This is a genomic window from Legionella maceachernii (genome assembly GCF_900167045.1).
Taxonomy (GTDB): domain Bacteria; phylum Pseudomonadota; class Gammaproteobacteria; order Legionellales; family Legionellaceae; genus Tatlockia; species Tatlockia maceachernii.
On record NZ_FUXJ01000022.1, the window covers coordinates 1 to 46177 of the forward strand.

The window sequence follows — 46177 nt, forward strand, 5'->3', positions numbered from 1 at the left end:
TATAAGCGCCCACAAGTCATTCGTGTTTTGCAGCTCGCTTTGCTTGATGAATACATTGAGCAGCGGGAACAAGAGGAGGAATACCTAAGTCAGTTTAGGCTGTTTGGCTGCCTTATCCTAGTCTTAGGCTGTATTTCCTTATTTGGGATTATCTTAGGGCTTGGCTACAGTAAGACGACTAAACTAGAAAAGGCCCGTGAATTTCGTGAGATGCTCCTGAACAATGAAGTCGATGAAGCGTCTTTTAAGAGAATTCACCAGGACGCACTTGCAGAGGGTCGATTAGGCGAAATAGTGAAGCTATCTACGCATTACCTCAAGGATAATGCCCCAACATCACAGCCTCATTTTTCACCTACGACATTTTAATTGTTTTAATCCGGTTTGTTAGATTACAAGGGGTTAGAAAAATGTTTGAAAAACTTCCCACTGATTTACAACATTTACTGAAAAAATCTGAGGGTAAAGCAGAAGTTGATTTATCCAATTATAACTTCAAGTGGTTATCGAATGATGAATTTCAAATACTTCGTGAAGGGTTACATCAAAACAAGGGATTAAGAAAACTCATTTTAAGAAATTGTGATTTATCTTTCTGTTTTAACCATAAAAGCGAACAATTTAAAAATTTATTGAGAGGATTAAATAATTTAGAAACGATTGATTTAAGTAATAGCCAATTATGCCTTGATGACATAAGCAGTTCGGTATTAACAGAACTTGCCCATTTGCCGAGATTAAATAAACTGATCCTTCTAGATGAGCATCATTCCGCTTGGGTACCGGAGCTTTTTGAGGGCTTAAGAAATTTACCGATATTTCGAGTATATGAACAAGAAGGTGGTCTTTGCTTTTTAAATTACCACGAGGCCAATGCCCTCATGGAAGCGCTAAGAACAGAGGAGAAAACGGCTCAATATTTTCTCGGTGAGCCTAAACAAGTTGAATCTAAAAAAAATGAACCAGGCGACTCCCAGGATTTGCTTAAATCTTTACAAGCCGCACTAGAAGCTCATTCTAACATTAAAACCTGGTTCACTTATTACAAAGCAATGAGTTTTTCTCCACCGAAACACTCCTGGCTCTTTCCTCCAGAAAGGGTTTCTTTCACCCAGCAAATGGTCGCTGCTCTCCGTTTTATTGACCGATTACGGGTTCCTGGCCTTTCATTGCGCTACTTCTCTGCAATAAAAATTTTTATGCTCGACATTGACCAAGGGTATGCCGCCTCATTTGAACAGTTAATGGTAGCCTTATTAGACGCTTATCCTTTCTTCCAAAAGATTGACGAGGCCTATTTTTCAAGTTTAACAACAAAGAAGAAACCTGCTGTTGCAACTTGGCAAATCATGTTCCCTACGTTTGCGATTAGTCAGGTAGGGTGGGATTTACTGCAAGATGTGCGGGCTAAATACGGCAATCGTCTCACTTTCATGATGCGAGAACCAAAACCCTCAAAAAATCTCGAAGAAGAAAAAAACAAGTATACTACTCGACCAACAATTGACCTTAGAATAACGAAAGCGCTTACCTTGCGTTTTGCTCAAGAGAACTTATTCCATCAATTGACCCAGAATAGGCTGAAAGCAACCCTGAACGAGTGGCTTTCTGGCTTAAACCAACTCTTCAATGATCCGACTACAAAACCGCTTGTGTATGAATTTTTTATTGTCCATCACCTTTGCACAATAGCAGAGATTAGGAATTTGGAGGAATTACACGCTGTTTTGGCGCAATTAAAAGACCGAGATAAATCAGCAGAAGCGAAAACAAAGCTTGCTCCTCTCGACCAAGAAATCCTAGGGCTGTTAAAGCCTGATAGCACAACATTGGGTAAATGGTTAGCGGTAACCCTGCCGACAGAAAACACATTAAAACGAGCCTCAGAACAAAGCACTCTCCCCACTTTACCGCAAACATCAAGCTGGGCCTCTCAAAGAACCTCCGAGCCCGAAATAAAAGAAAAAACCCGCAGTGCATTTGCTGAAGAGCAAATTCTCTTACAAGCACGCGCATGGTTAGGGGCTATCGCTTTTCATCACCTAACAGGTAATACGGCTGCCGCGGGCATGTATTGGTATGGCCGCTACTTAGAAACATTATCCCTTACCGAGAAAGAGCCCCCTCTTGAGGCATCCCAAATCTCTGTCCTTGAACAAGCGAGAAAAAGTGGCTTGTATTGGCTTCGTTTAGCCGCATTGCGCTATGGCCATAACGCTTCAAGTCATTATTTACAGGAACGCGCTAACTGTTTAAAAAAAAGAGCTGAAGAGCAAAAAACAACAATACAAGCTCTTCTCCCTCCTGCCGATTGTTATCAACTGATGCTCACCTGCGAAGCCTTAGCTCCAATCCTGCAAAATCGACAATTAGCCCCGCCTAACCATTTACTCTCGCTTTTCGCAGAGGTGAGCAATTTCAGAGATATGGCTTTGGAGTTGGATATTCTCTATGCAAATCGCTACAGCGATAATATGTTCACTTTTTTGCTCGTTATTGCTTCTGTTAGCAAAGACTTAATAACTTGGTTCATGCAAGCGGGGATGAGTAGGGAATTTTTTAAAAATAGAACCTATAAGGACAATTACTTAAGAACGATGCAATTTTATTTAATTTCGCTCGTTGCGGATAATCTCATTAGCGAATCGGTGAAAAGCTATTATCTGCAAGAATTAGCAACCTATCACCCTAAAAGCGTTTTGGCGGCACAATTAATTTCACCGCCCCTTAAAGAAGAGGGCAAAGCGGTGGTTCGTTATCATGCTGTTCCTCTTGCAAGAGTAATTACAGATAAGCTCCTTCCCCTTTTTCAAATGCACAGCAACCTTAAAGTAAAAAAGAACTTAGATGAGGAAGAAGCTAAACTTAAAGATTTTTGTGAATTTTTTGATAAACACATACCCCAATACTTGGCACATGGACGTCTATTTAATGTTCTCATCAATGAGCGTGAGGATCCTTATTTTATCGCCGCTATGTTACATACTATACTCAATGAAGCGCTGGTTTATTTTGGTCTAGACAACAGTTCCTTTGCCGAAAAAATACACGAGACGATGCAAGACATTAAATCCACTTTAGACTATCTCGGTGGAAAGCATCAAACCGCACTTCAACCGACTTCAATGGGTTTTACAGCGACCTTATCACAACAGCTAGAGAGTTATGCCGCCACTGCTAACGTTGCCAATGTGGTCAAGTTAAAACTATTGCCTAAATTTGCCGCCACACCCTCTGAATACCATCTTCCACACCAGAAAGAAACAAGTTTAGCTACAAAAGCCCTATATGGAGGTGCTGCTTTAGTCGAGGTGGCCCACTTTAGTCTGCCTCTTATCGTTCTAGCAACGGGAGTTGGACTCCCAGCACTTTTAGGGGGCGGGGCTTTGGTTCAAGGAGTGCGTATGGCATTAGAAAATACTCATCCTTATGCGGAGGCAGCTGAGCATCTCTTTGAGCAAAATATGGTCATTAATATGATCCCACAATTAGCCCATATCCATCATTCCGTTCATGAAGCCGGCATATTCTCTCACGAGCATCAGGAAGAACGTCATCAATTAATTGAGGCAAGCGTGCTTTCTGAACTTAATCATCTAGTTAGCAACGCCTCACCTATTCATCGAGACGCGTTCTCAATGCTGGTTCGCCATTGGGATATGGTTTACCAACCTATTACCAAAGAACTAGATGAGGTAAGTAATACTCTCTTAGCAACGCTACTGGTGGAGCTTTTTTTACGCGGACTTAGTGTGCGCTCTTCAGTCGAAAAACTAAGTCATTCTCCCAAAAGAAAGCTCCCTCAAACCATTGATGAGTTCATTGAGTTTGTGGAAGAAACTATTTGGTGCTATAGCTGTCCTATGTTCACTGATGACACACTATTAGTCACTAAAAATTTGGAAAAATCTTTCTCAGCCCTTAGTGTGATTTTTCCTAGTCACCTCTATGCGATGTATAATGGGCAAATGCTTTCTATCGCTATTTCAACTCACGCACGCCCTGCCAAAACCTTGTATCAGCCCTGCAAGGTTGCTCGAAATGCATCCGTTTATGAAATAAAAATTTTAAACAGGCAATTATCAGGAGAGACTCAGAGAAATGAGCTTGCGTTGCAGTACGCCTTGGAAGAAGAACGCCTAAGTATCCGAGAATCCTCCGACCTGTTGACCATTACCTACGCCAAAATAAACTCGCTCGATGAAAAGATTTCTGTATTAATAAGCAAAGACAGCTTGCAAGGACTCATAAATAAAGTAAATTGCTGTAAAGATCATTATTATTTACTGCTCTCAAACTTAGAGCGATTCACAAAAGTCGCAGGCGAGAAGGTTCAGCAATTTCAACGGCAACTCATTACTCTAAATACTATCCTCAGTCTTGCCATAGACCAATTTGACGATAAGGAATTGACCCATCTTACCTTTTTAAAAGGTAGATTACTGACACTTGATTTTCTAGACCACCACCATTCAAACGAGCAAGCAATTCAACTTTTTATTGAAAAAGCAAACGCTTTATTAATACTGCTTAATACCGAATACGAGTTACACCTTCCCTTTGTTGATTATCTCCCTCTCGCTCAAAAGAGTAAGGAAGAGTTACTACGTTTAGTGGAAGAAAGCGACAATCATTTTAGATTGGAGAAGAAAGCAGAGGTGCAGACGACTCAAACTCAACCATCCATTTCTTTATCGGCTGCCGCTTTACCCACAAACGGCATATTTTCACAGAATACCTCAACTAATTCGACACCTGCACAAGGGGTCAATACTAAGGAAACAATTGATCGCCAGCAGATGAATGTTTGAAAGCAAAATAATTTCAATGGCTTATCCCATTTATAACAACAATCGCTGCGTCACTGAGGATTTTATCCGGATTTTATCCACAGTGACGCAGCTTACAAGCTGCAAATTTTTTACATAAATTCAATACATTAATCTTTTTTGTACAATGGCGTGCAACGCCATTGTACAAAATAACTCGCAAAAACAACTTGCCTGGGATAAATCACTTTGCTAGGATTTTATTAACACAATTGATGAACCAGTGAAACTCTGGCGAAACCGGAAACGGTCTTGTGAATAGCCATCCTCGTTCCCAAATCGTGTGGCAGAACGCTTAGTCGGGAATCCCATAATTGACCTATCTTTATCAGGTTTCGTTTGTAACAAATCGCATGAAAATTTGCGATTTGACCATCACAATACTCGTTTTGTATTGCCCTTAAGCGACAAGGAAATGCTTTCATTTCATTGTCGATCTATTCTTTCATGCAAAGGAGGTAGACCGCCACAGAAAAAATGCTGTAAACAGGTTTTCAAATCATTTTCTTAATCACTGATTTGCCCCTGAACTGAGCCCAGAGGTGTAAACCTAGTACTACCTTGTGTAGAACTGCTCTACCAACACTAAACATTTTCCAGGGCAAATACCATTTCCAAGAGAAACTTCTTATGCGAAAAAGTCAGCTTAGACGAAAAGTCGATAGCTATCTACGTCTAGACCACTGTGGTTCTCCACGAGCAAGAAAACATCGCCATTTCGTGCTCTATCGAGTCATTTATGATTTATTTAAAATCGATTTTGTGCCGGCCAAATGGCACGGACTCACACGCCATCATATTCTAAAGCTAATTCAACATTGGCAAAAACAAAAACTGAAACCAGCTACCATCAGAAAATACATGCATACTCTTCGCAATTTTTTACTAAGCATTGAGCATTCAATTGATGAAATTGACAATAAAAATTTAGGGATTAATCATCAAGAATGCTCTAAAAAAATCAATATCTATTCATCAGAAATAACACAAAAATTCTCTAACTCGATAGCTAAGCTTTTATTTGAATTGCAATTAGAGTTTGGCGTGACTTTAAGTGAATCGATGCGATTAGTGCCTGACATTCATATCAAAGAAAATCACCTCTGGATTACGCGAAATATTGCGACAAATAGCAGAGACAGAATTATCCCCATAAGAAACACTAAACAAACAAAAATCCTTACTAATTTATTAGCGCTATGTAATAATAACCAGGACTTAATTGGAACTTATAATTATCATTTTGTTCGCTGTGCCTATCATTTACAGCTTAAGTCATTAAATCTCTCACCTGGAAAAACTTATCGTAACCACTATGCAAAAACGATGTATTCCGAATTAAGAAAAACACAGTCTAATTATCTGGTTTGCCAAACCATCATGGGAGAAATGGGTATTACTTCGAGAATGACTCTATGGCGATACCTTTATGAGTAACACCAGATTAAGAAGCGCAAAATACTCCATCAACGAGTTAGTCAAAAAAAGCAAGATTCACTCCTATGCCAGCAAAGCCGACACACGCCATATGCTATTTCGCTGTATTAAAGACTTACACCAGCTAGGCTATATACTAAGCCATGTTAAAGGACTTAAGCCTAAACATATTTATGCCTTAGTCGAACATTGGCAATCGCAAGGCAAAAATCCAGCAACAATCAAAAATTATATGGCTAAACTGCGCAATCTAGCTTCCATACTGGATAATCCCAAATTGGTTAAACCTGATAACGCAGCCTATGGTATCGAGAATAGAACTTACATACCCACAACAAATAAAGCAATTCACCAAATTGATCTATCCAAATGCACTGATCCTTATATTCAATTATCCCTTGAGGGTCAATTGTTATTGGGCTTACGCCGTGAAGAATCGATGAAATTCGTTGTCAGTGAAGCAATTCACGGAGATACAATAACCATTAAACCCAACTGGACTAAAGGAGGAATTGGTCGAAGTTTTAAATTAACTAATGACAAACAATGGCAATGGGTGAACAAAGTACACAATCTAGTGCAACCAGGAGAATCATTAATTCCACAAAATAGAACCTACAAACAGCACCTAAGTCATTACCAAGCTCAAGCAAAAATTATGGGTGTTAGCAAACTACATGGGCTTCGTCACGCTTATGCTCAACAGCGTTATCGAGAATTGACCAAGTTATTTGATCCAAGAAAGCAAGGATTTATGTGTCCATTTGAAGGCGGAAAAAAATATCATGAAATGGATCCCATTGAAAAAAACATTGATCGCAGGGCACGACAAATTATTAGTTTTCAATTGGGTCATTCGCGTTTGGGAATTGTGAAAATTTACATTGGCTAAATGAAATGAATTTAAAAATATCAGGCGAGCAGATGCTTTTAAAATTTTTACATAGAAAATCTTTTGCTCAAACCATAGTTAACACAAATTCCATCCTTTATGCACAAGTTATTGTCAATAAGTTAGTATTTTTTTATTTCAGTTGTAATCTTTAGCAGTAGTTAAAATATCCAATCATTGTCGATGGTAAAAAATAAAGATAGAATTGAGGCGAGGTAGAAAATAATTGATGAAAATTTAATCAAATAAACCCATTTTTATTTTCCTTATCACTTTTTCAGAGTGACTCATGAAATTAGGAGGTCCGAACAATGAAAATTAGAAGACTTTTAATGTGTTTTCTTATAGCTTTACTGACTTGCACTGCAATGCAAGTTCACTGCATACTGTGATTGAACTTAGGTCCACTCAGCAAAACACTAGAGACGCAAAAACAGAATTCTTTATAGTAAATAATACCGCTGAGTCTATCTGGATCTTAGCAAATGGAGATAAGAGTTTGATCATAACTGGCATGACTCTCCGTTTATATAGCAATGAGGTAGAGGTTCCCGAATTGCGTATCAAAATGTCAAGAGACCTTTCTTTCTCTGAACCTTTCTTCGACCAATTAGTTCCTAATCACACAAAACTCTGGGTAGGTGACTATCTCCCTAAAAAATCCTAGCCCCTTAAAAAGAGGAAATGATGTCAGGCAAGTAATTTCATTGTTTTAAGAGATTTGCAAGATTAAACCTGATAACTCATATGAATTCTTTGTAAGCGGTTAGCCAACCACCTCCTTTTTCATTTAAATGTCTAATGGAATACTGCTGCAGAGTGAGAAACGGGAGTATTCAATGGTATCGACGGTTAAAAAGAAGCATTCGTTTTGGAATGACCACATACAAAGATGGGAAGAAAGTGGGTTAAGCCAGCCTGCGTATTGTGAAACCCATGGAATAAAGTTATCGACTTTTTCGTACTACCGGTATATTTATTTAAAATCACAGCAGCGCTCATCACCGGTTGGTTTTGTCTCGATTAAGCCGAAGGTAGAGAATGCTCCACTGTCAGTTAATTCACTTCAACTCCTATTACCGAATGGCATTCGTGTAATGGTAGCTCCAGAAGTACCTGAGCACCTGTTAAAGATGGTTTTAACTATAGCGGGACAAACACCATGTTAAGGTTGTCTGAGTCGACAAAAATATACGTTGCCGACAAGCCTGTGGACATGCGTAAGGCGATTAACAGTTTAGCAGCATTGGTTTGCGATTTTTTTAAAACGCCAGTAAATGACGGCTCGGTTTATGTCTTCTATAATCGTGATTTCGACCGAGTAAAATGTCTCTTTTGGGATAAGAATGGTTTTGTTCTTTATCATAAACGATTAGAGCGAGGTCGGTTTAAGTTTGGGAAGAATATAGCTGTTTCTTATTCAATTACCCAACATCAGCTGGATTGGTTACTGGCGGGTCTTGATTTTAGGTTAATGTCAGAGTTTCCTAGGTTAGATTTCACTCATTATTTTTGAAGCAAATTGCTTGGTTTTATTAAAAATTGTTATGGTTTTTGATATAATTTACGCATATAAAACAATAAGTTATTAAGAAAATCCCAGAAATTTCCGACTTATCTATCAATCAATTACAAGAAGAAAACGCACGGCTTTTGGCATTAATTAGTCAACAAGAAAATACAATTGTGCAACAGAAACTCTCAATTGAGAATCTTCAGCATCAACTTCATTTATTTCGTGCTGCTCGCTATGGTCGCAAAAGTGAGAAAGGCGTGGTGAATGAACAACTTGTCCTGCAATTTGATGAAGCGGCAGCGGTTTTAGAAATAGAAGAAACCAAAACTAAGCCTCAAACGGAAACAATTATTTATACTCGGAATAAAAAAGGTACCGGACGTAAAGCATTACCAAAGTCACTTCCCTACATGGAAAACGTTTATGATTTAACCGACGAAGAAAAACAATGTGCTTGTGGCTGCCAGCTAACCCACATCTCTGATGAAATCACAGAGCAATTAGACGTGGTTCCGCAAATGACCTTTCGTGTTGTTCACATTCGTAAAAAATATGCCTGCAAAGCCTGTGAAGAAACCATTCGTTTGGCTAAATTCCCCAAACAACCTATTGATAAAGCCATCGCCTCAGCAGGTCTTTTAGCCGCAGTTATTGATAGTAAATTTAATCGTCATATGCCACTTTATCGTCAAGAGGCAATGTTTCATGAAGCAGGGCTTTCGGTTACCCGAGGCACTCTTAGTAACTGGCTGATTCATTCGGCCAAATTACTAACTCCGCTGGTCAAATTGCTGGAAGCGACTATTCAAGATTATGACGTGGCTTATGTGGATGAACTCTGTAGGGGACAAAAAATCACGTTACCCCCTTTGACATCGAATTAAAATCTAGAAAACCAGCCACTGTTTGTAAGCCTGTAGAACAAGATTGTCGTGCATTGAGTGCGACATCCCGAATTAAATCCAGGCCATACCGGAAAAAGCTGATGGCTTTTCTACCGTGTTTCATAATTTTTATGGGCTTCTGCTTATGTAACCACTGCCCAGCTTTGTAAGCCCAACAAAAGCCAATGGCAAGCAGAGCGATAAGCTTTGCAATACGCTCAGGCTTTGTAACATGGGTATCCTCAAAATTAAACCCACGTGATTTGAGGCAAGAGAATAGTGTTTGTCGGGTAAAGAACTGGCGCGGTATCTCTTTCGGACCCGTTTCCAGTGCCTCCCCTTGAGAACTGCTCGTGATGTTTTCCATCAAGCAGCTCACCCAGTAGTTTTCTTCAAAAGGGTTATGTGTCCTGTTGAGTTGGCAGCCACTTTCATGCTCCTTTACCTAGCCCGGGTAGTGGGTGGATTTTCCAGTCCCAATATAACCCAAGAACATCGTATAGGTATTCACTACTCCATCTCCGCCACCCAACACTCGTCTTTCTTCTGCGTTTACGTCGTGTGAGCATCGTGCGTATCTTCATTTCTAGATATTCTCGCACCTCGCTAAATGCACGGCTAGAGTTGCCCACTCGAAAATAAGTGACCCATCCACCGACTATGGCATTGAGTTCCTCGATAATGACCTTGGCTGGAGCGGCTCCTCCGGCTTTGATTGTATCGCGTATCTTTGCTTTTACGGCTTTACGAGCTTTCTTCTTTGGAGTTATTAACACTAACGGCCCATTGTTATTGCGCTTTTGCACACGACGCAAGTCGAATCCCAAGAACCCGAATGCCTCACCCTTCAGCAGATTGACCACCTTAGTTTTCTCCGTGTTCAATTCAACACCCAGAGGTGCAATTTGTTCTTGGAGTCGCTGCAGTGCTCGCTTTTCCCATCCTTGTTTGCTGTGGTGCCCACTTACCGTTATCACAATATCATCGGCAAAACGGTGGTAATTTATTGAGTCATAGGAGCCACTCGCTGTTTTCTTTCTTATTGCGTCAAAAGCCCAGTCCAGAGTGTTCAGGTAGATGTTGCCTGCCAGCGGACTGAATGGTCCGCCTTGTTGAACACCGACTTTCCCGTTTGTTTTGAGGATCTGCTTTATCAGTCTCATTACATCCGGATCGTCTACTCTTTTAGCAATTTTATCCAACAATACTGAGTGCCGTATCGTGTCAAAGTACCGTGATAAATCGACATCGATTACAGTTGTCATACGCCTTAATATACTTCGTCTTACTTCAGCTAATGCTCTGTGTTGTGAGCGCTTGGGTCGAAATCCATAGGAGTTTTGGCAAAAATCCGCTTCAAATATGGCCTCAAGTAGCAGTTTTAATGCGCCTTGGACCACGCGATCACGAATGCAAGGGATCTGTAAAATCCTTGTTTTACCATTATCTTTAGGGATCTCCACCCGCCGGTTCTGCATGGGTTTGTACTTACCACTTGTTAGCTCTTCCTGTAACTCCCTTAGGAATTTCACCCTTCCATAGGTTTCGATATCTTCGAACTTCTGATTATCGATACCGGGAGCACCTCCATTTTGCTTTGCTATGCGGTAAGCCTCGCTGAGGGTTTCTATCTTTGTCATGTGCACAAAGATACCCCAGAAACGATGGTGTTTATCAGACTTCGCCTTTTGATATATTCGTCGCCGCAGATCCTGCAGACTAACTGGCACTTTTATCATGATACCACTGCCTCACTTTAACTAACGAATTATCTACCGGTCTGGGACCTTCCCTCCGAATGCGTTTTGCTGCACATTCATCATCAGTACTACGACCCAATCCGCCACCCTCGCGCCTACCGCTACATTTCCCATTCAAGGTTATAATACCGACCTCCTCGGCGGATTTCTCCACCGGGCACGTAGGGCTTCTCCAGTATCCCACCACATCTTTTGCACCATGCAATCGCTGATACCCCGCCGGTGAGAACTGACTGTGTCGGACTCGTTTCAGCCAGTTCTTGATGCTTTCGCACGTTATAGACCGTCTCAGCCACCGGATTTCGTGTAACGAGGCTACATCTACGTTCACATTACATTACAGCCTGGTGCATTGCGCATATTCCTTTCTGAATATGTTGTCGGAGGGCTCCATCGTCTTGCTCTCGCTCCACGATGCCTCCCTAGCTACGAGGCTTGAGCCTTTTACCTCGGTCGGACTTTCACCGACTAGATGCAGTGTCCTTAACCTGGACACGCCTATCTCCCATCGTTTGCCATATAAGGTGACAGGCAAGTCGTGAGCTGAATCAGTGGCTAGAATGAGTAGTTCACCATTGTGCAAACGCAGTGCGCTCAAATGTATTTTTTGATCCCAGAGTTTGCGAGCACCCTGTAAAACCCTTTGTTCACCTGGTTTCAATCCATAAAAAAGAGCATCCACATTTACAGGCAGTCCAAGGCTGTTTGTGGCCTGCGTATTGCTTTTGATGCGGATGCAAAACGCGATTTTTTCTTTTCGTAACCAGGAAAACCATTCTTTCCCCACAAATTCCCGATCAGCTAGTAGGCAGGCTATACGTTCCTTGCCAAATTGTTTTATAAACCGGTTCATCAAATCCATACGTTCTGTGGTGTTGCTGTTGCCACGTTTGGGTAACAATTCCCACCGCAGCGGAAGAGCTATTCCAAGGTAGACAACAGAAAGCATCAAAATATTGATATCCTGTTTTCCCCATCGCCAGTTGGTCCTGTCTATCGCAAGAAACAAAGGTGTCTGGCCCAAGTCAAAAAAAGTGATCACCCATCCTGCAAGCATCGCAAACGATATCGTGAATTCCCGAAAAAATCGCCTAATCCGCTTGTGGCGTGAAGCAAGGCTGGCATCGCTTTCAAAACCACACGCCAGCTCTTTCAAATTGACTGTCCTGACTTTAAACAACGACACCAGCATGCACGTAAAACAAACCATCCGTGCCTTGTTCCAGCCAAAATATCCGTTTAACATAACACTCAGCTCATTGATATCCATAGCTCTCCGCCTCTTCCTTGTCGGGAAAAATGCGGGAATTGTCTATCAATCAATGAGCTACTTCAAATTTTTGTCCCCTACAGAGGTGGATGAAACACCCCTGCAGGTGTTAAAAGAAAAAGGACGATTACCTACGCAACAATCGTATATGTGGCTATTCATTGGCGGCCCTCCCGAAAAACGTGCCTTTGTTTATCGGTACCATCAAAGCCGTGCGCATCAAATTCCTTTGGATTTCTTTGGCGATTTTAAAGGGTATGTTCATGCTGACTGTTATAAGGCTTACATCACTTTAGGGGAGCTCCCCTTCATTCAACATGTTGCTTGTCTTGCTCATGCCAGAAGATATTTTGTTGACGTGGTTAAAACCACTAAAAAAGAAGGACTCGCCCATCAAGTCGTTAAACTGATTGCTAAACTTTACCAACTTGAGAAAAAACTAAAAGATGAAAATGCTGCTTTCGATTCTATTTTTAAACAACGAAACGAATTAGCAAAGCCTATCCTTGCCGAATTAAAAGCATTATTAGATGAATCTCAATTAAAAATCTTACCCAAAAGCCCATTGGGCAAAGCCGTATTTTATACATTAACTCATTGGAATTCCCTTTGTCGCTATCTTGAAGATGGGCGACTTGAAATCGACAATAACCGAACTGAGCGATCGATCAAACCCTTTGTTATTGGCCGCAAAAACTGGCTCTTCCATGGTAATGACATTGGGGCTAACGCAGGCAGCATCCTCTTTTCTCTTATCGAAACTTGTAAGCAACATCAGGTTGACCCTTTCGCTTGGCTTAAATATGCCCTTAATAATATTCATAATGCCCATACCATAGAGCAGCTCGAGTTGCTTCTTCCATTTAATGTTAGCCCAGACCAATTAGAGAGTATGCGAAATATACCTAAGCTCTTTTTTCCCAACAAGGAGGCAGTTAATTAACCGCATACAATTCTTTCCTTTGCGAAAGGATTATCAAAAGGAAACAAAAGCGCAAATTTGAAAACTGGCAAGCTTAATATCGATTTCGCGTAAAATGATTGGAGTAACTCACAATGGAAATTATCAGAGTCAACTTCGAAGGAACTCTAAGGCTGGAAAAAATGGGAAGTGTGTTAAGCTAATCCCTTCCAAACCATTGAACATCGATTAATCAAATTCGGGATTAAAGCTGCTCATGAATAAGACATGAATAAGAGTTGACCGCGAAGAAATTCACCAGGAACGTAAAATAAAGTAGCAATAGCTCACTCAAAAATAAAGTTGGGGAGCAACTTACACATGAGTTAATAAAATAACTCAAAGTCAAGACTACTTTTTTCTTTTTTATTTGATAAGATACTGTTCCAATTTCTATTTCCTCCACTTTTTCTTGCCTGTGGATATTTTTCTTTTATTGCTGTTGGTTAATTCTATTAGTAAAGCTCTTTTTGGTTAAAAATGCAGCAATAACAAAGCATTAAAACTATGTGTTAATAATCAGCAAAGAAATAAATTATCCACAACTTTTGTGAATAACCTTGTTAATAGCTTATCTAATTCCTTGTTCTACCAAGATTTAAAAGATTGCTTATTAATTTAGCAAGATTAATTTACTTTATTAAATTATAGGCAGCTAAAATAGTTCTGATGCTATTTCAAATCGTATCATTTAATAACAAACTGGAGACCCTATTGATTTACCTTTTTACCTTGTTATACTGAGAAGAACACAACTGATGAGCCAGTGAAATCTGGTGAAACCGGAAACGGTCTTGTGAATAGCCACCCTCGTTCCTAAATCTTGTGGCAGAACGTTTAGTCAGGAATCCTTAGTAGCTTACTAGCCATCAATTCTGATGGAACTCTATTAAAACAATTTTGTTTTAAACCCGTTTTTGAATTCGTTGCTGTCTAGGCAATCCCTTTTGTTTTTTGTTCTTTAACAATTTGGGTTATTCAATAACTATGGAGTTAGTGAGTTGCGTGTGCTAGTGCTGAAGTGATAGTCAGCATTAGCGACTGTTTCTTCAGTTTCGTAAGGAGAAATAGCCGTGCGTATACAAATCGATAGTTTAAAGTATGCTAAGATGTTAAAAGCCAGAGGGTTTCCAACCAGGCCAGCAGAAGCATTGGTGTCTGTCCTGACTGAGGTTGAAATTCAGAATGTGTATAGCATCAGTGAGGTGAATAGTATGTTGAGTGAGTCTATCAAAGGAGTGTTTGACGAGCATGAGAAAGCACTTAAAGAGGTATTTGATGAGCAAGAAAAGGCACTTGCAAATCAGCGCCGAGAATTTGATGCTCACCATAGCGCACTAAAAGCAGAGCTAAAAGAAGGTCGCGACCGTAGTGATCGCGTCTATGAAAATCTGATGGGTGAAATTGCAACTAGTCGTCGTTGGGCTATTGCGACAATCATTACCGTTGGATTTTCAATAGCAACTTATCTTGCAGCTCTTTTTCGCCTTGGTCATTAATCGTTAAGATTAAGACTAACTTAACCCACGGGGAAAATATCTTTTCCCTTGGGAGCAAGTATTTCCCCTTTCTTTTTTGGAGAAATAATGCAGCAGAAATCAATTTGCCTCGAAAGCTTGCAAAATGACTGCAAAGTCGATTTCGCTTTTTTTGACTTGTTTAAAAGCATTAGGGAACTTTACGAAAACGATAAGTTAACCCCTGAAGAAATAAGCAATCTAGAATTAGCGAGAAAAAATCTACGCCTCATTATTGCAAAACACCTCAAAGGCTCTTCTCAATTAGCCTAAAAACGGTTTGAATGCTCTTCTTCAAACGCGCTGTACTGTTGTTATCACCGCCTAGCGGATATTTTCCGCGAAGCGAAATTTATCCATTAGGCATTTTATTTAAAACTTAATGGAGAAATTAAATGGCAGCATTAAATCGCATTCAGCTTTTAGGTTTTGTTGGACAAGAGCCCAAGGTGCTCACCACCAAAGAAGGGCAGCCGATTGCCTTTGCTTCTTTAGCCACTAATGAGCCTTTTTTCAAAAATAATCAACGTGAAGTCATCACTGAATGGCATAACTTGGTCTTTTTTGGAAGATTAGCGAATGTCACTTCACTTTTGAAGAAAGGGAGTTATGTGTTTATTGAAGGGAGGCTGCGTACGCAACATTGGATTGATAAAGCGGGGGTTGAGCGTTATTCAACAAACATTGTGGTGAAAACCATGCAATTGTTGGATAGGACTAAACCCACCGAAATACCAGAGACAACGCTTTCAGTTGCCGACGAGTATTTGTCTTATATCAAATCGATGATAGAACAAAACACAACGAGTTATTAACTATCACCCGCAGGGGAGCAAATCCCCTGCGGATTTGTTCTCCTTCCTTTATGGAGAATAAAAAATGACCGATGTAGCTACAGAAAATATGGATCAATCAGCTAATCCATCGATGAATAATTATCAGTGGTTTGCGGTGGCAACTTTTTTAAGTGAATGGCCTACACTGTCCTATGAGTCATTAATTGCCTATCTTAATCAGGAGGATGCTCGAGAGCATGAGGAATTAGTCGTTTGGGAGCCGTTTAACAATTATGCACTAAGTGAAAATTGCGGAAATTATCGAAAATTTTCATAGCAACTTAATTGCAATGCTTACTCTACGAGATCCTTTATTAGATTAATTCATCAAGTTAACCAGCCAACCCTACCGGGACAAAGTTCCCGATTAGGGAACTTGTTCCTCCTCTTAAGGAGCAACAATGATCAAAGAAGCATTTAACGTTCAACGTGTTCAACAAAATCTGGATGCTATTGCTGAGCTTCACAAAAAAAATCCTAATCTGGAAATACTTAAACACTACACGGGTTGGGGTGGTCTGCGAGAGGCTGTCTATACTCCAGATGTTTATCGTGTGTTAAAAAAGTCCTTGTCAGAACAAGCTATCATCAGTATTAAAAAAACCTTAACCAGTGCTTATTATACACCGCCTGAGTTAGTTCAGTTTATTTATGATTGTTTGGCCTTGCTCGATAAGTCTTTCCATACGGTATTAGAACCCAGTGCAGGTCATGGCCTCTTTTTTGAGTTAATGCCTGCATTGCTTAAGAAAGGAAAAACCTTTGCTGTTGAATTAGATGACGTCAGTTGCCGGTTGCTTAGTGCTTTATACCCTGATGTGCAATTACATCAAGGTGGATTTGAACATTACCAACCACAAATGACCTTTGATTTAATCATCGGCAATCCACCTTATGGACGTGAGCGAGTGATGGATGAAAAGCATACCGACATAGCATCTTTACGCATTCACCATTATTTTGTGGCTAAGTGCATGCGGTTTTTAGCACCAGGAGGCATTCTTGCTATGGTCTTGCCACGTTATTTCTTAGATAATCGTCAAGAGCATGCAAGAGAAATAATTCATCAAGAAGGTGGTTCGCTATTAGCTGCCTATCGCCTACCAGATAATCTCTTTGCTGATGCAAAAGTCACTGTGGATATGGTTTTCTTAATCAAAGAAAAGCGCGAGACAGACTGGCTATACGTTGATAAAATCCAAGTCGACCATGAAATAAGCAGTATCAACCGTTATTTTTTGCTTAATCCTTCCCATGTGATTGGTGATTTGCATATGGTGGAAGCCTATGGGCGACCTGAACTCACTTGCCATCAAACAGAGAAAGGAAATACCCTTTCCTTATTGAGGCAACAGTTGACTCATTTTCCACCAAAAAAACTGCCAACCATTGAAGAATGGAAATCCTTATTAAAGCATCGGCTTGCTGCAATTGATAATCAAATCCTCGAGTTATCGTGGAGGAAAAAGCAATTAATGCAAGCACAATGTGATTTGCAACTCATGGAAAGGCAGTTTTTGTTGCAATGTGCAGAGAAAATAAATTGCGATACGCTTACTTAAAACTGAATAATTAAGTGTAAAGTTATTGGATAAACCAAATCTCTCACTTAAACACCGATGCTTTTCTCATCGGTGTTTTTTATTGTTACTACCATCTACTGCCTTTCAACTGATTAAAAATACGCTCAGCGTCTTTTTTGTAATCTATAATTTCTGGATTTCTAACGATTGTATAATAAAGCGCCTCAATAAAATCATCGTAATATTGAGGAAATTTAAGCGCACTAAAACTTATCACCGCAGACCCAATCATTTCTGCAGTAGAAAGTGCAATTAGCAATTTATTCTGTTGTCTCTCGCGGAAGTTTCCTATTTTTTGCTCGATAAAATTATCTAAGTACCGCTGATAAACAGACAACAATGCTCCGTCTGCAAGGATTGCTGTGTAGCCTAAGCCAATTAAAGTCCTTAGATTTCGGAGATAATCGATAAAAAATGGTGAGTTATGATGAATGTAATAGTCAAACGATGCTTCAAAAAGATTTGCAAGTATAGCAATATCATTGCGTGAAAGCGGATGAACGGTTAATCTTATATTACCCATTTTAGCCTCTGATCCAGGTTTAAGTGGTAGCGCCATTGTGTTGTGTTTGCTGCACTCCGGTGGCGCGCTTATTTTTTGAGATGCGGATTACGTTTATAACCTCCTTAATTATTTATAAACTTGACTTCCTTAAAAATCAGAAACATATTCGTCAATAAATTATTGGAAGTCAACGGATTAAAAGCTTAATTGGAATTGTAAAACTTAGCTTGAGTCTATGAAGTGAGGCTGTCTGCAGTATGCTCGTTGATTTTATGGATACCAAATTTTTGCTTGATAATAGATTGTAATATCGTTGCGATTTATTTCAAGTGTGCAGTAATTTATCATCGAAAGAGACAGTCTCGTTTTCATGGATAATACAATGAATATGTATAGTCCAAAATTGAGCAAAATAGAAACCCGAGTTAAACAACCCAAGATCAATATTGAATGTATGTTCTTACCGACCGAGGTAGGAAAAAGTTAAAAATTGGTTCATCAGACATACAGAAGCACAAATATTAACCAGAAAAACCTCGCGTGAGATTTGCGTATTTGAGTACGACATAGTACGCCATAATAGGATATTTGCAGTGGTTGTTATGCAGCAAAATTGTTAATATAATCAAGATATTACTTTTGATGTCGATGGCTCATAATCCGTTGGTCCTAGGTTCAAGTCCTAGTGGGCCCACCAATTTAAACGTTTAAAATCAATAAGTTACAATTGACTATCTCCACCCCCTAAAATCCATTGTGGGGATTTTGTGGGGCACAATCGACACAAACTCATAAACTAATAACCTTACGGTTTGGGTTTGTATCTCTTTCTTTTCTATTATTTGGATTGCGAAGCAACGTAAGCACCACCCCACTTTGCTGCTTTTCGCAAACCTTATTTCCAGCTTCATATAGATTCTGCAATTCAGCTGATGAATAGTGTGTGGTGATACGACCTGATCGATGTCCTAACAGGTCTTGTCTATCCTCAAAACTCACTCCAACAGAACGTAATCGCCTGCCAAAAGTATGTTTCAGATCATGAACACGCACAAAATCTAAACCAGCTTTCTTACGAGCCTCTTTCCAACCTGTATTATTCATACGGGTTATCGGATTGCCTTTGAAGGTAAACACAAACTGTTCATGCTTCCCTCTCTGTCTTTCAACTACCGATTTCGCCGTTTGATTACAGACTACTAAGCGCTCTTCACCATTTTTAACCAATTCAGGAGGGATAATAAACACCATCAAGTGCGACAACTCAGGGATCTTAATTTCCCAATCCCACCGAAGATGACACACTTCACTCTCTCGACATCCAGTATTAACAGCAAATAAAGCCATTTGTTCCAAATGCGGAGGGAGCTCAGCAAAGAGCCGATGTTGCTCATCCCAACTCAACGGATAGGGTTTACGTAAATCATCCTCAGGCAATAATTTGATTTTTGGTGCATTAAGCAACCAAGTCAACCCATATTCATCAATCCACTCTGTTGCAGCTAGATTAGAGATTCGACGAACAATTTTTAAACCATGGTTAATCGTTCTTGTTTTAACCTGATCCTTACGTCGACCATCAATAAACGGCTGCAAAGCACCCATATGAATTGAATCTAAAGGCATTTTACCAATATACTGCACAAGAACTCGTAATCGTCCTGCATCAGAATCAATGCTTCGCTTATGTTGGTTCTCATCCAAAAATTTAATGGCTGCTTCCATAAATGTGCGTTTAGGCCTTACCCCAAACACACTCGCCTGCCTTACTTCTTCGATACGTTTTGCAAAGTACTTTTCTGCTTCTTCGAGGTTGCCCGTACCAGTGCTTTCTCGAATTCTGCATCCAAAGACCGCTTTATCGATATGCCAATACTCCCCTCTTTTAAAGAGACCTGGCGATTTTTTTCGTCCCATTGTTCCAAACTCCTTTGCTTGGTTACCGCAGGACGACCACTACAGTGTATATAATCATCCACCCAGGCATCTAAATCAAGCCGATCAAAAGCTACTCCTTGATTACCAATTGGTATTTCCATGATATTTGGGCGAACTTCTTCATTAAATCTGTGCCTATCCATACCTAAATACCCTGGGGCATCTCTTAGTCGTATTAATCTTGGTAACAAATATTTGCTCATCTCTTTTCCCTGAATTTGGCAATCATCTAATCTTTTTTATCCACTCTTCAATCACATCCTTATGCCAAGCAATAGTTTTTGCACTTAATTTAACTGGCTTGGGAAAATCTCCATTGGTCCACCAGCGCCTTAAAGTCAGCCGATCTTTGCCAATCATTCTTTCCACATCATGGATAAAGAAGAATTGTTGTGTAACAGGATAATCAACAGGTTCGCTCATTGAATAATCTCCATTTCTTTCGTTATTTAAGTTGCAACCGTGCTTTCCATTCGCCTTTGAGCTCCATATCAATAACCGTTGTAAACAGTTTCAATAAATTAATTTCTACCTTACTGTTTTCTTTGGGTAATCGGCTGTGACGATGGATCAATTGCAAGTGAGCAACGGGAGAATTGGATAAATTAGCAATGCGTGAGAGAGAATAATCTGTTGAATCCAGCAAATATTGGATCATTCCCTTGTAAATAGAAATCTTCTGATCGTAAAACATACGATATACTCCTGTAGAAACATATGTATTAAAGTCCAAATAAAAGCAAAATCACCATTAAAGCCATTCTGCGAAACAAATATTAATACGGTATTAAAATTATTATCAATACTGATTTTAAAGAAATTTTTCATATGATATTATTTGAAATTAATTGATATCGTTTGATATGATAATTTTTTTTTCGTAACTCTTTAAAAAAGGATTTTGTGATGAGTAAACAAGACTATCAATCGTTTGCTAAGCGTTTGATTCAAACTTTAAAAGAAAAAGGACATACTGCTTCTCGTTCACCAAATGGCATCTGTATCAAAACGTTGGCAGATTTTACTGGAGCCTCAGAGCAAATCTGTCGTCGATATATCCGTGGCGACGCCCTTCCAGATTATGAAAAAATCAAACAGATAGCCTCTCATCTACAAGTAAGCCCAGGGTGGTTACTCTTTGGGAAAGAGGAGCATGTTCCTATCAAAAAAGAAATAGACGAAACCTTACTTCATTACATATTGAAACAAAGCCATCATCTCTACCCCATTTCCCCCGGGAGTAATGATGATTACGCAGATTTTGTTCTAGGATTAATCAGAGAAATTCAGAGCATTGACACTTCAGAAGACAATTTAATAAAAATCATCGACTTGGCCATTAGTTCTATTTCTTCATACGACGAAAAACGAAAAAAATACAGTAATGCTCTTTAAGAAGTCTTTCGATATGGATGTTAATGAATTTAAAATTAGGCTTCACCCTCGAGCTAAGATCTTTCTTTTTGAGCACTTCGCTACTTTGCGAAAACTCTTTTCAACTGTGCTTGGGCAACAGGAAACAGACTACTTTGCGATTGCTTTAATTAATAAAAGTGGTGTTATATTTTTTTTATCTTCAAAACCCTCTATAGAGCAAAATTTGATTGAAAAAGGACTGTGGCAGTACGATGGTAGTTATCAACCTGAATTCATTTATCAACATGAAGCCAAATTATGGAGTGAGTTTTCGAACAGCGAATATTCTGTATCTTTAAGAAAACATAAACAACAAGAACCTAATTTGGTAGAAGGCATATCAATTCCGATGGAATACGAAAAGTATAGAGCAGTTCTCTCTTTCGGGTTTAAGCGGATAAATCCTAATATCCAAAATAAAGCTCCAATTCTTTGCGCAAGATTATTAGCCATGAGCAAGTATTGTCTAAGAGATATTAGAAGCGCGATACCCTTTCCGGACGAAAAAAAATGCTTAGTATCAGAATCCAAACTCGAATTAATAATTAACAATCAGGTGAATCATGAACACACTACTGGATAAAGATAATCCTATTTTGCGACAAATAGCAGAGCCAGTTGCTGAAACAGAATTTGGAAGTGAATCTCTTAAAAGGCTTGTAGATGAAATGTTTGCTCTCATGGCTGAAAAAGGTGCTGTAGGTGTGGCCGCTCCACAAATAGGAATTAGCAAACGAGTTATTGTATTTAGCAGCAACTATACCAAACGCAGAAAACCAGAGTATCCTATTCCTGATACTGCTTTAATAAACCCGTCATTAAAAATTCTCTCCGAAGAAATTCAAATAGGATATGAAGGATGTCTTAACTGTGGTGAGTGGATGGGAGAGGTTCCTAGAGCCATGGAAATTGAATACTCAGGATTTGACGTGGACGGCAACCGCATTATCAAAAAAGCTTTTGGTCTTGAAGCACGTATTCTTCAACACGAAATTGATCACTTAAATGGATTCTTATTCATTGACCATGTTGAAGATAAAAACTCACTTATTACAAGATCGGAATTATTAAGTAAGGGCTAGTTATATGAAGCATCAAACCCGCATCATCCTGGCAGGTACACTAGGCAACCTAATCGAATCGTTTGATATGGCTATTTGTGGTTTACTCTCGGTTTATATTGCTAAATTCTTGATTGGTGATGCTACTAAGGGTTTATTGCTTGTCTTTTTAACCTTTTTTGCCGGATATTTAGCTAGACCATTAGGCGCAATGGTTATGGGATTATTGTCGGATATCTACGGCAGAAAAATAATTCTAGCCACTTCCATTCTAAGTATGGGTATATCAACTAGCTTAATAGGTCTTGTTCCTTCTAATTCCATCGTAGGAATATCCGCAGTTATAATTTTGCTAATGCTAAGAATCATTCAAAGTTTTTCCTGTGGAGCTGAATATTTAAATTCATCTGCTTATCTTGTTGAAAATGCTGAAGCCTCAAAAAGAGGCTTCTCAGGTAGCTGGGCTTCTTTTGGCACGATGTCAGGAATGCTGATAGCATCATTTGTAGCACTCGGAGTCACCTATTGTACAAATAACCATCCAGAATATGACTGGCTCATTTGGCGCATGCCTTTTATCATTGCACTTTTAGGTTCTTCAATAGGTTTATACATTCGTTTATATATACCTGAGAGCATGGAGTACATCATGTATTATGCTGAAAGACCTAAACCGAAATTTAAAAATTTGCTAACTGAGTCAGCCAACTATATTAAAAATAATAGAATACAATCAGTCTATGCATTTGTTTTAAGCTGTCTTGGCGTTACGACCACTTTTCAGATTTATATCTATGGTCCTATGCAGGCACATCTATATGGAAATTTTTTAGACTATGAAATTCTTGTCTCAAACATTATTTCATTAACTGTGCTACTAACTGTATTTCCCTTAGTAGGAAAGCTATCTGATAAAATAAATCGAGAAAAAATTGTTATTTATGCAAGTGTAGGATTTCTAATTTTTTCCCAACCATTTTTTTATACATTATCTGGCAATAACTTATACAAACTAATATTGGGACACTCGTTGATTGCAATACCTGCTGGCGCTTATTACGCTACCGTTCCAGTAATATTGTCTGAAATGTTTCCTATCAAATTACGCTGTACAGTTTTATCAATTCTATATTCTACTGCAGCAAGTTTATCAGCTGGTCTGGCTCCTCTTCTTTCGTTACTAATTGTTACAAAAACGGGAATAGCATCATCGCCATTTATTCTGGTTTTTACTTTAGTAATATGTTCTTTCATATTGATGAACATTAAACATACTCGTAAAAAATATCTCAATTCTCAAACTAGCCAAGTAGCTGATAAGAATGGATTTTATTATTGACCAAAAAATTGCCTAAAAAAGGGATGCAACTTTGATAAAAAACAATTGGCTTCACAGGATAAATTAATCCAAAAAATTATCAAAAACTATTAAACATAATGATTAATGTACTCTTACTTCAAAGGATAAAATAAAATGAGTGGTTTTTCAGAAAGAAATGGATTGATAACAAAGCCATTACAGAAAAATGAAATAAATGATCAGTTAAAAAACAGATTATGGAGTCTAATTTATACTCTTTTTACAAATCAAATAATCCCTGAAATAACAGGCTATGATCATGACCATTGGAGCAAAGAATTTGAGAAAATAACTAAACAATGTTGGGGGGATTTCTTTTTCTTACAAATGGACATGTTTCCTTATGATCCGGATAGATTTATCAAAAGAATTAAATTAGAGTTCTTCAATTTATCTTGGGAAAAAATTTATGACTTACTAGAGTTTTTTGCAAAAAATTTGTCTAATAAGAAATCTTTTATATTTGATTGTAATCAGATTCTTGAACAGGAAAACTCAGCTTATAGATTTGTTGATACAGCAATCGTAGAAATAATAAGCCAAAAAGAAATTGAATCATTAGAGTGCTCTTTAACTAGCCCATACTGGCAAGTTAATGAACATATTAATAAAGCAATTGGCTTTCTATCGAATAGGCTTGCCCCTGATTTTAAAAATTGTGTTAAAGAATCAGTATCAGCTGTTGAAGCTCTTGCAAAGATTATTACTAAAAAACCAAATGGAACCCTTGGTAAATTAGCACAAAATCCAAATTTAAAGCTTCCTAATACATTACAAGAGGCAATTAAGAAAATTTATGGCTTTGCCTCTGATAAAGGCGGTGTTCGACATGCAAACAAAGATGAAGCTGGAGATCTTACATATCATGATGCATTATTTATAGCAATAACCTGCTCTGCGATTATTAACTATATTATTCAACTGCAAAACAAAAATTCATAGATTGATTGATAGCTAGACCACAAAGTTAAAAATATTTAAATTAGGAGCTTTTTATCAAAAATATTGCGTTTTTAATTTTTCATATTTTGCAAAAAATTTTTTCTCTTTATTAAATTTTTTATTAACCCATGATAATAAAATGATTGTTAATAAAGTTCTTCTTATATCAATATATTTTTCATAATTTACGCAATTTACTCGGACATTATTATATTTTTATGATGTTATTTTTTATTAACTTTGTTAATAAAAATTAAAAATAAATCAGGAAGACTGATATGTTTCAACTATTTTTTTATTCCATAAACTTTGCATGTAAATCATAAAAAATATTATACTTTCGAATGCACTATCAATTAATCAATTTTTTTCAATCAATTCAGATATGATTCGTTCTATCCCCACGATTTCACTAGATAATCGATTAATTTGCTCTTGTATACCATTCTCTTCTTTTTGCAAAGTCAAAATATATTCTTTATAGGCTGTAAGTTTATGTAATTCAACCTTTAATTCAATTTTTAATTTATCAAGCTCCTCTTTTTCACATTTTCTTATTTTTTCTTCCCAACAAGGTTCTCGGCTTTTTAAAAATTTTTTAATTGCATCATACTGAGTCCATGTCTCAATAAAGTTAATATTCTCTATAGCATCTCCTAAAATATTAGCAATTGCTTCCCGCTCTTCTTTAGGACAGCAAATAATTTCAATATCATTATAATCGAACTCAAAATCGCCTAAATTTCCATACCTCCATTCACGCTCCCACATGAACCCCTGTTTTTCCTCATTCTCTAATAAGGGAAAAATTAGAGGCTTAATAAGTAAAATCAATTCATTTGCCAGCCGAGGGCCATTATTTCTATCCCTCTCCTCAGGATCTGAAGGCAAACTATTCTCTAATTCTTTCATTTTAGCGATGATAGCGCTATCCACATATAAAACTGGTCTAACATTTTTGTTTACCAATTTCTCTTTGGAGAATCCAATGCCAAAACGCCAATCTTTTTGCCACCGGTGATAGGATAAATATCTAAAAGCATCGAGGGCAAAAAGTGGAGTCTCTGTAAAACAAACTATTGCTTGGTCATACCATTTACTTTTACTGACTTCTGGTAAAGCGGCCTTTAAAAGCCCTTTATTTTTCTTTGGACCCTTTAAAATATTTAATATCTCATTCCTTCCTGTAATATGTGTTAGATATGGGGACATATCTGCTTTTTCTAAAGAGGTTAATCTGAAGCAAGGAGTCTCTATTTGATATTCTTTCCAATATATACTTTTATCAAAAGGTGGTAGAGTCAAAATACCCTCCTTTCCAATAGAGAATTACAATACAGGCAATATTTAGTATAAAAGAAAATTTAAATAATAATGAATTTTTAATTATTTAATATTAGAACAATCTGGTCTAAAAATTCTCCTCTAGGATTATCTGTCAAACACAGCAACCAAGATGCTGCAACTCGTAACTCCCGTGACAAAATCTTAGCCTCCGCTGGCCCAGGACATCGAGTGCCCTGTTCCCAATTTCCAATCCTAGCAGCACCTAACCCTGTTCTCTCAGCCAGGACCTTAATTGTTAATTCATTTGCTTTTCTAGCTTGAGTAATCCTACTACCAATAATTTTTTTCAAGTTCATTTAGGTTCATTTAGGTTCAATTGATATCAGTTGGAATATACCCCATTGACACTAAAAAGTGCTTATTTACAATGGGTTATTAAGAACACATTTCGTGTTATTGATTGATACTAATTGATACTGTTTGATATTGCAATAGCTGATTTTTTAGTCAGCTTACCTAGGATGAATTAGATAATGGGATTTTTGTTTTTTAATACTTGTGAATTATCGGCATTAATAGGATTGCCCTATATTCAGCAATCAGCATACCTGCTGGGAATTCGTCCTTACATGGATCGTGAAACGTTTTTAGTGGGTGTTAAACGAAGAATTAGCTATCAATCTTTATCTGAAATCTTGTATGTGGAACCACATCAGGGGTTTGAATACTCTGGAAGTCCAAGTCGACAACAACTTCGTCGAATCATATATGCTTTAGAAAGAGCGGGACTTGTTGAGATTCAGTCTTTTGGAAAACAACTTATTTTAAAATGTCTTTTAGCTAATTCGGATTTGTCTGCTCAAAATAAACCCGACACAAACCCGACACATCAACCCAACACAAACCAGACCGCTAAAAGTACTTCTAAATCATCAGGTTACGGTAAAAATTACCAAAAACCCAACACGGTACAAAACATTAAACCCGACATACCTCATAACTCCAAAGATATGTATGTGTGTGTGCAGCAACAATTTCAAAAATTTTGGTCTCTTTATCCACAGAAGCAAGATGAGACCAGAGCATATCAGGAGTTATTTAAGTTACGCCCTGACGATGATTTGTTTTCTCAGATAATTGATGCCCTTAAAGCCCAAATTCAAAACCGAGAAGAAATAGAAATCGCTGGAGAGTGGGTTCCGAAATGGAAATTTCCCGCTAATTGGTTAGCCCAAAAATGTTGGAACGATGAATTATTACCCTTAAGAACTCAGGAGCAATCGAATGCACACCATCAAACAAGTTCTCGCAGAAAATCAGCAGCAGATATCCTCGCTGAATCCTGCAAAGACGCAAGCTTCAGCTTCGACTTTGAAGACGACCCTATCCCAGAAATCGGAAGCAACGTCATTCAATTCGGGACAACCACCCGTAAGCGATAAGCGTATTGATACTCTCTTTGCACGCTTCAATGCTATATACGGGTACTTATGGCTATCTGCATATAACAACGCAAAAGTACTCGATATTGCAAGACTGGAATGGTCTGACAGTTTACAAGAATTTGATAATCAAGTTTTGAAACTTGCTTTGGAAAAAACTAAAAAAATTCAGCATTTTCCCCCTTCACTACCTCTTTTCTATGAATACTGCTTGACCATCAAAAAGAGCATCCAAGCTCGTCAAGACGCATTACAAAAGAAAAAGGAAATGCATACCCCCACCGATCCCAAAATCGTCCAACTCCATATCAACAAAATGAAAGAAAGCCTTTTAAGTAACTCTAAGGAAAAACAATCATGCTGACTGTAATTCGTCGTATTGGTGAGGAAATTTACATTGATAGGGGAAAAATCAAAATCCTGCTGATCTCTGAAAATGAAGGTCTTATCAAAATTGGGATAGAAGCCCCAAAGCATGTTGATGTGGAGCGCAAAGAACTCTTCATTCGTAAAGCTGTGGAACGACATGCTCTGGCTCAAGAGATACGAAATAAGACTAAAGATATGCAAAATTCTAGAGGTGATCATGATTAGAAAAACAGTAATAAGTTGTTTAGTCTTATGCAGCGTACACATTCAGGCAGCAAATATTACGCAAATTAGTCGCTATGCCACTGTTAATAACCAACCTCTGGCAGCTCAAATTAATCCATTGAAAACCGTTCAACAGATTCATTTTCCAGCATCCGTACAAACCATAGGTGAAGCAGTGAACTACTGGCTGCTTTATTCAGGCTATCACCTTGCTCCTAAAGAAAGACAAAGCAAAAGCCTGCAACAAGTATTTCAACAACCCCTACCGCAAGTGAGTAGAAATTTAGGTCCTTTAACGATAGCTCATGGCCTGACAGTACTAGTCGGTCAGCAGTTATTCAATCTCAAACAGGATGACCTATTAAGGGAAATCAATTTTATTCTGATTGCAAGGAGAGCAGGATGAAAAAATATTGGGATGTTAAATGGCTCAGTCTACTCCTGTTAAATGCTTTATTGGTTGTGTTTGTGTGTATAAAAAATCACTCATCAGTGGATAGCAAAGAATTTAATTCACTTAACGAGCGATTATCTACCATACAAAATCAACTCAGCCAGCCTGTAGAACAACTGGATTTATCGCCTGTCACACAAAACCTCAGACAATTGGGAGAGTTCATTCAGAAACTACAAAACAAAGATGCTCATCAACTAGGCGACCTATTCACAACCGAGCAAGTCGCTATTAAGCAACAACTCGAAGGCATTACTGATCTATTGCGACATCTTGATGAGAAAAAACAACCAGTCAAAATGCTCCCTGCCAGTCAATTACCCTTCAGTGTGTTGAGCATAGACAGTATTCAAGAAATTTCTGTTGCATCAGTTACCTACCACTATAAAACCCAAGCACTGGAAAAAGGCGATTCCTTGGCTGGCTGGACAGTCTTTGAGATTGATTTTGCTAAACAAACGATAGAATTTGAAAATGCTGAAAAAGCACATGTACTAATTCACCTAAATCAAGAGGTGAAACATGTTTAAACTATCCACCTTGATGATTGGTCTACTTCTGGGACAACAAGCGATTGCTGGCTTATACATCCCCAATATTGCCACTCCCCCCATTCAAAATACTGAAAATGCACTTGCGAAAGCAGGTTTAACTGAATTTCATGATGAAGTCATGGAAGCCAAAGATTTTCAACTAAATAACGTGCAAAAACAGGAAGCTAAAGCTTGGGGATTAAGTGAATCGGAAGAAAAACGCTATCTGCTCTTAATGGAAAGCCGAAGCAGTATCTACTACAAAGACCTACGCATGACACCTGTTGATGTTCTTGGGCTAAATGCCAGAGACGATGCTGAACGCGAGCATTTTGCGAAACTTGCAGCCCTTCAAGAAGCCCAAAAGGTGGCGCAAAATATAGCCTGGAACAATGCTTTTTATAAAGCCTATAACCACCTATTTAAAGATGTACCGGTTGTGGGCGATTTCGATCCATCCCCCTATTCGCCTTATGCACATCAACCCATTCAATTAAAAGAAGGTGAAACGCTTTATTTTTTTATACGACTCGATGACGCTGTCACCACAATTTTGTTGCAACTCATTGATGCCGTTAACCATACACCTAACACACGACTCAATCTGCTTTTTCTGGATATGGACAGAGAGGCCATTCAACTTTGGGCCAACAAACATCAAATTCCCGTCAACCTGGTGACAGGTCAGCAAATCACACTTAATCCAGGGAACCAACAATATGAAACTTTAAAACTAGATCAAAAACAAACACCCCTGCTTTTACTAGCCAACGGTAAAACCTCACAAATCGTCGATTTAGGGAGATTTTAATGACTAAAATTTTGCTCTTGCTTCTAGTCAGCTTAAACGTTCATAGCATGAATGTGATTCCGTTAACCCTATCACAAAACGATGCTTCTTTAAGACTTAATCTATCTAGTCCAATCGGTGTACCCGCAAAAAGCAAAGCCACTGTGGGGAAAGTACACCGTAAAAAAATAGATTCAAATCTCTTAAATATGGCTTTATTTATCATAGGTGCAGATAATGAATCTTATACATGGCTGGAGGAACATCAAGAACAATTAAAATCCCTACAGGCTACTGGGTTCATTACCAATATAAATAACTTTGAAACCATTGTAGCCTTACAAGAGAAGTTTAAATTACCTCTATTACCAATCAATGTAGATCCACTGCTGAACTACATCAACGAACAGCATTACCCCTTAATCATTGCTGAGGGGGCCGTATGGCAGTAAAGCAATATTCTAAACGAATGTCCCTTCAATTGACCCTAGTTCTTTTCTTAGGATGGTTGGCACTGATCATCTGGGCTGTTAGTCAGTGGTTGCTTCATGGTTATCCATTCGCATTGGATACGGTAAATACCTTGGCTAATACTCAAAGAGAAGCCATTACACCCGTCTATCAAGGTTCATTACTTTCAGCTTTACCGTTTGAAATTAAACCAGGCTGGGCATTGACTATTCCTTACTTAAATAAATTAGCCATTAATGACTTCGCGGCGGATTTACTTGAAAAATCACAACAATTTTTTCAGTTAGTTTTAATAAGCAGTCAATGCCTGCTAATCAAACTCATTATTTTATTTGCTGCTATTCCTTTGTTTGCACTCTCTATGATTGTAGGTCTTGTTGATGGCTTAAATCAAAGAGCAATACGCACAGCTTGTTTAGGCCGTGAATCCTCTTATGTCTTCCATAGACTCAATCACTATTTAAAAAAACTGCTCGTGATTTTACTGATGCTCTGGCTTGCCCTACCTCTTAGTGTTACGCCTGCGTACATCTTTGTACCTATCAGTTTATTGATGGGCTTAATGATGGCGATGACCGCCAGTCGCTTCAAAAAGTATTTATAGGGAGAGAAGACATGAAACAAATACTTTGCCTTACCCTAATGATGATAAGTCTGCACAGCTGGGCTAATAACCCTGATTTAAATGAAACTCTGGTACGAATCATTAATCAGATTAACGCGATCATGCCTCTGCTTGATGAAGCTCAAGCGCAAATAACCCCCAATGCGCGAATCCAATTACAAATTGAAGGATTTGAAGATGCACAAGGCCAACACCATGCCGGTTTAAGAGAAGATTTGCTGAATATTCGCAATGGCTTGATTGACTACATCAATCAACCCGTGATTGCCCCTCGCAAAATTAAAGCCTTAGAAATGGACTTTGTGAGGAAACCCTAATGAGCAAAGACGAAATAGCCAGACTATTTGCTACTTCTTTCAAACAAGCAAGCAACAACATCTCGGCTCAGGTCTTTTCTGGAAGTATCCGTTTTATTGCCATAGCTCTGGTGATTTTAGCGGTGATGTGGTCGGTAAACCACATGATGGACGCAGAAGAGAAACAACAGCAGAGATATTTGGTACGCCTTGGTTCCCGACTCGTCAGGTTAGTGATTGGCTTGATGCTCTTCATCTTAATTTTATTCGTTAAGGAGACAACATGAAAACAACAATATTTCGCTCTATTTATCTCGGTGCGATCAATCTGTTATATGCCCCTATGGTTCTGGCAGACACTTGGTTCCCTAAAATTTCCGATGCAGACAACATTGGCGATGGGTCTAAAAGCATGATGTCGGTGACTGGAAACTACGTTAAACAAGGTCTGGGACTCCTGCTTTTTATAACAGCAGTTGTCACATTCATCAAATTCATTACCACAGTACAACACGGCATTGAAGAATCGAAAAAGAATGAGGGCTCAATGGTTGCTTTCGGTACTTTTGCCGTAATGGGCATTACCTATTTAGCAATCAGTATCGCGTCTGGCTATGTGGGATACACCATGATTACCAAGTTTAAAATCTAGGGAGAGAACGATGAATCAGCCTTCTTCGCGCCATCTTTCGCATGATTTTCCAGCTTGGAAAGGTTTAAGTTTGCGTGAGTTGTTTTGGATTGTTATTACAATCACACCGACAACTGCCTTGCTGTTTGTATTTTTAGGATCGATGGCAGGGTTTCCTCTGGCTAGTGGATGTATCGGTTTTATTCTGGGATTCATTCTTTCCATTACCATATGGCCTAAGAGTATAGCGCGCATTAAAGCGGGAAAACCTTATGGTTATCTAATGAAAAAAACCATTCAGTTGATGGTGCAATTAAGGCTCAAACATTCTCCCTGGATGAATTATCAAGGGCGATGGCAAAAGAACAGATCGGTAGGAGAGCCTCATGTTTGAATACTGGAAGAAAATAGATAGCCTGCATCATCACAATCGTTTGCTACTGGCTTTTGTGAGTGTTTTATCAGTAATCGTCTTAACTCTAATCATTAGTTTAATGACGATGCCAAAGCATTATGAGTTTTGGCTCAGTCCTAATATGGCCGCCAATGGTGGCTTAATGAAAGCGAGTGAAGTTCCTGATGAATATGTACAAGGTTTTGTTACTTCTTTAATGCCTTCTCTTTACAGCTGGTCTAATCAAGGCAAAGAAGAATTTACCCGCAATGTAAAAGCTTTTCACTACTACTTCACTCCACGGCATGAACAATTGATGCGAGAAACATTGGCGGCTTATAAAAATGCCCAGCTGTTCGATCGCACACAGATAGCTAGTCTTTTTCGATTTATGGAACCGCAAGATATTAAAAAAATTGGTCCAGATACCTGGGAAGTCAAACTAGTACTTCGTATTACTCAAAGACTTAAAGACAACAGCGCTATGGTGATTGCCGACAAAGTAGTGGCTTACAGTCTTCGGGTAGTCAAACTGAATCTTTCTCGTTTACATAATCCTTTCCAACTAGCACTGGATGGCTATACCCGTCCTGAAGAGCGTGTACAGGATTTACTGGTTGACACGGAGGAATACCATGAGACTCGCTAAAGCTTTCTTTTTATCTATAAGCCTTGGTTTAATGAACTTAAGTTACGCTTTAAATAGCGAGCACCTGGTTTGGGAGAAAGTACCTTTAAATATCGAACTACCCATTAATCAGGAACGATTGGTGCAATTTCCTAAAGAAATTAAGATTATCGATCAGCAATTAGATTCCAATTTGGATGTTTTGAAAGTTAAAGGAAGCCTTTACCTAAAAGCTAAAGATGCTTTTGAAAATGGTCGTATGATTGTGCAGCTTTTGCCTGCAGGAGATGTGGTTATTCTCAATCTGAAAGCAAAGGAGAAGATAGCTGACTCCACACCCATTGAGATACTAATTGATGAGCCTAAAAGTGACCATCAGCCAAATTCCAGCCAATATGAGTACAACGCGATTCAGTTAACTCGTTTCGCCATCCAAGCACTGTATTCACCCGAACGTGTCAGAGAAATTCCCGAAGGTGTTTACCGAACACCAATGCAAACTTATAAAACAGTTCCCTTGTTTTATGGTGCAAGTATCGAAGCTCATCCACTCGCTTCTTGGCGTGGAGGAAATCTTTATATTACTGCTGTCGATCTCAAAAATTTGCTTAACCAACCAATAGATCTACATTTTTCCAATCTCTTGGGTCATTGGCAAACCGCCAGTTTTTATCCAAAAAATGAAATAGCACCACGTGATCAACATGAAAGCACCACGGTATTTCTGGTTTCCGAACAACCTTTCGCAGCAGCTTTAACTCAACAAGCGAGGTTCAGCCGATGAATAAAAATAATGGCATTAAAATTTTGGCTGGATCGGTAGTATTAACCGTTATTCTTATTACGATTAATAGTCGTCAAAGCACCCCATCCAGTGACAATATAGCCAATCCCAATAATTTTGGTGAAGCCATTGCCAGTCAGTTCAATGACAATATCAGAGATGTTTCGGCGCGATTATTGGAAACAGAAAAAAAATTAGAACAAATGCACAAGGAAAATCAATCTCTACAAAAACAATTAAAACAACCTAAAGTAGAACCTAGCCATGTTTTAGAGGATGAACTACTCTCACTCAAAGAACAGATTATCGCACTGACTGAAAATAAATCGCAGTATCCTATCCAGGAGCGTCCAACACAAAGATCAAGTCAAATCAAAATTCTCGATTCCTTGCTCGATAAAATTCCGCAAGAAAACCAAATTAATATAAACCCAAATGAAACAAATTTAGAAGAACAGAAAAAAACGCCATTCTATACCATACCGGCTGGCAGTGATTTTAGCAAAGTCACGCTGTTGTCGGCCTTAATTGGGGAAGTTCCAATTGATGGAAAATTAATGCAACCCTTATTTCCCTTTACTGCCCTTGTTAGCCGTGGGGATTTAATGACGGCCAATGGAATGCAATTACCCGATGAAATCATTGGCATGAAAGTGATGGGTTTTAGCATAGGCGTAGGATCTTTTCTGGATAATATCAGTTGTCTACGAGCTTACATCACCTCGGCTTTGTTTGTTTTTGAAGATGGGCATTTTGTCAGCGTGGGTCAAGAGCAAATGAAAGGCTCAGCTGAATTAGTCAATAATGACAGCATTGGTTATCTCACAACCCAATACGGAAATCCTTGCATCAAAGGCCAATACATTACTAATGCTCCCCGAGTCCTGACCTCTCTTATGGTCGCAGGAGGTATCCAGGGTACAGGAACAGCTTTATCTAAATGGCAAATGAGTTACCAAGCTGAAGGCGATAAAACCCTCGCGACACCCTCAGGTGATCTTTCTCATTTTGCAGCAGGCGGGGCCATTAACGAAGGCAGCCAAAAAGTCACTGATTGGCTTGAAAAAAGAATTGAGGGCAGTTTCGATATAGTCTTTGTCCCTGCCAGTATTAAAGTCAATTCGCATTTTATTCCTAATCAACTCAGTCTTCATTTCAGTCAAACCGTAGCAATTGATAAAGAGCATCAAGGGAGGGTTTTAGATTATGGTTACCATCACCAAAAACATTTTGATAATGCTTTGCGCTAGTTTAGTCTTAAGCGCTTGTTCTACGTCTGGAGTATCCAAAGGATCTATTCCGGAAGAAGGACTGACTGTCAGCCAACTGTATCAACAAAGCCAGTTCTAACCGTCTTTCCAAAAGCCTATCGATCATCAGGTGAAACTCTTCGAGTCAGGTGAAGAATTTAAGCAACTGCCCAACCCAGAGGTGCCTATTCATGTCTTTGCCCATGTAGCACAACTAGGGGATGAACAAATCATTAAACCTGCCTATACCACTCGCTTTTTTCTTTACAAACAAAATCAGTATGCCCTGGCATCGGAATTCTTTTAGGGAGAAAGCATGAAGTCATTATTTAAACCTGTCAGTGAATGGTTGTTAGGTGAATCAAACACTCAAGCAGTGAAAGAAAAAGAAATTCAAAAAGGATATGCTGATCCCTTGCCTTCCTTTGCTGATCAATTTGCTGTCGTTGATTTTAACGAACAGGAACAAGTTTTTTTGTTTGCCGATGGGAAAAGCTTCGGTTCTGGATTTGAACTAGGAGATATTCCTGCAGAAGCTGCTGCTCCAGAATATTTGCAAGCAGTCTTTAAAAAAATTCGTGATACTTTTGCGTCAGTTGTTCCCCTATATCCAGTGGATCCCTGGGTTATGCAAATGTTTGTCCAAGATGAATATTGTCTTGATTCAGTATTGACCCATGTTAGAAATCAAGTCCCTTCAAATTTGCGCGATAGGTCTTTAACTCAGGATTATTTGCAACGCTTGCAAGATCTTTATCGCAAAATGACCCAGCCACAGGGATTGTTTCTCGATCCGAAAACCGGATCGCCCTATCGGGGCCGTAGACGTCGCATTCGCGTACTTTTTTATCGTCAGCTGCAGCAAAGCAATCTTTCACGCGAGCTCGCCTTGCAAGAACATCAAGAGATTTTAAGTCAAATCGAAAGCAAGTTGCGATCCCCTGGATTGGAGCTGAAACGAATGGGAGGCGAAGATTACTATCAGTGGTGGGTTCGCTGGTTCAATCCCAAATCAGCAGCTCAGTTGCTCGATCAATATCCCTACCCTGATCCTCTACCTGCAGGATTTAACCTGACTCAAAATACTTTATTTTTACCACCAGAAAGTGATGACAAAGGTTTCATTTTTGAAGGTGTAAAGCAAAGAATTTTATATGTGGATGGACTTAAAGAAGCCCCTGTTATTGGCTTAGTATCGCGTGAGCGGCAACAAGCAAATCCTAAACACCGCTATGCCCTATTAGATACATTACCCCAAGGAAGTATTTACACCATTCAGGTCGTTTTCAGCCATGATGCCACTCTAGATGCTCATTTAACTCGGTTAGAAAAAGGCATTGTGGGTACTAGCTTAAAACCACAAGAAGTTAGAGATGACATTAAAACTGCTCGAAATGAGTTAAGCACTGGCAATCGTCTCTATTGGGTAAATCAAGCTGTTTTTTATCAAGCTAAAGATGATCAAGAAGCTCTAAACATTGAAAAACAACTTCATTCCATTTTTAATGAAGCCAAAATGCCATTGATTGATTCAGTCTATGATATTCACCCACTTAATTCTTGGTTAAATGCTCTACCTTTCAATTTTAATCCTCATTACGCACGCAAATACTTGTGTTTTGATCGGTTAATGTATGCTACTGAATTAGCTGCCTTACTTCCTGTCTATGGTCGGAATCAAGGCGCTAGGCATCTCCCCTGTTTTCCTTTTTTCAATCGATTGGGTGAACCGGTTTTCTTTGATTTATTGCACCATGATTTTATTAGCCAAAACTCTCACTGTGCTATTTTCGCCAACTCTGGCGGGGGAAAATCAGTCTTAATTGGATGGATGATCCAATCGCTCCTCGCCATGAAAAATGCCCGCATTGTTCTCTTTGAAATGGGTAACTCCTTTGATCGCATGTTAATGCACTGCCAAAAACATGGGCTTCAAGCCAGACAACTGTTGTTATCCAATCAGAAAGACAAAGCAATTCCGCTCAATCCTTTCTGTGATGCTTACAAAGCCTTACCTGAAATCAGCGAGCAATCCAACACTGTCGCCTTGGCATTACAAAAACTGAAAGAAGAACAATCTTTACCGGCCTCTAAGGAAGAACTCGATTGTCAAAATGAATCGCGCTCTTATTTAGCTGAGCTGGCTCTGGCATTACGTACTATGATCACTGAAGCTAATGTCCGCGAAGAAGAAAATTTTACGCTGGCAGATGAAACTTTACTCATCGAAATTTTAAGCGATGCCATTTATAAGTCTGCTCAAAATGGCATCCCACAAATGCTCACCGAACATGTGTTGGAAGCCTTTGAACAACGCATTACTTCAGAAACAATACCTCGTAAAAAAGAACGGCTACAAGATATGGCTGACCGGTTGAAAAGTTATGTCATCAACTCCTCTAAAGCGCGGTTTTTTAATGTACCCACTGAACCGCTAGATGATTTTGATATTTTTCATATCGATATTTCTGCAATCAAAGATGACAGAGGAAAGCTTGCTTTAGTCATGGTTTCGTTATTACCTAGGATTTTGGCTATGGCGGAGCGAACTCAAAATGATCCCAGACCCATGTTCCTCATTATTGATGAAGCTCACTTACAATTTGAAATTGACGTCATTGTTTCCTACGCCACCTTAATTGCCAAAGTCGCAAGAAAACTGGGGTTATGGCTGATTCCTTTGACTCAAAATATTGCCGACATGAGTTCTGCCAAAGCCACTAAGATTTTGTCATTGATCGAGACCTGGATTGCCTTAGGTCTGGATGAGAATGAATTAGCAAATATTAAAAAATTTAAAACGCTTACACCCCAACAGGAAGCACTCATTAGGGATATAGATTCACAAAAGGGCTTATATTCCGAAGCCGTACTGCTTGGCTCTCGTTATCAAGGATTATTTCGCGTCATTCCACCCCGCTATTTGCTGGCTTTGTTAATGACCGAAAAAAATGAAAAGGCTGCTCGCAACGAATTGGAGAAAGAACATGGTGTGCTTGACGCTGCGGAGATCATGGCTAAAAAACTTGAGCAACCCAAAGTCACTACTCATAGCAGGGCTTATTTTTATGACTAATTCCTTGTGGGCATTGGAAAGTACTAAACCTCCTCAGTCGGTAAATAGCTTCACCATAGCCGCACGCGTTCTGCAAAAACTGCTTCATAACAGTCATTACAAAATCATTGGATCTTGCACCTGGAGAACCAACCATTTTCCACCCAAAATCGTGATTACCCCGTCCATTGAACAATTCCTACCTGACTTAGTAATCACCGTAAGCAACAAACCAGAAGAAAATCCTTGGCTTGAAGTCAGGTTTTTGTACGAAAACTCAGCCAGTAGAACTGTGTACCAAAAAGCCTATAAAGCAGCAACAGGGTTTGAACTGGGTTTTGGAAATGATAGTGGGCAAATAACCAATCTGCATATGAATGACGAAAGAACTAGAATCGTTAACGTCATTGGTAGCCCTGGCAATTTTTACAATTTTCCCTTCCTCTCTCACAAAGCCGAAACAGGATTTGGCGTACCTTATTATCTTGCGGAAGCCGATGCAGTAATGGACAGGACAGAAGCCGCTGAAATTTTCTATATGGGAACTCACCCTTACCTACTTATCAATCATGATATAGGCACTGCTACTCACAGCTGGGGGCCAGAAATTCCGCGATTAATGCGCGTTACCCATCCTTATAATTTTCGTGCTTCAGTAGTAACAGCCATGCATGCAGCCGATATTGTTACCAATGAAAATCCTCTGCATGTCACTAAATCAACTACTAATTCCTGCGGTCAAAATTGTGTTGTCGCTAATGCTATCTACGACCCCAAAAACAGCAAAGTCATCTGGCAAGAAATTTATCCTATCAATCGCAACATTAACCCAGGCGATGCAGATGATTTTGGCTTAGACGATGAAAAAGCCGGCAATGGTAATTATGTCTTTGTGTTATGGCGCAAATATCGTGGATGCGTCCAACACAAAGGAAAACTTGTGAAATCGCTTACCTTCCCCAAAGTAGGAAAACCCCAAAAACGATAGGATGATGCTATGAAAAAATCCCTTATTCTTACCTTGTTCATACCCTCTCTTACTACAGCTGGAAGTTTCATGCCCAGTGAGTCCGATTATTATTATGAGCTAGGTGGTACATCCAATTTATTTATTCCACCAGTAAATAAAGATCAAACCATCAGCATTGGGGCTGACATGGATGGACGTATGGGCTTTTCTTGTAGTGGTTTTAATCCAGTAGTTTCTATTACTAATACATTTCAAGACATGAAAAATTCAGCGCTCAACATACCTGCTGGTGTCATTAATAATTTAAAAGGGTCGGTTGCAGGATACCCACTCTATAAACTCCAACAGTCTATGCCTGCACTCTATAATGTTTTGCAAAATACCGCTTCGCTAGCGCATAACGAATTTACCCTAAAAGTCAAAGACTGCCAGGAAGTAAAACAGGCACTTGAACAAAATCAATCGCCTGTTGAAGGGATTTTGTCTGTATCCGATAGCCAAGGTTGGTTAGAGGCGGCGCAAAGAGCAAAAAAAGAAAATGTGGATGTCACTGAAACAGCTAAAAGTATTGCACAAAAACGCGATGAATATGGGTTACCTTGGATTGGCGGTGAAAAAGGCAATGCGGGAGGGAAATTCCAAAGGCCCATTAAGGTTATCAACGATGTTGTAATCGCAGGTTATAACATTCTATTAGAAAGAAAACCCCTCGATTCTTTAGATAAACCCAGCATAAAAACTCCCCTGACACAAACCTGGCCCACACCAACTGATGCTGCAAATTGGGCCACTAAAGTTTTAGGAGATATTCAGGTCAGCACGAATGAAAATAAACCAAACCATGATGCGAAAGCAGGCATGGGGCTCTCCGCATTATTGCAAAGCTGTGCAAACGCGAATACCTGCAGCCAGAATATTGCTAAAGCTTTATGGAATTTAGTCAATGGTAGCTGGGGATTAACCGAAGAAAATTTACACAAAGTAAGTGCTTCCAATTTACTGATTACCGATGAAGTTATTATTACTATTCAGCATTTACCCAAAGAAGAACAATTACTTACCGTTTCCAAACTAGCCGAAGAAATTGCTGTGCAAAACATGCTTGATAATGCACTGATGATGCGGCGCGTCTTGCAAGCAGGATTACAAGTTCAGGAGGTGCAAAACTTAAAACCAGCCATGAATATGGTTCTCTTTGCTTTAAAAAAACTGAATGACGATATTCACTCTCTAGCTTTTGAAAACGATGTCCGTAAAAAAATGATGACCGAAACGCTAGGCACAATTATGGACATACGCCATCAAACACAAAACAAAAACATTCCAGGGAAAGATCGCGAGCAGCCAGCAGTCAAAAATGGGGCCATTTACATCAAGGAAAACAAGGAGGCTTAATCATGATTGTTTTTAATCCTTTGTCCCTCTACACCACTTATTTAGGATGGCAACAATACGAAATTCTTTTTAATGCACTATGGCAAACAGGACTTTTGTATTTAGGATTTCTGGCAGTCGGCTATCGATTTCTTAAAAATGTTCTCAATCCAGCTGGAGCTTTTTATGCGGTAGAACATGCCTTGAATAATTTTCTTTATGAATTGGCCATTAATTTCCTAATTTGCAGTTTTTTTGTCTATCCTTGCGTTCCATTGGAAACAAAAGCCCTGCAATTTAAGCCTTTATGTGGACTTAAAAATCCTAATAGTGCAGTGATTGGCGATAGCGGAACAACCTATGATGAAGCCTTTGCTGATTTGCTTGGTAGTCAAGTGAAAATCCCTATCGGCTTTGCCATTATCCAAAATTTCATGTCTTCTTTCACTTACAGTCTTATGAAAGTCACAGGTTGCACTGATAGTTTGCAATCCATTCAAGGCGATTTGGTATCCACTTATTTACCTCACGATGTACGCAAACAAGCCTTGGAATTTCATCGACAATGTTTCATTGAAGCAAGAACCCAATTTAACAGTGAAAAGCATGAAGGCAGCGAATTGGACTCTATGTTAAAACGCTATGGTGGTGAAGACGATTTAAACTGGATGGGATCGAAAATTTTGCAAAAAATGTATTACAGCAAACTTCACGCACGCCAGCCAGTTCCTGGCTTTACCTTTAATCAAGCACCTAATCAAAATCTGCAAAAAGCCGCAAACCGCGGTGATATACCTCAAGAACAACTGCCAGAAGAAGGATACCCCAGCTGTCAACAATGGTGGAACAAAATCAAAAAAGATCTAGTAGAGGTTTCCAATAAGGCCAGCTTTTTTAATCGACACCTCAATTACTATGCGATGTTAGAACGAGTTCGTCAGTACAAAACAAAGCACCCCAAAGCTTGGAAAGCAGACATTAGCGCCGAAGATTTCATTGCAAAAATGTTACTTAGCGAAAGCAAAGATGTGCAAACAGACTCAGTAAATAGTTTGATCAATAATAACAATGGCAAGATCAGTTCCGCTATCACTCACACTCTGGTTAATGTAGGACAATTGGCAAAATCTTGGACTTCAACACCGTTAAAAAGAGAATCTGTTATGCAAACCCTGCCAGTTATGCAAGCTTTTTTTATTTTCTTTTTGATTGTCTTAACTCCGATGGTACTCGCTTTAAGTTGTTATAGCGCTAGAGCATTAGGCAGTATATGTGCTTTATTTGTAATGGCTATTTTCCTGCAATACCTCTGGCATCTTGTCGGTTTTATTGAACGTTCAGTCCTCGATCCGCTGGGCGAAAGTGATGCTATTGCCGCCATGAAGAATATGGCAGTTCTATTCTACTTTGTCTCTCCAGTTTTGCTATTAAGGTTATCAAGTCATTTTGGCGGAGAAGCAGGCGCAGGATTAATGGATTTGCTTAGTGGCGCTGAAAGACACAGCGAAAGTATGAGCCAATCTGGAATGCAAATCGCTAAAACGGGAGTTAAAATTGCCGCAGGAAGTCTTAAATGAAAATCTTAAATCACTTCCTTACGCTCGAAAGCCTCATTGTACTCACGCATGCTAATCGAGCCTGCATCGAGTTTTTCCTGAGCCTCATAAACAGACATATAACGCGTGGCAGGTTTCTCTTCTTCAATACCAACAAGAGCATTAAGAACCATAGCCAAGAAGCGAATTACTTTTCTCATTTGGAGCTATCCCTATGATTAAAAATTATATCCATTCAGCCATTATAGTATTAACTCAAACTCTATTGCCAATTCTGGTATTGGTTATAGCAGCACCCTGGTTTATCAATAGCAATCTGCTTCAACAGTGGCAAAGGTCTTTGGCGGATAATCAATTATGGTTTCTTATTTTACACGGACTATTTTATCTAGGTTTGGTATTTCTATGGCCCAAATTAATTATTCGTTTACAAACCCAAAGTAAAATTAGTATCGAACAATTAAATTTGGCTCTCAAAGTACGCTGGTATCTACTGAGCATTTTCCTCTTTATGGATACGGTTATGCTATGGAGAATGACATGAAAGACTATCCAATCAATAACCTATTACGAGAACCGACAGAAGCCTGGTCTGCAATCACCTGTTTTTCATTAGCGTTCCTGGCTTATTGCCAACCCCATCTTTTTCTACTAACAGAAAGTATTAGTTTCTATGCAGCTATCACTTTATTAATTCCTGGATCTTACAGAGCATGGCAAGCAATAAAGGTTAAACGTTACCACCATCGATTATTGGCTATGCCTACTTATGCCCTATCCACTTCAGAAATTCCTTTATCTAAAAACTGGTTATTCCTTGGAAAAGGGTTTCGCTGGCGACCAAGCCATACGCAAAAGTTACACCAAATCAAGCAAGTCAAAAACGAAAAGTTTATGCAGCGAGGCTATTGCTATCAAAAGATAAGGCGGTTTTGCCAGAACCATGAGCATAATCGAGTAACTAAATTGCTAAATTGCCGCTCAAAACTCAACCCATTCAGGCCCGATCCGCCAGTCGGAGGAAGCCCTTTTCTCCATGGTGTTGGTGAAGAAGATAAACCGGTCTATATTCCTCAAGAAGTTCGCGTCGGCCATACTTTTGTAGTTGGCACTACTCGAGTGGGGAAAACTCGACTAGCGAGCATCTTGATTAATCAGGACATACGAAATGGCGATGCAGTCATTGTGGTAGATCCTAAAGGTGATCAGGAACTGGTTCGCGATATGGTTGCTGCATGCGAAGTATCAAAGAGAACTAAGGATTTTAAAATAGTCCACCTAGGCTTTCCCGATCAATCCGCACGATACAATCCTCTTAAAAACTATGACCAAATCAGCGAAGTCGCAACTCGAATTACCGATGCAATCTCTGCTGAAGGAGAAGGTAAACAATTTGCCGCATTCGCGTGGAAATACGTTAACATCGTCGCTATTTGCCTCGACGAAATGAAACAGCCAATCACATACCAATCTATTGCTTTCTACATCAGTAGGCTAGACCAGCTTCTCATGACCTATGCTGATGCGATTCTCCCGAATCATTACCCTGATTACCATCAACAACTTGAAGAAATAATAGGAGACCATGACAGCAAGATTGGCAAAAACAATAAAACTAAATCCCCTATGGAAAGGCATCAGGCGGTCATTCAATATGTAAAAGACCACATTAACAAAACCATCAAAAACAATAATGCAGAAGCTCTACACGATCAAATCCTAATTGATCTCTACGATGCTGCCATCATGGATAAACACTATTACGACAAGATTACAGCCAGTGTCGGTCCGGTTTTATCAGAGATCAACAAAAGTAACGCCTCAAAAATTCTGTCATCTAAAATAAACCCTGAAGATATCGAGCTTATGGATATCATTAAAAACAAAAAAGTTCTCTATATCGGCTTAGACAGTCTCACTAATCCAAATATTGCTCAGGCAGTAGGAAAAGCCTTTTTGTCCGATTTGGTTTCAACAGCAGGAAAAATATATAAAGAGCCCAACGCACGCTACACTCTTAACCTACATTGCGATGAGCTATCCGAAATTATCCAAGATTCGTTCGTTAAAATACTTAATAAAGCCGGTGGCGCTGGATTTCAGGTTACAGCTTATGCTCAGACTATCCAAGATATGGAAGTAGCTCTTGGTTCAAAAGCAAAAGCGGAAGTTTCTGAGGGAAATTTTAATACTTTAATTATGCTGCGTGTTAAAAACGAAGAAACGGCTAATTTACTCGTCAAAATATTACCCCAAGTAGGAGTTGTTGGACATACGCAGGTTTCAATGGTTAACGATACCCCCCATGGAATTGATGGCGTTTACTTTAATACAACCAATGAAGATAGAATTCAGGCATCATCTGTTCCCATGATTGGAGTTGATGACATTGTTTCGTTGCCCAAAGGGCAAGCGTTCTTAATTGTTAATGGAGGTGAACTTTATAAGATGAGAATTCCCCTGCCAAAGAGGAAGGTGTGACTATGATTCTAATTTGTATTTTATGCTATTTCATTGTCATATATCTCGGAAATTTCCTAACCTACTAACCGTTAATCATTAGGTCTCAAGTTCGAGTCTTGCCCTGGTGTATAAAACCAGTATAGGTTTTGTCGGAGTTCAATCCAATCTTAAATTTTACGTGTCGAAATTTGAGGTAAAATATACGGACAATAACCTTAATCTGTAGCGTTAAAAATATCTAAGATCTTCAGCTCATCGTGAATGCCGTTGTCATAGTAACAGCCAAACTCCAAGCACCCCACCCACCATTAGGTTGAGCAGAGGAAAACCCTTTGTCCTGCTTCTATAATGATAGGGGATAATTATTAACTCTATGGACTTATATGAATCAACAAGTTATTGTTTCAATCAATCCTATTGGCTATAAGATTGAATTAGCTGATATTGATAATATTTTGGCCCTTCCCAAAGATGTAATAAGTAAGCATGTGGCACATTTTTTTAAAATTAAGCCAGAAGAACTGACAAGATCAATATTAAGTAGATATGTTTCCGCTTGCGATAAAATGACAAATATTAGTATCGCTTCCGCGCACGAAGATATTCAAACAAAATTAATCAATCCTCTCGCAAGTGCAAAGCGTTGTTATAGCTACGATGAAACTTTGGCTTGTATTGAACTTTGTGCAATGCATGGTGAAATGATATGTAATTTTTTATGCATCATTAATGAAATACAATTAAAAGATCCTTTGGTAGTTGCTAAATTATCAAAAGAGAAGCAAGGAAAAATTAATAAACATATAGCTAAAAATAATTTTTATGATGCTATGAATCAGCAATTACGACTTGAATGGCTTTATTGCAGTAATATTATTACTCAAAACGATTATCAAGATTTATTAATAGTTCATGAAACCAGGAAAAAATATTTTCATCACTGGGGACATGATCACACTTCCTTGGATTCAGACGCTTTGAAGTGTCTCGAACTTCTTTCAAGAGTAACTGCAAAATACTTAGAAGTATTAGATACGAACCAAAATATTCAAATCATTAAATCCTACATAAGTAGCCTGGTTTCTTAATAGAATTATTAAAGTGATTGTGAAAAAATTACTCAAACTTTATAACATGATAATAAATATATTACATTTCAAATATTTTGCGATATAAGTTCTAACACCTTTGGAATCCATGTTTCCTCGTACCATAGCCACTGATTGTTAACTACTAACTCCCCATATTTCTTTGCATTATCATTCCGATTTTTTGCATTTTTCCATAATCCTCTCCACAAATTTTTATGGATTGTTCTGCTAAAATTTTTATGTCCACGATTTCTAATAATTTCTATTACTTCCTTTTGTGTTAATTTTTTATATTGCTGATACTTATAAATAATATTTTCAATTTTTTTACCCTCGGCTGAATTCTCATCAATAAATCTGTAAGACTTATCAGCTTGGTTCTCATGATTTGTAGATACCCGCATATAAATAACTCGATTGATCTTGCCCGGGAAAATAGGACACATTGCTAAGCGACCAATTTGACTTCAAATTTTGCTGGTGTTTGATAACCCAACATGGAATGGAGTCGTTTCCGATTGTAATAGATTTCAATGTATTCGAATATATGATTTTTAGCTGTAGCTCTTGTTGCAAACTTTTCCCCATGAATTGCTTCAACTTTAAAGCTGTGGTTCCAACTTTCCATAGCAGCATTATCATAGCAATCGCCCCGTTTACTCATGCTACAAACAAGCCCATGACGGTTTAAGAGCTTCTGATAATCATAGGAACAATATTGGCTGCCGCGGTCAGAGTGGATAATAAGACCTCGAGGAGGCTTACGTTCCCATAGAGCCATC

50 protein-coding genes and 3 pseudogenes are annotated in these 46177 nt (G+C 38.8%); 41 read left to right on the forward strand and 12 right to left on the reverse strand.

Translation table 11 applies throughout. From position 1 onward, the window contains the following. The 7 genes from B5D33_RS16690 to B5D33_RS14555 all read left to right on the forward strand — a co-directional run. A partial coding sequence (locus B5D33_RS16690; protein WP_176119747.1) for a hypothetical protein occupies positions 1-369 on the forward strand: 369 nt, incomplete at its 5' end. Between the two features lie 41 nt (positions 370-410). Then, entirely contained in the window at positions 411-4811 is a 4401-nt protein-coding gene (locus B5D33_RS14525; RefSeq protein WP_078767487.1) for a hypothetical protein, read from the forward strand. Between the two features lie 648 nt (positions 4812-5459). Next, complete coding sequence (locus B5D33_RS14530; protein ID WP_058451990.1) at positions 5460-6266, forward strand: hypothetical protein; 807 nt, start codon at positions 5460-5462, stop codon at positions 6264-6266. Continuing rightward, positions 6259-7158 (forward strand): phage integrase N-terminal domain-containing protein, encoded by a 900-nt coding sequence (locus B5D33_RS14535; RefSeq protein WP_058451989.1) that lies wholly within the window; start codon positions 6259-6261, stop codon positions 7156-7158. The genes B5D33_RS14530 and B5D33_RS14535 overlap by 8 nt, the downstream gene beginning before the upstream one ends. 839 nt (positions 7159-7997) lie before the next feature. After that, positions 7998-8327: an IS66 family insertion sequence element accessory protein TnpA gene (tnpA, locus tag B5D33_RS14545; RefSeq protein ID WP_058451987.1), complete on the forward strand. Its 330-nt coding sequence runs from the start codon at positions 7998-8000 to the stop codon at positions 8325-8327. Further along, the gene (gene tnpB / locus B5D33_RS14550) at positions 8321-8674 is read left to right on the forward strand and encodes an IS66 family insertion sequence element accessory protein TnpB (RefSeq protein ID WP_058451986.1); all 354 of its coding nucleotides are present in this window, start codon (positions 8321-8323) and stop codon (positions 8672-8674) included. Before tnpA ends, tnpB begins: the two co-directional genes overlap by 7 nt. A gap of 170 nt (positions 8675-8844) precedes the next feature. Next, positions 8845-9558, forward strand: coding sequence for an IS66 family transposase (locus B5D33_RS14555; protein ID WP_133140982.1), 714 nt, complete (start codon positions 8845-8847; stop codon positions 9556-9558). Here the strand turns inward: B5D33_RS14555 and B5D33_RS16440 are convergent. The 3 genes and pseudogenes from B5D33_RS16440 to B5D33_RS14575 all read right to left on the reverse strand — a co-directional run. Continuing rightward, positions 9530-9844, reverse strand: a pseudogene (locus tag B5D33_RS16440) (IS4 family transposase); the annotation flags it as partial. The gene B5D33_RS14555 and the pseudogene B5D33_RS16440 sit on opposite strands and share 29 nt — an antisense overlap. Before the next feature lie 145 nt (positions 9845-9989). After that, on the reverse strand, positions 9990-11297 hold the full coding sequence (ltrA, locus tag B5D33_RS14565; protein ID WP_058451984.1) for a group II intron reverse transcriptase/maturase: 1308 nt from the start codon (positions 11295-11297) through the stop codon (positions 9990-9992). 520 nt (positions 11298-11817) lie between these two features. Beyond that, a pseudogene (locus tag B5D33_RS14575) lies at positions 11818-12588 on the reverse strand (IS4 family transposase); the annotation flags it as partial. A 52-nt stretch (positions 12589-12640) separates the two neighbouring features. Between B5D33_RS14575 and tnpC the strand changes: the two are divergent. From tnpC to B5D33_RS14605, 6 genes are all read left to right on the forward strand, one after another. After that, on the forward strand, positions 12641-13531 hold the full coding sequence (tnpC, locus tag B5D33_RS14580) for an IS66 family transposase (protein ID WP_058452888.1): 891 nt from the start codon (positions 12641-12643) through the stop codon (positions 13529-13531). Positions 13532-14622: 1091 nt separating this feature from the next. Further along, the gene (locus B5D33_RS14585) at positions 14623-15048 is read left to right on the forward strand and encodes a hypothetical protein (protein WP_058452887.1); all 426 of its coding nucleotides are present in this window, start codon (positions 14623-14625) and stop codon (positions 15046-15048) included. An 87-nt stretch (positions 15049-15135) separates the two neighbouring features. After that, the gene (locus tag B5D33_RS14590) at positions 15136-15339 is read left to right on the forward strand and encodes a hypothetical protein (RefSeq protein WP_058452886.1); all 204 of its coding nucleotides are present in this window, start codon (positions 15136-15138) and stop codon (positions 15337-15339) included. A 122-nt stretch (positions 15340-15461) separates the two neighbouring features. Continuing rightward, positions 15462-15881: a single-stranded DNA-binding protein gene (locus B5D33_RS14595; RefSeq protein WP_058452885.1), complete on the forward strand. Its 420-nt coding sequence runs from the start codon at positions 15462-15464 to the stop codon at positions 15879-15881. A gap of 64 nt (positions 15882-15945) precedes the next feature. Beyond that, positions 15946-16179 carry a hypothetical protein gene (locus tag B5D33_RS14600; RefSeq protein WP_058452884.1) on the forward strand — a complete coding sequence of 78 codons (234 nt, stop codon included), beginning with the start codon at positions 15946-15948 and terminating at the stop codon, positions 16177-16179. A gap of 124 nt (positions 16180-16303) precedes the next feature. Next, positions 16304-17464, forward strand: coding sequence for an Eco57I restriction-modification methylase domain-containing protein (locus B5D33_RS14605; protein WP_058452883.1), 1161 nt, complete (start codon positions 16304-16306; stop codon positions 17462-17464). Positions 17465-17552: 88 nt separating this feature from the next. Here B5D33_RS14605 and B5D33_RS14610 read toward each other — a convergent pair whose 3' ends face one another. The 4 genes from B5D33_RS14610 to B5D33_RS14630 form a co-directional block, all read right to left on the reverse strand. Continuing rightward, the gene (locus tag B5D33_RS14610) at positions 17553-18008 is read right to left on the reverse strand and encodes a hypothetical protein (RefSeq protein WP_133140981.1); all 456 of its coding nucleotides are present in this window, start codon (positions 18006-18008) and stop codon (positions 17553-17555) included. 771 nt (positions 18009-18779) lie between these two features. Continuing rightward, positions 18780-19907 carry a tyrosine-type recombinase/integrase gene (locus B5D33_RS14615; protein ID WP_174223985.1) on the reverse strand — a complete coding sequence of 376 codons (1128 nt, stop codon included), beginning with the start codon at positions 19905-19907 and terminating at the stop codon, positions 18780-18782. A 246-nt stretch (positions 19908-20153) separates the two neighbouring features. Next, positions 20154-20351 (reverse strand): helix-turn-helix transcriptional regulator, encoded by a 198-nt coding sequence (locus B5D33_RS14625; RefSeq protein ID WP_058452879.1) that lies wholly within the window; start codon positions 20349-20351, stop codon positions 20154-20156. Between the two features lie 22 nt (positions 20352-20373). Continuing rightward, positions 20374-20622 carry a hypothetical protein gene (locus B5D33_RS14630; protein WP_058452878.1) on the reverse strand — a complete coding sequence of 83 codons (249 nt, stop codon included), beginning with the start codon at positions 20620-20622 and terminating at the stop codon, positions 20374-20376. 212 nt (positions 20623-20834) lie between these two features. Between B5D33_RS14630 and B5D33_RS14635 the strand changes: the two genes are divergently transcribed. The 5 genes from B5D33_RS14635 (at position 20835) to B5D33_RS14655 (ending at position 24707) form a co-directional block, all read left to right on the forward strand. Then, complete coding sequence (locus B5D33_RS14635) at positions 20835-21323, forward strand: helix-turn-helix domain-containing protein (RefSeq protein ID WP_058452877.1); 489 nt, start codon at positions 20835-20837, stop codon at positions 21321-21323. A gap of 13 nt (positions 21324-21336) precedes the next feature. Next, complete coding sequence (locus tag B5D33_RS14640) at positions 21337-21927, forward strand: hypothetical protein (RefSeq protein WP_058452876.1); 591 nt, start codon at positions 21337-21339, stop codon at positions 21925-21927. Continuing rightward, complete coding sequence (gene def / locus B5D33_RS14645; RefSeq protein ID WP_058452875.1) at positions 21908-22426, forward strand: peptide deformylase; 519 nt, start codon at positions 21908-21910, stop codon at positions 22424-22426. The genes B5D33_RS14640 and def overlap by 20 nt, the downstream gene beginning before the upstream one ends. 4 nt (positions 22427-22430) lie before the next feature. Continuing rightward, entirely contained in the window at positions 22431-23744 is a 1314-nt protein-coding gene (locus B5D33_RS14650; RefSeq protein WP_058452874.1) for an MFS transporter, read from the forward strand. A 135-nt stretch (positions 23745-23879) separates the two neighbouring features. Beyond that, entirely contained in the window at positions 23880-24707 is an 828-nt protein-coding gene (locus B5D33_RS14655) for an AbiJ-NTD4 domain-containing protein (RefSeq protein WP_058452873.1), read from the forward strand. A 360-nt stretch (positions 24708-25067) separates the two neighbouring features. On the opposite strand, the gene B5D33_RS14660 is transcribed toward B5D33_RS14655, so the two are convergent. Together B5D33_RS14660 and B5D33_RS14665 are read right to left on the reverse strand one after the other, a co-directional pair. Continuing rightward, a complete protein-coding gene (locus B5D33_RS14660; protein WP_058452872.1) occupies positions 25068-26012 on the reverse strand; it encodes a hypothetical protein in 945 nt (314 codons plus the stop codon). Positions 26013-26089: 77 nt separating this feature from the next. Further along, entirely contained in the window at positions 26090-26350 is a 261-nt protein-coding gene (locus B5D33_RS14665; RefSeq protein WP_058452871.1) for a helix-turn-helix domain-containing protein, read from the reverse strand. A 177-nt stretch (positions 26351-26527) separates the two neighbouring features. Here B5D33_RS14665 and B5D33_RS14670 point away from each other — a divergent pair, with 177 nt between their 5' ends. The 20 genes and pseudogenes from B5D33_RS14670 to B5D33_RS14765 all read left to right on the forward strand — a co-directional run bounded on the left by B5D33_RS14670 (position 26528) and on the right by B5D33_RS14765 (position 41862). Further along, complete coding sequence (locus B5D33_RS14670) at positions 26528-27436, forward strand: hypothetical protein (RefSeq protein ID WP_058452870.1); 909 nt, start codon at positions 26528-26530, stop codon at positions 27434-27436. After that, positions 27366-27800, forward strand: coding sequence for a hypothetical protein (locus tag B5D33_RS14675; protein ID WP_234802524.1), 435 nt, complete (start codon positions 27366-27368; stop codon positions 27798-27800). The genes B5D33_RS14670 and B5D33_RS14675 overlap by 71 nt, the downstream gene beginning before the upstream one ends. After that, on the forward strand, positions 27794-28030 hold the full coding sequence (locus B5D33_RS14680) for a carbon storage regulator (RefSeq protein WP_058452869.1): 237 nt from the start codon (positions 27794-27796) through the stop codon (positions 28028-28030). Before B5D33_RS14675 ends, B5D33_RS14680 begins: the two co-directional genes overlap by 7 nt. Further along, positions 28023-28436, forward strand: coding sequence for a PFGI-1 class ICE element type IV pilus protein PilL2 (gene pilL2, locus B5D33_RS14685; RefSeq protein ID WP_058452868.1), 414 nt, complete (start codon positions 28023-28025; stop codon positions 28434-28436). Before B5D33_RS14680 ends, pilL2 begins: the two co-directional genes overlap by 8 nt. After that, a complete protein-coding gene (locus B5D33_RS14690) occupies positions 28433-29014 on the forward strand; it encodes a hypothetical protein (protein ID WP_058452867.1) in 582 nt (193 codons plus the stop codon). The genes pilL2 and B5D33_RS14690 overlap by 4 nt, the downstream gene beginning before the upstream one ends. Further along, entirely contained in the window at positions 29007-29828 is an 822-nt protein-coding gene (locus B5D33_RS14695) for a TIGR03759 family integrating conjugative element protein (RefSeq protein WP_058452866.1), read from the forward strand. Before B5D33_RS14690 ends, B5D33_RS14695 begins: the two co-directional genes overlap by 8 nt. Continuing rightward, on the forward strand, positions 29828-30259 hold the full coding sequence (locus tag B5D33_RS14700; protein ID WP_058452865.1) for a PFL_4695 family integrating conjugative element protein: 432 nt from the start codon (positions 29828-29830) through the stop codon (positions 30257-30259). Before B5D33_RS14695 ends, B5D33_RS14700 begins: the two co-directional genes overlap by 1 nt. Then, entirely contained in the window at positions 30250-30882 is a 633-nt protein-coding gene (locus B5D33_RS14705; protein WP_058452864.1) for a TIGR03747 family integrating conjugative element membrane protein, read from the forward strand. The genes B5D33_RS14700 and B5D33_RS14705 overlap by 10 nt, the downstream gene beginning before the upstream one ends. Positions 30883-30893: 11 nt before the next feature. Next, the gene (locus B5D33_RS14710; RefSeq protein ID WP_058452863.1) at positions 30894-31220 is read left to right on the forward strand and encodes an RAQPRD family integrative conjugative element protein; all 327 of its coding nucleotides are present in this window, start codon (positions 30894-30896) and stop codon (positions 31218-31220) included. Then, positions 31220-31486, forward strand: coding sequence for a hypothetical protein (locus B5D33_RS14715; protein WP_058452862.1), 267 nt, complete (start codon positions 31220-31222; stop codon positions 31484-31486). The genes B5D33_RS14710 and B5D33_RS14715 overlap by 1 nt, the downstream gene beginning before the upstream one ends. Beyond that, on the forward strand, positions 31483-31851 hold the full coding sequence (locus B5D33_RS14720; RefSeq protein WP_058452861.1) for a hypothetical protein: 369 nt from the start codon (positions 31483-31485) through the stop codon (positions 31849-31851). The genes B5D33_RS14715 and B5D33_RS14720 overlap by 4 nt, the downstream gene beginning before the upstream one ends. 10 nt (positions 31852-31861) lie before the next feature. Then, the gene (locus tag B5D33_RS14725; RefSeq protein ID WP_058452860.1) at positions 31862-32224 is read left to right on the forward strand and encodes a TIGR03750 family conjugal transfer protein; all 363 of its coding nucleotides are present in this window, start codon (positions 31862-31864) and stop codon (positions 32222-32224) included. Continuing rightward, complete coding sequence (locus B5D33_RS14730; protein WP_058452859.1) at positions 32217-32873, forward strand: DUF2895 family protein; 657 nt, start codon at positions 32217-32219, stop codon at positions 32871-32873. The genes B5D33_RS14725 and B5D33_RS14730 overlap by 8 nt, the downstream gene beginning before the upstream one ends. Then, on the forward strand, positions 32860-33636 hold the full coding sequence (locus tag B5D33_RS14735) for a TIGR03749 family integrating conjugative element protein (RefSeq protein WP_058452858.1): 777 nt from the start codon (positions 32860-32862) through the stop codon (positions 33634-33636). Before B5D33_RS14730 ends, B5D33_RS14735 begins: the two co-directional genes overlap by 14 nt. Then, complete coding sequence (locus B5D33_RS14740; protein ID WP_058452857.1) at positions 33633-34886, forward strand: TIGR03752 family integrating conjugative element protein; 1254 nt, start codon at positions 33633-33635, stop codon at positions 34884-34886. The genes B5D33_RS14735 and B5D33_RS14740 overlap by 4 nt, the downstream gene beginning before the upstream one ends. Further along, positions 34843-35193, forward strand: a pseudogene (locus tag B5D33_RS17005) (TIGR03751 family conjugal transfer lipoprotein). Before B5D33_RS14740 ends, B5D33_RS17005 begins: the two are co-directional and overlap by 44 nt. Positions 35194-35202: 9 nt before the next feature. After that, positions 35203-37962, forward strand: coding sequence for a conjugative transfer ATPase (locus B5D33_RS14750; protein WP_058452856.1), 2760 nt, complete (start codon positions 35203-35205; stop codon positions 37960-37962). Beyond that, positions 37955-38929, forward strand: coding sequence for a TIGR03756 family integrating conjugative element protein (locus B5D33_RS14755; protein ID WP_058452855.1), 975 nt, complete (start codon positions 37955-37957; stop codon positions 38927-38929). The genes B5D33_RS14750 and B5D33_RS14755 overlap by 8 nt, the downstream gene beginning before the upstream one ends. Positions 38930-38938: 9 nt before the next feature. Beyond that, positions 38939-40306 carry an integrating conjugative element protein gene (locus tag B5D33_RS14760; protein WP_058452854.1) on the forward strand — a complete coding sequence of 456 codons (1368 nt, stop codon included), beginning with the start codon at positions 38939-38941 and terminating at the stop codon, positions 40304-40306. 2 nt (positions 40307-40308) lie between these two features. Beyond that, complete coding sequence (locus tag B5D33_RS14765; protein ID WP_058452853.1) at positions 40309-41862, forward strand: conjugal transfer protein TraG N-terminal domain-containing protein; 1554 nt, start codon at positions 40309-40311, stop codon at positions 41860-41862. Positions 41863-41867: 5 nt separating this feature from the next. Here B5D33_RS14765 and B5D33_RS16695 read toward each other — a convergent pair whose 3' ends face one another. Further along, on the reverse strand, positions 41868-42041 hold the full coding sequence (locus B5D33_RS16695; RefSeq protein ID WP_165481453.1) for a hypothetical protein: 174 nt from the start codon (positions 42039-42041) through the stop codon (positions 41868-41870). Positions 42042-42055: 14 nt separating this feature from the next. On the opposite strand from B5D33_RS16695, the gene B5D33_RS14770 reads away from it, so the two are divergent. The 3 genes from B5D33_RS14770 (at position 42056) to B5D33_RS14780 (ending at position 45392) form a co-directional block, all read left to right on the forward strand. After that, positions 42056-42385, forward strand: a complete 330-nt coding sequence (locus tag B5D33_RS14770; RefSeq protein ID WP_058452852.1) for a hypothetical protein — start codon at positions 42056-42058, stop codon at positions 42383-42385. Then, positions 42382-44322 (forward strand): type IV conjugative transfer system coupling protein TraD, encoded by a 1941-nt coding sequence (gene traD / locus B5D33_RS14775; RefSeq protein WP_058452851.1) that lies wholly within the window; start codon positions 42382-42384, stop codon positions 44320-44322. Before B5D33_RS14770 ends, traD begins: the two co-directional genes overlap by 4 nt. Before the next feature lie 365 nt (positions 44323-44687). Beyond that, the gene (locus B5D33_RS14780) at positions 44688-45392 is read left to right on the forward strand and encodes a hypothetical protein (protein WP_058452850.1); all 705 of its coding nucleotides are present in this window, start codon (positions 44688-44690) and stop codon (positions 45390-45392) included. Between the two features lie 68 nt (positions 45393-45460). Here the strand turns inward: B5D33_RS14780 and B5D33_RS14785 are convergent, their stop codons facing one another. Continuing rightward, complete coding sequence (locus B5D33_RS14785; RefSeq protein WP_058452849.1) at positions 45461-45799, reverse strand: hypothetical protein; 339 nt, start codon at positions 45797-45799, stop codon at positions 45461-45463. Positions 45800-45843: 44 nt separating this feature from the next. Then, the coding region (locus B5D33_RS14790) for an IS3 family transposase (protein ID WP_078767492.1) at positions 45844-46177 on the reverse strand (334 nt) is incomplete at its 5' end.

Bases quoted from the DNA above. Each gene is read 5' to 3' on its own strand.
- B5D33_RS14535 (WP_058451989.1), top strand. From the start codon at position 6,259: ATGAGTAACACCAGATTAAGAAGCGCAAAATACTCCATCAACGAGTTA.
- B5D33_RS16695 (WP_165481453.1), bottom strand. From the start codon at position 42,041: ATGAGAAAAGTAATTCGCTTCTTGGCTATGGTTCTTAATGCTCTTGTT.
- B5D33_RS14735 (WP_058452858.1), top strand. From the start codon at position 32,860: ATGAGACTCGCTAAAGCTTTCTTTTTATCTATAAGCCTTGGTTTAATG.
- B5D33_RS14785 (WP_058452849.1), bottom strand. From the start codon at position 45,799: ATGCGGGTATCTACAAATCATGAGAACCAAGCTGATAAGTCTTACAGA.
- traD (WP_058452851.1), top strand. From the start codon at position 42,382: ATGAAAGACTATCCAATCAATAACCTATTACGAGAACCGACAGAAGCC.
- ltrA (WP_058451984.1), bottom strand. From the start codon at position 11,297: ATGATAAAAGTGCCAGTTAGTCTGCAGGATCTGCGGCGACGAATATAT.
- B5D33_RS14630 (WP_058452878.1), bottom strand. From the start codon at position 20,622: ATGTTTTACGATCAGAAGATTTCTATTTACAAGGGAATGATCCAATAT.
- B5D33_RS14715 (WP_058452862.1), top strand. From the start codon at position 31,220: ATGAGCAAAGACGAAATAGCCAGACTATTTGCTACTTCTTTCAAACAA.
- pilL2 (WP_058452868.1), top strand. From the start codon at position 28,023: ATGATTAGAAAAACAGTAATAAGTTGTTTAGTCTTATGCAGCGTACAC.
- B5D33_RS14665 (WP_058452871.1), bottom strand. From the start codon at position 26,350: ATGAACTTGAAAAAAATTATTGGTAGTAGGATTACTCAAGCTAGAAAA.
- B5D33_RS14610 (WP_133140981.1), bottom strand. From the start codon at position 18,008: ATGGGTAATATAAGATTAACCGTTCATCCGCTTTCACGCAATGATATT.
- B5D33_RS14680 (WP_058452869.1), top strand. From the start codon at position 27,794: ATGCTGACTGTAATTCGTCGTATTGGTGAGGAAATTTACATTGATAGG.
- B5D33_RS14755 (WP_058452855.1), top strand. From the start codon at position 37,955: ATGACTAATTCCTTGTGGGCATTGGAAAGTACTAAACCTCCTCAGTCG.
- B5D33_RS14725 (WP_058452860.1), top strand. From the start codon at position 31,862: ATGAATCAGCCTTCTTCGCGCCATCTTTCGCATGATTTTCCAGCTTGG.
- B5D33_RS14640 (WP_058452876.1), top strand. From the start codon at position 21,337: ATGGATGTTAATGAATTTAAAATTAGGCTTCACCCTCGAGCTAAGATC.
- B5D33_RS14625 (WP_058452879.1), bottom strand. From the start codon at position 20,351: ATGAGCGAACCTGTTGATTATCCTGTTACACAACAATTCTTCTTTATC.
- B5D33_RS14760 (WP_058452854.1), top strand. From the start codon at position 38,939: ATGAAAAAATCCCTTATTCTTACCTTGTTCATACCCTCTCTTACTACA.
- tnpC (WP_058452888.1), top strand. From the start codon at position 12,641: ATGAGCTACTTCAAATTTTTGTCCCCTACAGAGGTGGATGAAACACCC.
- B5D33_RS14525 (WP_078767487.1), top strand. From the start codon at position 411: ATGTTTGAAAAACTTCCCACTGATTTACAACATTTACTGAAAAAATCT.
- B5D33_RS14695 (WP_058452866.1), top strand. From the start codon at position 29,007: ATGTTTAAACTATCCACCTTGATGATTGGTCTACTTCTGGGACAACAA.
- B5D33_RS14605 (WP_058452883.1), top strand. From the start codon at position 16,304: ATGATCAAAGAAGCATTTAACGTTCAACGTGTTCAACAAAATCTGGAT.
- B5D33_RS14765 (WP_058452853.1), top strand. From the start codon at position 40,309: ATGATTGTTTTTAATCCTTTGTCCCTCTACACCACTTATTTAGGATGG.
- B5D33_RS14780 (WP_058452850.1), top strand. From the start codon at position 44,688: ATGAATCAACAAGTTATTGTTTCAATCAATCCTATTGGCTATAAGATT.
- B5D33_RS14690 (WP_058452867.1), top strand. From the start codon at position 28,433: ATGAAAAAATATTGGGATGTTAAATGGCTCAGTCTACTCCTGTTAAAT.
- B5D33_RS14670 (WP_058452870.1), top strand. From the start codon at position 26,528: ATGGGATTTTTGTTTTTTAATACTTGTGAATTATCGGCATTAATAGGA.
- B5D33_RS14590 (WP_058452886.1), top strand. From the start codon at position 15,136: ATGCAGCAGAAATCAATTTGCCTCGAAAGCTTGCAAAATGACTGCAAA.
- B5D33_RS14650 (WP_058452874.1), top strand. From the start codon at position 22,431: ATGAAGCATCAAACCCGCATCATCCTGGCAGGTACACTAGGCAACCTA.
- B5D33_RS14730 (WP_058452859.1), top strand. From the start codon at position 32,217: ATGTTTGAATACTGGAAGAAAATAGATAGCCTGCATCATCACAATCGT.
- B5D33_RS14635 (WP_058452877.1), top strand. From the start codon at position 20,835: ATGAGTAAACAAGACTATCAATCGTTTGCTAAGCGTTTGATTCAAACT.
- B5D33_RS14700 (WP_058452865.1), top strand. From the start codon at position 29,828: ATGACTAAAATTTTGCTCTTGCTTCTAGTCAGCTTAAACGTTCATAGC.
- B5D33_RS14705 (WP_058452864.1), top strand. From the start codon at position 30,250: ATGGCAGTAAAGCAATATTCTAAACGAATGTCCCTTCAATTGACCCTA.
- B5D33_RS14770 (WP_058452852.1), top strand. From the start codon at position 42,056: ATGATTAAAAATTATATCCATTCAGCCATTATAGTATTAACTCAAACT.
- B5D33_RS14710 (WP_058452863.1), top strand. From the start codon at position 30,894: ATGAAACAAATACTTTGCCTTACCCTAATGATGATAAGTCTGCACAGC.
- B5D33_RS14655 (WP_058452873.1), top strand. From the start codon at position 23,880: ATGAGTGGTTTTTCAGAAAGAAATGGATTGATAACAAAGCCATTACAG.
- B5D33_RS14720 (WP_058452861.1), top strand. From the start codon at position 31,483: ATGAAAACAACAATATTTCGCTCTATTTATCTCGGTGCGATCAATCTG.
- B5D33_RS14530 (WP_058451990.1), top strand. From the start codon at position 5,460: ATGCGAAAAAGTCAGCTTAGACGAAAAGTCGATAGCTATCTACGTCTA.
- B5D33_RS14595 (WP_058452885.1), top strand. From the start codon at position 15,462: ATGGCAGCATTAAATCGCATTCAGCTTTTAGGTTTTGTTGGACAAGAG.
- B5D33_RS14750 (WP_058452856.1), top strand. From the start codon at position 35,203: ATGAAGTCATTATTTAAACCTGTCAGTGAATGGTTGTTAGGTGAATCA.
- B5D33_RS14600 (WP_058452884.1), top strand. From the start codon at position 15,946: ATGACCGATGTAGCTACAGAAAATATGGATCAATCAGCTAATCCATCG.
- B5D33_RS14615 (WP_174223985.1), bottom strand. From the start codon at position 19,907: ATGGGACGAAAAAAATCGCCAGGTCTCTTTAAAAGAGGGGAGTATTGG.
- tnpB (WP_058451986.1), top strand. From the start codon at position 8,321: ATGTTAAGGTTGTCTGAGTCGACAAAAATATACGTTGCCGACAAGCCT.
- tnpA (WP_058451987.1), top strand. From the start codon at position 7,998: ATGGTATCGACGGTTAAAAAGAAGCATTCGTTTTGGAATGACCACATA.
- B5D33_RS14740 (WP_058452857.1), top strand. From the start codon at position 33,633: ATGAATAAAAATAATGGCATTAAAATTTTGGCTGGATCGGTAGTATTA.
- def (WP_058452875.1), top strand. From the start codon at position 21,908: ATGAACACACTACTGGATAAAGATAATCCTATTTTGCGACAAATAGCA.